The sequence below is a fragment of the Kitasatospora sp. NPDC048286 genome, assembly GCF_043201735.1.
In the GTDB taxonomy this organism is placed as follows: domain Bacteria; phylum Actinomycetota; class Actinomycetes; order Streptomycetales; family Streptomycetaceae; genus Kitasatospora.
Map to the genome: position 1 here is coordinate 640,537 of NZ_JBICZE010000002.1, position 55,397 is coordinate 695,933.

At 73.1% G+C, this 55,397-nt stretch carries 56 protein-coding genes and 1 pseudogene (1 of these 57 running past the window's edge); 23 read left to right on the forward strand and 34 right to left on the reverse strand.

The window, feature by feature from the left end; translation table 11 throughout:
- Positions 1-228 precede the first annotated feature (228 nt).
- From ppdK to ACGF13_RS07240, 5 genes are all read right to left on the reverse strand, one after another.
- Complete coding sequence (gene ppdK / locus ACGF13_RS07220; protein WP_392869783.1) at positions 229-2,937, reverse strand: pyruvate, phosphate dikinase; 2,709 nt, start codon at positions 2,935-2,937, stop codon at positions 229-231.
- A 564-nt stretch (positions 2,938-3,501) separates the two neighbouring features.
- Positions 3,502-4,671: a tRNA dihydrouridine synthase DusB gene (dusB, locus tag ACGF13_RS07225; RefSeq protein WP_392869785.1), complete on the reverse strand. Its 1,170-nt coding sequence runs from the start codon at positions 4,669-4,671 to the stop codon at positions 3,502-3,504.
- Positions 4,672-4,757: 86 nt separating this feature from the next.
- Positions 4,758-5,654 (reverse strand): DUF4097 family beta strand repeat-containing protein, encoded by an 897-nt coding sequence (locus ACGF13_RS07230; protein WP_392869787.1) that lies wholly within the window; start codon positions 5,652-5,654, stop codon positions 4,758-4,760.
- A 2-nt stretch (positions 5,655-5,656) separates the two neighbouring features.
- Positions 5,657-6,301, reverse strand: coding sequence for a response regulator (locus ACGF13_RS07235; RefSeq protein WP_392869789.1), 645 nt, complete (start codon positions 6,299-6,301; stop codon positions 5,657-5,659).
- Positions 6,289-7,503 carry a histidine kinase gene (locus ACGF13_RS07240; protein WP_392869791.1) on the reverse strand — a complete coding sequence of 405 codons (1,215 nt, stop codon included), beginning with the start codon at positions 7,501-7,503 and terminating at the stop codon, positions 6,289-6,291. Before ACGF13_RS07240 ends, ACGF13_RS07235 begins: the two co-directional genes overlap by 13 nt.
- 135 nt (positions 7,504-7,638) lie before the next feature.
- On the opposite strand from ACGF13_RS07240, the gene ACGF13_RS07245 reads away from it, so the two are divergent.
- Both ACGF13_RS07245 and ACGF13_RS07250 read left to right on the forward strand, forming a co-directional pair.
- Entirely contained in the window at positions 7,639-8,214 is a 576-nt protein-coding gene (locus ACGF13_RS07245; RefSeq protein ID WP_392869793.1) for a hypothetical protein, read from the forward strand.
- A complete protein-coding gene (locus tag ACGF13_RS07250) occupies positions 8,211-8,597 on the forward strand; it encodes a hypothetical protein (RefSeq protein ID WP_392869795.1) in 387 nt (128 codons plus the stop codon). The genes ACGF13_RS07245 and ACGF13_RS07250 overlap by 4 nt, the downstream gene beginning before the upstream one ends.
- A 53-nt stretch (positions 8,598-8,650) precedes the next feature.
- Here the strand turns inward: ACGF13_RS07250 and ACGF13_RS07255 are convergent, their stop codons facing one another.
- Positions 8,651-9,595 (reverse strand): helix-turn-helix transcriptional regulator, encoded by a 945-nt coding sequence (locus ACGF13_RS07255; RefSeq protein WP_392869797.1) that lies wholly within the window; start codon positions 9,593-9,595, stop codon positions 8,651-8,653.
- 102 nt (positions 9,596-9,697) lie between these two features.
- Between ACGF13_RS07255 and ACGF13_RS07260 the strand changes: the two genes are divergently transcribed.
- Entirely contained in the window at positions 9,698-11,188 is a 1,491-nt protein-coding gene (locus tag ACGF13_RS07260; RefSeq protein ID WP_392869799.1) for an MFS transporter, read from the forward strand.
- A gap of 199 nt (positions 11,189-11,387) precedes the next feature.
- On the opposite strand, the gene ACGF13_RS07265 is transcribed toward ACGF13_RS07260, so the two are convergent.
- Together ACGF13_RS07265 and ACGF13_RS07270 are read right to left on the reverse strand one after the other, a co-directional pair.
- Positions 11,388-12,290, reverse strand: coding sequence for an alpha/beta fold hydrolase (locus ACGF13_RS07265; RefSeq protein WP_392869801.1), 903 nt, complete (start codon positions 12,288-12,290; stop codon positions 11,388-11,390).
- A gap of 70 nt (positions 12,291-12,360) precedes the next feature.
- Complete coding sequence (locus ACGF13_RS07270; protein WP_392869803.1) at positions 12,361-12,723, reverse strand: MerR family transcriptional regulator; 363 nt, start codon at positions 12,721-12,723, stop codon at positions 12,361-12,363.
- Between the two features lie 78 nt (positions 12,724-12,801).
- Between ACGF13_RS07270 and ACGF13_RS07275 the strand changes: the two genes are divergently transcribed.
- The 3 genes from ACGF13_RS07275 to ACGF13_RS07285 are packed head-to-tail and all read left to right on the forward strand — an operon-like array spanning position 12,802 to position 14,791.
- The gene (locus ACGF13_RS07275) at positions 12,802-14,031 is read left to right on the forward strand and encodes an MFS transporter (RefSeq protein ID WP_392869805.1); all 1,230 of its coding nucleotides are present in this window, start codon (positions 12,802-12,804) and stop codon (positions 14,029-14,031) included.
- Between the two features lie 53 nt (positions 14,032-14,084).
- Positions 14,085-14,378, forward strand: coding sequence for a type II toxin-antitoxin system Phd/YefM family antitoxin (locus tag ACGF13_RS07280; protein ID WP_392869807.1), 294 nt, complete (start codon positions 14,085-14,087; stop codon positions 14,376-14,378).
- The gene (locus tag ACGF13_RS07285; RefSeq protein ID WP_392869809.1) at positions 14,375-14,791 is read left to right on the forward strand and encodes a type II toxin-antitoxin system VapC family toxin; all 417 of its coding nucleotides are present in this window, start codon (positions 14,375-14,377) and stop codon (positions 14,789-14,791) included. Before ACGF13_RS07280 ends, ACGF13_RS07285 begins: the two co-directional genes overlap by 4 nt.
- Before the next feature lie 665 nt (positions 14,792-15,456).
- On the opposite strand, the gene ACGF13_RS07290 is transcribed toward ACGF13_RS07285, so the two are convergent.
- Positions 15,457-15,636 carry a hypothetical protein gene (locus tag ACGF13_RS07290; RefSeq protein ID WP_392870136.1) on the reverse strand — a complete coding sequence of 60 codons (180 nt, stop codon included), beginning with the start codon at positions 15,634-15,636 and terminating at the stop codon, positions 15,457-15,459.
- Positions 15,637-15,670: 34 nt separating this feature from the next.
- On the opposite strand from ACGF13_RS07290, the pseudogene ACGF13_RS07295 reads away from it, so the two are divergent.
- Positions 15,671-15,898: pseudogene (locus ACGF13_RS07295) on the forward strand (phosphatase PAP2 family protein); the annotation flags it as partial.
- Positions 15,899-16,081: 183 nt separating this feature from the next.
- Here the strand turns inward: ACGF13_RS07295 and ACGF13_RS07300 are convergent.
- Complete coding sequence (locus ACGF13_RS07300) at positions 16,082-16,786, reverse strand: response regulator (RefSeq protein WP_392869811.1); 705 nt, start codon at positions 16,784-16,786, stop codon at positions 16,082-16,084.
- A gap of 61 nt (positions 16,787-16,847) precedes the next feature.
- Positions 16,848-18,383: a sensor histidine kinase gene (locus tag ACGF13_RS07305; RefSeq protein WP_392869813.1), complete on the reverse strand. Its 1,536-nt coding sequence runs from the start codon at positions 18,381-18,383 to the stop codon at positions 16,848-16,850.
- A gap of 235 nt (positions 18,384-18,618) precedes the next feature.
- Here ACGF13_RS07305 and ACGF13_RS07310 point away from each other — a divergent pair, with 235 nt between their 5' ends.
- Complete coding sequence (locus ACGF13_RS07310; protein WP_392869815.1) at positions 18,619-18,852, forward strand: hypothetical protein; 234 nt, start codon at positions 18,619-18,621, stop codon at positions 18,850-18,852.
- A 22-nt stretch (positions 18,853-18,874) separates the two neighbouring features.
- On the opposite strand, the gene ACGF13_RS07315 is transcribed toward ACGF13_RS07310, so the two are convergent.
- Positions 18,875-19,933 carry a serine hydrolase domain-containing protein gene (locus tag ACGF13_RS07315; RefSeq protein WP_392869817.1) on the reverse strand — a complete coding sequence of 353 codons (1,059 nt, stop codon included), beginning with the start codon at positions 19,931-19,933 and terminating at the stop codon, positions 18,875-18,877.
- Between ACGF13_RS07315 and ACGF13_RS07320 the strand changes: the two genes are divergently transcribed.
- Positions 19,902-20,099, forward strand: a complete 198-nt coding sequence (locus ACGF13_RS07320) for a hypothetical protein (RefSeq protein WP_392870139.1) — start codon at positions 19,902-19,904, stop codon at positions 20,097-20,099. The two genes, ACGF13_RS07315 and ACGF13_RS07320, sit on opposite strands and share 32 nt — an antisense overlap.
- Here the strand turns inward: ACGF13_RS07320 and ACGF13_RS07325 are convergent.
- A complete protein-coding gene (locus ACGF13_RS07325) occupies positions 20,096-20,536 on the reverse strand; it encodes a hypothetical protein (protein ID WP_392869819.1) in 441 nt (146 codons plus the stop codon). The genes ACGF13_RS07320 and ACGF13_RS07325 overlap by 4 nt on opposite strands.
- Positions 20,537-20,743: 207 nt before the next feature.
- Between ACGF13_RS07325 and ACGF13_RS07330 the strand changes: the two genes are divergently transcribed.
- The 5 genes from ACGF13_RS07330 (at position 20,744) to ACGF13_RS07350 (ending at position 26,386) form a co-directional block, all read left to right on the forward strand.
- Positions 20,744-21,346: a DUF6939 family protein gene (locus ACGF13_RS07330; protein WP_392869821.1), complete on the forward strand. Its 603-nt coding sequence runs from the start codon at positions 20,744-20,746 to the stop codon at positions 21,344-21,346.
- Between the two features lie 95 nt (positions 21,347-21,441).
- Positions 21,442-22,989, forward strand: a complete 1,548-nt coding sequence (locus ACGF13_RS07335) for a ricin-type beta-trefoil lectin domain protein (RefSeq protein ID WP_392869822.1) — start codon at positions 21,442-21,444, stop codon at positions 22,987-22,989.
- 131 nt (positions 22,990-23,120) lie between these two features.
- A complete protein-coding gene (locus tag ACGF13_RS07340) occupies positions 23,121-24,227 on the forward strand; it encodes a threonine aldolase family protein (protein ID WP_392869824.1) in 1,107 nt (368 codons plus the stop codon).
- Between the two features lie 178 nt (positions 24,228-24,405).
- Entirely contained in the window at positions 24,406-24,984 is a 579-nt protein-coding gene (locus tag ACGF13_RS07345) for an NADAR family protein (RefSeq protein ID WP_392869826.1), read from the forward strand.
- Positions 24,985-25,237: 253 nt separating this feature from the next.
- The gene (locus ACGF13_RS07350) at positions 25,238-26,386 is read left to right on the forward strand and encodes a hypothetical protein (RefSeq protein WP_392869828.1); all 1,149 of its coding nucleotides are present in this window, start codon (positions 25,238-25,240) and stop codon (positions 26,384-26,386) included.
- Positions 26,387-26,497: 111 nt separating this feature from the next.
- Here ACGF13_RS07350 and ACGF13_RS07355 read toward each other — a convergent pair whose 3' ends face one another.
- Positions 26,498-27,880 (reverse strand): glycine--tRNA ligase, encoded by a 1,383-nt coding sequence (locus tag ACGF13_RS07355; RefSeq protein ID WP_392869830.1) that lies wholly within the window; start codon positions 27,878-27,880, stop codon positions 26,498-26,500.
- A 194-nt stretch (positions 27,881-28,074) separates the two neighbouring features.
- On the opposite strand from ACGF13_RS07355, the gene ACGF13_RS07360 reads away from it, so the two are divergent.
- From ACGF13_RS07360 to ACGF13_RS07375, 4 genes are read left to right on the forward strand one after another with little or no spacing between them, the layout of a single operon-like run.
- Positions 28,075-29,124, forward strand: coding sequence for a metal ABC transporter substrate-binding protein (locus ACGF13_RS07360; RefSeq protein WP_392870112.1), 1,050 nt, complete (start codon positions 28,075-28,077; stop codon positions 29,122-29,124).
- A gap of 13 nt (positions 29,125-29,137) precedes the next feature.
- Positions 29,138-29,902, forward strand: coding sequence for a metal ABC transporter ATP-binding protein (locus ACGF13_RS07365; RefSeq protein WP_392869831.1), 765 nt, complete (start codon positions 29,138-29,140; stop codon positions 29,900-29,902).
- Entirely contained in the window at positions 29,902-30,828 is a 927-nt protein-coding gene (locus ACGF13_RS07370; RefSeq protein ID WP_392870115.1) for a metal ABC transporter permease, read from the forward strand. The genes ACGF13_RS07365 and ACGF13_RS07370 overlap by 1 nt, the downstream gene beginning before the upstream one ends.
- Before the next feature lie 35 nt (positions 30,829-30,863).
- Positions 30,864-31,274, forward strand: a complete 411-nt coding sequence (locus ACGF13_RS07375; RefSeq protein WP_188298282.1) for a Fur family transcriptional regulator — start codon at positions 30,864-30,866, stop codon at positions 31,272-31,274.
- Positions 31,275-31,433: 159 nt separating this feature from the next.
- Here the strand turns inward: ACGF13_RS07375 and ACGF13_RS07380 are convergent, their stop codons facing one another.
- The 4 genes from ACGF13_RS07380 to leuA all read right to left on the reverse strand — a co-directional run bounded on the left by ACGF13_RS07380 (position 31,434) and on the right by leuA (position 35,999).
- A complete protein-coding gene (locus ACGF13_RS07380) occupies positions 31,434-32,267 on the reverse strand; it encodes an isoprenyl transferase (protein ID WP_392869833.1) in 834 nt (277 codons plus the stop codon).
- A gap of 4 nt (positions 32,268-32,271) precedes the next feature.
- Positions 32,272-33,018: a DNA repair protein RecO gene (recO, locus tag ACGF13_RS07385; RefSeq protein WP_392869835.1), complete on the reverse strand. Its 747-nt coding sequence runs from the start codon at positions 33,016-33,018 to the stop codon at positions 32,272-32,274.
- 279 nt (positions 33,019-33,297) lie between these two features.
- Positions 33,298-33,963: a TerB family tellurite resistance protein gene (locus tag ACGF13_RS07390; RefSeq protein WP_392869837.1), complete on the reverse strand. Its 666-nt coding sequence runs from the start codon at positions 33,961-33,963 to the stop codon at positions 33,298-33,300.
- Positions 33,964-34,202: 239 nt separating this feature from the next.
- Entirely contained in the window at positions 34,203-35,999 is a 1,797-nt protein-coding gene (leuA, locus tag ACGF13_RS07395; protein WP_392869839.1) for a 2-isopropylmalate synthase, read from the reverse strand.
- A 337-nt stretch (positions 36,000-36,336) separates the two neighbouring features.
- On the opposite strand from leuA, the gene ACGF13_RS07400 reads away from it, so the two are divergent.
- Together ACGF13_RS07400 and ACGF13_RS07405 are read left to right on the forward strand one after the other, a co-directional pair.
- A complete protein-coding gene (locus tag ACGF13_RS07400; RefSeq protein WP_392869841.1) occupies positions 36,337-37,362 on the forward strand; it encodes a M4 family metallopeptidase in 1,026 nt (341 codons plus the stop codon).
- Positions 37,363-37,482: 120 nt separating this feature from the next.
- The gene (locus tag ACGF13_RS07405; RefSeq protein WP_049651101.1) at positions 37,483-37,749 is read left to right on the forward strand and encodes a protealysin inhibitor emfourin; all 267 of its coding nucleotides are present in this window, start codon (positions 37,483-37,485) and stop codon (positions 37,747-37,749) included.
- 110 nt (positions 37,750-37,859) lie between these two features.
- On the opposite strand, the gene era is transcribed toward ACGF13_RS07405, so the two are convergent.
- The 15 genes from era to hrcA all read right to left on the reverse strand — a co-directional run bounded on the left by era (position 37,860) and on the right by hrcA (position 52,318).
- Positions 37,860-38,789, reverse strand: coding sequence for a GTPase Era (gene era, locus ACGF13_RS07410; RefSeq protein ID WP_392869843.1), 930 nt, complete (start codon positions 38,787-38,789; stop codon positions 37,860-37,862).
- A 70-nt stretch (positions 38,790-38,859) separates the two neighbouring features.
- Positions 38,860-39,048: a hypothetical protein gene (locus ACGF13_RS07415; protein WP_392869845.1), complete on the reverse strand. Its 189-nt coding sequence runs from the start codon at positions 39,046-39,048 to the stop codon at positions 38,860-38,862.
- A 173-nt stretch (positions 39,049-39,221) separates the two neighbouring features.
- Positions 39,222-39,575, reverse strand: coding sequence for a cytidine deaminase (locus ACGF13_RS07420; protein WP_392869847.1), 354 nt, complete (start codon positions 39,573-39,575; stop codon positions 39,222-39,224).
- 28 nt (positions 39,576-39,603) lie between these two features.
- Positions 39,604-40,155 carry a DUF4383 domain-containing protein gene (locus tag ACGF13_RS07425; protein WP_392869849.1) on the reverse strand — a complete coding sequence of 184 codons (552 nt, stop codon included), beginning with the start codon at positions 40,153-40,155 and terminating at the stop codon, positions 39,604-39,606.
- Positions 40,156-40,181: 26 nt separating this feature from the next.
- A complete protein-coding gene (locus ACGF13_RS07430; protein WP_392869851.1) occupies positions 40,182-40,418 on the reverse strand; it encodes a hypothetical protein in 237 nt (78 codons plus the stop codon).
- Positions 40,419-40,451: 33 nt separating this feature from the next.
- Positions 40,452-41,777, reverse strand: a complete 1,326-nt coding sequence (locus ACGF13_RS07435) for a hemolysin family protein (RefSeq protein WP_392869853.1) — start codon at positions 41,775-41,777, stop codon at positions 40,452-40,454.
- A gap of 19 nt (positions 41,778-41,796) precedes the next feature.
- Entirely contained in the window at positions 41,797-42,291 is a 495-nt protein-coding gene (gene ybeY / locus ACGF13_RS07440) for an rRNA maturation RNase YbeY (RefSeq protein WP_207816018.1), read from the reverse strand.
- A 14-nt stretch (positions 42,292-42,305) separates the two neighbouring features.
- Positions 42,306-43,346: a PhoH family protein gene (locus ACGF13_RS07445; protein ID WP_392870118.1), complete on the reverse strand. Its 1,041-nt coding sequence runs from the start codon at positions 43,344-43,346 to the stop codon at positions 42,306-42,308.
- 286 nt (positions 43,347-43,632) lie between these two features.
- The gene (locus ACGF13_RS07450) at positions 43,633-44,556 is read right to left on the reverse strand and encodes a ribonuclease Z (RefSeq protein ID WP_392869855.1); all 924 of its coding nucleotides are present in this window, start codon (positions 44,554-44,556) and stop codon (positions 43,633-43,635) included.
- A gap of 6 nt (positions 44,557-44,562) precedes the next feature.
- Complete coding sequence (locus tag ACGF13_RS07455) at positions 44,563-44,916, reverse strand: histidine triad nucleotide-binding protein (protein WP_392869857.1); 354 nt, start codon at positions 44,914-44,916, stop codon at positions 44,563-44,565.
- A gap of 54 nt (positions 44,917-44,970) precedes the next feature.
- Complete coding sequence (locus ACGF13_RS07460; protein WP_392869859.1) at positions 44,971-45,600, reverse strand: RDD family protein; 630 nt, start codon at positions 45,598-45,600, stop codon at positions 44,971-44,973.
- Positions 45,601-45,866: 266 nt separating this feature from the next.
- The gene (locus tag ACGF13_RS07465) at positions 45,867-49,130 is read right to left on the reverse strand and encodes a PDZ domain-containing protein (protein ID WP_392869860.1); all 3,264 of its coding nucleotides are present in this window, start codon (positions 49,128-49,130) and stop codon (positions 45,867-45,869) included.
- 107 nt (positions 49,131-49,237) lie between these two features.
- The gene (locus ACGF13_RS07470) at positions 49,238-49,987 is read right to left on the reverse strand and encodes a 16S rRNA (uracil(1498)-N(3))-methyltransferase (RefSeq protein WP_392869862.1); all 750 of its coding nucleotides are present in this window, start codon (positions 49,985-49,987) and stop codon (positions 49,238-49,240) included.
- A gap of 81 nt (positions 49,988-50,068) precedes the next feature.
- Positions 50,069-51,208: a molecular chaperone DnaJ gene (gene dnaJ / locus ACGF13_RS07475; RefSeq protein ID WP_387748296.1), complete on the reverse strand. Its 1,140-nt coding sequence runs from the start codon at positions 51,206-51,208 to the stop codon at positions 50,069-50,071.
- Positions 51,209-51,283: 75 nt separating this feature from the next.
- The gene (gene hrcA, locus ACGF13_RS07480; protein ID WP_392869864.1) at positions 51,284-52,318 is read right to left on the reverse strand and encodes a heat-inducible transcriptional repressor HrcA; all 1,035 of its coding nucleotides are present in this window, start codon (positions 52,316-52,318) and stop codon (positions 51,284-51,286) included.
- 285 nt (positions 52,319-52,603) lie between these two features.
- Here hrcA and htpX point away from each other — a divergent pair, with 285 nt between their 5' ends.
- From htpX to ACGF13_RS07495, 3 genes are all read left to right on the forward strand, one after another.
- Positions 52,604-53,524, forward strand: a complete 921-nt coding sequence (htpX, locus tag ACGF13_RS07485; RefSeq protein WP_392869866.1) for a zinc metalloprotease HtpX — start codon at positions 52,604-52,606, stop codon at positions 53,522-53,524.
- Between the two features lie 81 nt (positions 53,525-53,605).
- Positions 53,606-54,190, forward strand: a complete 585-nt coding sequence (locus ACGF13_RS07490) for a hypothetical protein (RefSeq protein WP_392869868.1) — start codon at positions 53,606-53,608, stop codon at positions 54,188-54,190.
- 24 nt (positions 54,191-54,214) lie between these two features.
- Positions 54,215-55,048, forward strand: a complete 834-nt coding sequence (locus ACGF13_RS07495; protein ID WP_392869870.1) for a DUF3097 domain-containing protein — start codon at positions 54,215-54,217, stop codon at positions 55,046-55,048.
- A 24-nt stretch (positions 55,049-55,072) separates the two neighbouring features.
- Here the strand turns inward: ACGF13_RS07495 and hemW are convergent, their stop codons facing one another.
- Positions 55,073-55,397 carry the end of a radical SAM family heme chaperone HemW gene (gene hemW, locus ACGF13_RS07500; protein ID WP_392869872.1) on the reverse strand. It continues 905 nt past the right edge of the window, so only the last 325 of its 1,230 coding nucleotides appear in the window; its start codon lies off the right edge, out of view; it ends in the stop codon at positions 55,073-55,075.

Here is a 55,397-nt window from a genome sequence, read left to right on the forward strand (position 1 = left end):
GGGGGCCGGCGCCGCCGGGGGGGCGGGGCGCCGCCGCCGGGCGGGGGGGGGGGGGGGGCGGGGGGGGGGGGGGGGGGGGGGGGGGGGGGCGCGGGCCCCCGGCCCCCCCCCCCCCCCGGCCGTGTCACGTACGCCGGTTCTCCTGCGCCGAGCTCCGGTGTACACCCTCCCGACGGGAGGGGGAGCGGTCAGTCGTACCCGCGCGTGCGGAGGGGATGCCTACCCTCCTCAGCGCGAGTCGCTGCCCGCCGACTCGATGGCGGCGCGGCCGGCCTCCAGGCGCGCCACCGGGATCCGGAAGGGGGAGCAGGAGACGTAGTCCAGCCCCACCTCGTGGAAGAAGTGGACCGAGTCCGGGTCGCCGCCGTGCTCGCCGCAGACGCCGAGCTTGAGGTCGGGGCGGGTGGCCCGGCCGGCCTCGACGGCGTGCTTGACCAGCGAGCCGACGCCGTCGCGGTCGATGGTCTCGAACGGGGAGACCCCGAAGATGCCCTTCTCCAGGTAGGCGGTGAAGAACGAGGCCTCCACGTCGTCCCGGGAGAAGCCCCAGACCGTCTGGGTCAGGTCGTTGGTGCCGAAGGAGAAGAACTCGGCGGCCTCGGCGATCTGCCCGGCGGTCACCGCGGCGCGCGGCAGCTCGATCATGGTGCCGAGCTTGATGTCCAGGTGGACGCCGGTGGTCCGGGCGACCTCGGCGAGCACCCGCTCGCACTCGTCGCGGACCAGCTCCAGCTCCTGGACGGTGCCGACCAGCGGGATCATCACCTCGGGACGCGGGTCCCCGCCGGCCAGCTTGCGCTCGGCGGCGGCCTCGGCGATGGCCCGGACCTGCATGCCGAACAGGCCGGGGATGACCAGGCCGAGGCGGACGCCGCGCAGGCCGAGCATCGGGTTCTGCTCGTGCAGCTTGTGCACCGCCTGGAGCAGGCGCAGGTCGTTCTCGTTCGGGTCCTTGCGGGCCTCGGCGAGGGCGACGCGCACCGACAGCTCGGTGATGTCCGGCAGGAACTCGTGCAGCGGCGGGTCGAGCAGGCGGACGGTGACCGGCAGGCCGTCCATCGCCTGGAAGAGCTCCAGGAAGTCACCCTTCTGCAGCGGCAGCAGGGTGGAGAGGGCGAGCTCGCGGTCCTTGTCGTTGTCCGCCAGGATCAGGTGCTCGACCTCCTTGCGGCGCTCCTCGCCGAGGAACATGTGCTCGGTGCGGCACAGGCCGATGCCCTGGGCGCCGTAGCGGCGGGCGCGCGAGCCGTCCTCGGCGTTGTCGGCGTTGGCGCGCACGGCCAGCCGGCGGCGGCCGTCGGCGTGCGACATCAGCCGGTGCACGGCCTGGACCAGTCCGCCCTGGACGTCGGCGCCGGCGTGCAGGGTGCCCTCGAAGTACTCGACCACGGGGGACGGCAGGACGGGCACCTCACCGAGGTAGACCTTGCCGGTGGCGCCGTCGATCGAGACGACGTCGCCCTCGTGGATCACCTGGCCGTCGGCGGTGGTGAAGCGGCGGGCCTTGGTGTCGACCTCCAGCTCCTCGGCGCCGCAGACACAGGTCTTGCCCATGCCGCGGGCGACCACGGCCGCGTGCGAGGTCTTGCCGCCGCGCGAGGTCAGGATGCCCTCGGCGGCGATCATGCCGTCCAGGTCGTCCGGGTTGGTCTCGCGGCGGACCAGGATGACCTTCTCGCCGGAGCGGGACCACTTGACGGCGGTGTACGAGTCGAAGACGACCCTGCCGATCGCGGCGCCCGGCGAGGCGGCCAGGCCCCAGGCGATCTGCTGCGACTCGGTGTTGGGGGCGAAGCGGGGGAACATCAGCTGCGAGAGCTGGCCACCGGTGACCCGCATCAGGGCCTCGTCCAGGTCGATCAGGCCCTGGTCGACCAGCTGGACGGCGATCCGGAAGGCGGCCGCGGCGGTGCGCTTGCCGACGCGGGTCTGGAGCATCCAGAGCTTGCCGCGCTCGATGGTGAACTCGATGTCGCAGAGGTCGCGGTAGTGGTTCTCGAGCTTCTGCATGATCGCCATCAGCTCGTCGTACGACTTCTTGTCGAGCTTCTCCAGCTCGGCCAGCGGCAGGGTGTTGCGGATGCCGGCGACGACGTCCTCGCCCTGGGCGTTGGACAGGTAGTCGCCGTAGACGCCCTGGGTGCCGGTGGAGGGGTCGCGGGTGAAGGCGACGCCGGTGCCGGAGTCCTCGCCGAGGTTGCCGAAGACCATGGTGCAGACGTTGACCGCGGTGCCCAGGTCGTTCGGGATGCGCTCCTGGCGGCGGTACAGCCGGGCGCGGTCGCCGTTCCAGGAGTGGAAGACGGCGTGGATCGCGAGGTCCATCTGCTCGCGCGGGTCCTGCGGGAAGGCCCGGCCGGTCTCGCGCTCGACGATGCCCTTGAACACCTCGACGAGCGCCTTGAGGTCGGCGGCGTCCAGGTCGAGGTCGTTGACGGTGCCCTTGGCGTGCTTGGCCTCGTCCAGGGCCTCCTCGAAGAGCTCGCCGTCGACGCCCAGCACGGTCTTGCCGAACATCTGGACCAGGCGGCGGTAGGAGTCCCAGGCGAAGCGCTCGTTGCCGGACTGGGCGACGAGGCCGGCCACCGAGACGTCGGAGAGGCCGATGTTGAGGACGGTGTCCATCATGCCGGGCATGGAGAACTTCGCACCGGAGCGCACCGAGACGAGGAGGGGGTTGTCGGCCTGGCCGAGCTTCTTGCCCATCTCCTGCTCGAGGGCGTCCAGGTGGGCGCTGATCTCCTCGTGCAGCGAGGACGGCTCACTGCCGGTCTCCAGGAAGACCTTGCAGGCCTCGGTGGTGATGGTGAACCCCGGAGGGACGGGGAGGCCCAGGTTGGTCATCTCGGCCAGGTTCGCGCCCTTGCCGCCAAGAAGATCCTTGAGGTCCTTGTTTCCTTCGGTGAAGGAGTAAACAAACTTCTGCTGGGACGGCACGGGTCGGTCTCCTCGTACGCGGTTGCCCTGACGCCGGAGAACATACCCATTTCGAAGGCACTTCTCTGCCCTGAATAGGCCACACGAGGCTGGTACCGAGCGGTAACCCGCTAGATCGAATGCACATAAAGGCGTTCACCTCTGTTGGTGAAATCGTCCGCCTGACGCGAGCCAGTGTTCAATTCTTGAAGACAAGCAGGCTCTGAGATCGCACGATCCGGACGCACCGTAGCGACCGCGGAGCCATCGCGTTGCCCCGGCTTGATTTCCTGCACCCGGATCGGCGGATCACCGGCCGACCGACTTCGGGAAGCGATTCACAGCCGACCTGTCCACTTCGTCCACTGACCGGCCGTCAGTCCCCACCGTATGTGGCAAGCGTCACCAGCGCATCTCACGGGTCGAACGTAGAACCCCTGCGCCGATCGTCGCACTGCGTCCAGAAACGTGCTCTCTCCGTGATGTCCGGACGCCGAAAAGGAGCCCTCTTGTCCAGGATGGACAAGAGGGCTGGGACCTGATGGCCATCGGCCCCGAGGGGCTGATTTCGCCGGTCCGTACAGATCACCCGCCGGATGTGTCCGATTCGGCGTCGACGCCCGGTCGGGCGCAGTCGTACGGATCGTCCAACCAGCCCTCGGGCAGAACCACCCGGTTGTTGCCGCTGGTCCGCCCGCGCGGGCCGTCCGCACCCTCCGGCCAGCCCTGGGACTGCTCCACCTGGGAGAGGGTTTCGGCCAGTTCGGCCAGCGAGGAGGAGCCGGCGAGCCGCACCCGCAGCTCGGAGCCGACCGAGAAGCCCTTGGTGTACCAGGCGACGTGCTTGCGGAAGTCGATCACGCCGCGCGCCTCGTCGCCCAGCCACTCGCCGAGCAGCTGCGCGTGCCGCACCATCGCCGCGGCCACGTAGCCGAAGTCGGGGCGGGCGTAGTCCACGTCGCCCTCGAAGATCGCGACCAGGTCCTTGAACAGCCACGGCCGACCCAGGCAGCCGCGGCCCACCACCACGCCGTCGCAACCCGTCTCGCGCATCATCCGCAGGGCGTCGTCGGCCGACCAGATGTCCCCGTTGCCCAGCACCGGGATGTGCGCCGGGACGGACTCGCGCAGCCGGGCGATCGCCGACCAGTCGGCCGTCCCGCCGTAGTGCTGGGCGGCGGTGCGCCCGTGCAGGGCGATCGCGGCCACGCCCTCCTCGGCGCCGATCCGGCCGGCGTCCAGGTAGGTGAGGTGGTCGTCGTCGATGCCCTTGCGCATCTTCATGGTCACCGGCAGGTCGCCCGCGTTGGCGACGGCCTCGCGCAGGATCTCGCGCAGCAGGTTGCGCTTGTACGGCAGCGCCGAGCCGCCGCCCTTGCGGGTGACCTTGGGGACGGGGCAGCCGAAGTTGAGGTCGATGTGGTCGGCCAGGCCCTCCTCGGAGATCATCCGGGCGGCCTTGCCGACGGTCACCGGGTCCACCCCGTACAGCTGGATCGAGCGGGGCTTCTCGCTCGGGTCGAACTTGATCAGCTGCATGGTCTTGGCGTTGCGCTCGACCAGCGCCCGGGTGGTGATCATCTCCGAGACGTACAGGCCCCGGCCGCCGCTCTGCTCCCGGCACAGGGTGCGGAACGGCGCGTTGGTGATGCCGGCCATCGGCGCCAGCACGACGGGCGGCCACACCCGGATCGGGCCGATGTCGAGCGGCGCGAACTCGGTGTCGGGCGCGGTGGGTGCGGGCGTGACTGTCATGCGCGGCTGACCTCGGGTGATGGGGACGGGACTCTCCATTGTCCCCCACCCGGGTGAGCGGCCCCCGCCCGCTCCGGGGCGCCCCGCTACGGGGCCGCCGGCGCCGTGGCGGCCGCCGGCGCCGAGGTGGGCTCGGGCGCGGTGGTGGGCCGCGCCGGGGAGGCCCCGGCCGGTTCCGTCGGCTCCGGCCGCCCCGGGTCTTCCGACCGCGACGGCGCCGGGACGATGGTGATCGACCCGGAGGTGACCGCGGCGTGCACCCGGTTCGGGCCGGCGGGGTCCGCCAGCGCCGGGTCGATCCGGCCGTTGCCGCTGCCGATCTCGCTGGAGACGGAGTACCGGCTGTCCTTCGGCAGGGCCAGCTCCACCGAGCCGGAGGTGGCCGTGGTGTCCACCTCCTGGGGGGCCTTCGCGAAGCCCAGCTGCACCGAGCCCGTGGTGACCCGCGCCGTCACCCGCCGGACGCTCAGGTTGGCGCCCTGCACCAGACCGGAGGTGGCGTGCACGGACACGTTCCCGGAGGTGTCGGAGAGCAGCAGCTGGCCGGAGGTCAGCTCCATCCGCACGTCCCCGCTCAGGCCCTCCACCTGGACGGTGCCGGAGCCCACCGAGCCGATCACCTCGGTCGCGACCGGCACCTCCAGCTCGATCTCGGCGCCGCAGCCGAAGTCCGCGAACGGCAGGACCTGCCGGCAGCGCAGCCCGACCGTGAGCACGCCGTCGTCGAAGACGGTGGACACCACCGGCTTGCGCACCAGCCAGTCCAGGCTCTGCCGGACCACCACGTGGCCCTCCCGCCCGGCCCGCACCCGGACCGCCGCGTTGCCGGTCTCCAGCTGGAGCCGGTGGATCGCCATGTCGTACGGCCGGCTGGTGCTGGTGCGCTGCTGCACCGCCATCGACCAGGTCTGCAGTCCGGCGCCGATCATGACCAGGACGACCACGACCGTCCCGGCGGCCCGCCAGGCCCTCGTCCCCTTCACCGCTACCCGACCTCCAGGAAGCGCAGCACCGCCATCACCCGGCGGTGGCTGTCGTCGGCCGGGGGGAGTTCGAGCTTGGTGAAGATCGAGTTGATGTGCTTGGCCACCGCGCTGTCACTGACCACCAGCGAGGCCGCGATGGCCGCGTTGGAACGGCCCTCCGCCATCAGGGCGAGCACGTCGCGCTCGCGCGGGGTCAGCTTCTCCAACGGGTCCCGGTGGCGGCGCACCAACAGCTGGGCGACCACCTCCGGGTCCAGCGCGGTGCCGCCCTCGGCGACGCGCTGGAGCGCGTCCACGAAGTCGTCCACATTGGCCACCCGCTGCTTGAGCAGGTAGCCGACGCCGCTGGTGTTGGTCGCCAGCAGGTCCGCGGCATAGCGCTCCTCCACGAACTGGGAGAGCAGCAGGACGGCGGTGTCCGGCCACTGCCGGCGGATCACCATCGCCGCCTTCACCCCCTCGTCGTGGAACCCCGGAGGCATCCGGACGTCGGCCACCACCACCTTCGGGCGGTGCTCCTCGACGGCGGCCAGCAGTTCCACGGCGTCCCCGACGGCGGCCACGACCTCGAAGCCCACCGCCTCCAGGACCTTGACCAGGCCGACCCTCAGCAGGACCGAGTCCTCGGCGATCACAGCGCGCACGGCAACTCCACGGTGATGGTGGTGGGGCCCCCGAGGGGGCTGAGAACGGACAGCGTGCCGTCGACCGAGGCGGCGCGCTTGCGCAGACCGGTGAGCCCGGTGCCGCGCGAGGCGTCCGCGCCGCCCACGCCGTCGTCGCTGATGACCAGGCGCAGCCGGCCGTCGGCCGTCCGCACCGAGAGGTCGACGCGGTTCGCCCTGGCGTGCTTGGCCACGTTGGTGAGCGCCTCGGAGACGGTGAAGTAGGCGACCGCCTCGACGGTGGGGGCGACCTGCTCGGAGAGGTCGACGTCCAGGCGCACCGGCAGCGGGGCGCGGGCGGCGACGCCGGACAGCGCCGCGTCCAGGCCGCGGTCCTCCAGGACGGCGGGGTGCAGGCCGCGGACCAGGTCGCGCAGCTCGTCGATGGCCGCCTGGGCCTCCTCGTGCGCGTCGACGATCACCTGCATCAGCTCGGGCGGCACGTCCTTGAGGGTGCGCCGGGCCAGGCCCAGGTTCATCGCGAGGGAGGTGAGCCGCTGCTGGGCGCCGTCGTGCAGGTCGCGCTCGATCCGGCGGCGCTCGGCGTCCACCGCGTCGACCAGCCCGGCCCGGCTCTCGGCGATCTCCTCGACCCGCCGCTCCAGCGCCTCCGCCCGGTCCGGGCCGAGCAGCCGCCGGGCCACCCACACCTCCAGCCAGGCCAGTCGCGTCCCCACCGGGGGTAGCACCGCCAGCAGCACCACCCCGCCGAGGGTGAGCAGGACGTCCTCCCCGGCCAGGCCGGCGCGCAGCGCGGTGCCGGCCGGCAGCAGCCAGATCCAGCCGTACACAGTGGCCAGCACCACGGCGGCCGCCCAGGCGTACAGCACCGCCAGCGCACCCGCCGCGAGCAGCGGCCCGGCCACCAGGTGGTGCAGGGCCTGGCGCCAGGTCATCCCCAGCAGCCAGACCTGACGCCCCGTCGGCGGTCGCAGCGGCGGCACCTCCACCCCCCGCAGGGCGCGCAGCCGGCCGCGCTGGAGGGCGGTCAGCGGGCGGGAGCAGAGCAGGACGGCGGCGAGCAGCAGGAAGAGCAGGCTCGACTCGGTGACGGCCAGCCAGACCGGCAACGCCATGGGTATTCCGGCGGCGATGAAGCGGACGTCCCGCCAGGCCTCGGGCGACCACGGTGGGCGCCGGAGGCTCCTGACGAGCGCTCGGCGCAACGTGGTGGAGGGCATGCCGGACAGCGTAGGGCTCCGTGATCACGGGCCACCATGAAGGGGGGTTCCGGGTGAGGGTGTAGCTAGGTACACCCCCGATTCGGTGTGGGGCACTACCGACAGGACGGGGGTCCCGGCGGAAGGCTTGAGGGCATGACGAGCACTGCATCGCACTCCGCCACTCCGCCGCACGGGCGGCCCGGCCCCGGGGGTGCTTCCGGAGCACCGGCGGCGGACGGGGCGCTGCCGGAGGCGGCGCTGCCCGAGGGGGTGCTGCCGGACGGGGAGTCGGTGTCGGCGGCGGATGGCACGCTGCCGGCCGGGGCCGGGCCGTGGTCGGTCCGCAGCGTGCGGTCAGGACGCGGCCGGGCCGCGCTGGAGCTGTACCAGCACGGGGAGTTGACCGACGTCCTGGTCGCCGCCCGGCTCACCCCGCAGCTGCTGCGCGGTGCCCGGCACTGCCCGTCCGCCGGGCGGAGCCGGCACGTGCTGGCCTGGGGCCGGCTGGCCGCCGACGGTGCGGCGCCCGCGGTGGAGTTCACCGGGCGGCGACCGTTCCGCCGGGTGCGGTCGACGGCCGAGGTGGTCACGGTGGCCGGGCGGTTCTGGATCGCCTGGGCCGAGGGGCCGTTCGACGCGGTACGGGTCGAACACCCGGCGGGCGGGACGACCGAGCGGCTGCCGCTGGAGCGGGTGCGGGGCCTGGGCCGGGGCCGGGGTGCCGCGTGACCACCGCCGTCCTCGCCGCCCGCCCCATCCCCTCGTACGTCCTGCCCGCGCGCTTCGCCCGGCTTCCGGTCCTGGCGGCCGTCGCACTGCTGCCCTGGCTGGCGGTCCTCGCCGTCTGCCACGAGACCCCGTGGGTCGTGCTCGACCTCACCGAGTTCGCCGCCCTGCTCTCGCTGGACGCGCTGCTGCGCCGGCGCAGCCCCGCCGCGCTCTGGGCGGGCGCGGCGGTGGCCCTGCTGCTCACCGGGGACGCGCTGGCCGACATCGCCTGCGCCGGGCCGGGCCACGCGGTGCTCGCCGCGCTGGCCATGGCCACGTGCATCGAACTGCCGCTGGCCGCGGTGTGCCTGTGGCTCGGGCGGGACGCGGCGCTGCGGGCCTAGGCGCGGGTGGGCCGGCCAGGCACGGGTGGGCCGGCCAGGCACGGGTGGGCCAGTCAGGCGCGGGTGGGCAGCAGGTCCATCAGCGCGCGGGTCTCGTCGTCCAGCGGGGTGTACGTGATCATCCGCGTCCCCAGCTGCGGACTGAGCCAGAAGTTGGTGTACTCACAGCGCAACAGGCCGACGCCCGGCACCTGAAAGCGCTTGATCCCGTTGCCCGGCCGCATCACGTCGTGCCGCTGCCAGAGCTCCGCGAACTCCGGCGAGGCCTTGAGCATCCGGGCCAGCAGCGCCTTCCAGGCCGGCTCCGAGCCGTGGTCGGCCATCGCCGAGCGGAACCGGGCCACGATGCCGAGACGCTCGGTGCGGTAGTCCACCAGCACCTCGCGGAACTGCGAGGGCGTGAACGCCATCCACATCAGGTTCCGGTCCGCGGGGGCCAGTTCGTCGAGATCGCCGACGATCGCGGTGTACTGGGCGTTGTACGCCAGCACGTCGTAGCGGGAGTTGACCACCATGGCGGGGAACGGCGCCAGCTGCTCCAGCAGCAGCCGTACGCCCGGGGTCACCGAGGGGCAGTCCCGCACCGGCGCCGGGTCCTCCGCGCCGGCCAGGGTGAACAGGTGGGCGCGCTCGCTCGGATCCAGCAGCAGCGCCCGGGCCACCGAGTCCAGCACCTGGGTGGACACCTGGATGTCCCGTCCCTGTTCCAGCCACGTGTACCAGGTCACCCCGACCGCGGCGAGCTGCGCGACCTCCTCCCGGCGCAGCCCCGGCGTCCGGCGGCGGCCGGTCATCGGCAGGCCCACCTGCTCGGGCGCCAGGCGCTCGCGGCGGCTGCGCAGGAACCCGGCCAGCTCGTGGCGGCGGGCGTCGTCGGGGGTGGCCGGGCCCGGACCGGCCGGACCGGCTGAACCAGTCGAACCGGTCGAACCGGTGCGGGCTCGCGCGGGGCCGGCCGGACCGGTGCGGGCTTGCGCGGGAGGCGTGGCGAGACTCATGCTCCCCAGCATGCGCCAGCCGTCAGCCTGTTGCCAGGTACTTCTTATACCTGGATAACCACACTCTGGTACCAGGGTACGGAGCGACGGATCGTATGACCCGTGACCCAACAACTCGCCGTCGCCCCCGCATCGGCCCGCACCGCCACCACCCCGGGCACCGCGGCCGCCCGTACCACCTCGCCCGGTTCCACCGGACCCGCCGGACCCGCCCCCACCCTCGGCACCGCGGGGCTGGTCACCGTGCTGCTCGGCGCCTTCCTGCCGATGCTCGACTTCTTCATCGTCAACGTCGCCCTGCCCACCATCGACCACGACCTGGCCGCCGGGCCCGCCGTCCTCGAACTGGTCGCCGCCGGCTACGGCATCGCCTTCGCCGTGCTGCTCGTCCTCGGCGGGCGCCTCGGCGACAACTACGGCCGCCGCCGGCTCTTCGTCGTCGGCGCCGTCGCCTTCGCCCTCACCTCGCTGGCCTGCGGCCTCGCTCCCGGCGCGTGGTCCCTGGTCGCCGCCCGGGCCGCCCAGGGCGCCTCGGCCGCGCTGCTGATCCCGCAGGTGCTCGGCACCATCACCGCCGCCACCGAGGGCGCCCGGCGCGGCCGCGCGCTCAGCGTCTACGGCGCCGTCGGCGGGATCTCGGTGGTGATCGGGCAGGTGCTCGGCGGGATGCTGGTCGCCGCCGACCTGTTCGGCACCGGCTGGCGCTCGGTGTTCCTGTTGAACGTGCCGTTCGCGCTGCTCGCCGTGGTGCTCGCGGTCCGCTACGTCCCGGAGAACAGGGCCGCCACGGCCGCCCGGGTCGACGTCCCCGGCACCGTCCTGCTCACCGCCACCCTGCTCTCCCTGCTCATCCCGCTGATGGAGGGCCGGGCCGCCGGCTGGCCGCTCTGGTCCTGGGTGCTGCTGGCGCTGTTCCCCGTCCTCGCCGTCGCCTTCGGCGTCGTCGAGCGCCGCGCCGAGCGGCGCGGGGACACCCCGCTGGTGCCGCCGTCCCTGCTGCGCATCCCGGAGATGCGGCGCGGCCTCGGCATCGCGCTGCCCTACTTCGCGGGCTTCGGCGGCTTCATGTTCGTCATCGCGGTCGCCCTCCAGCAGGGCCTCCGGCTCGGACCGGTCGCGGCCGGCTGGGCGCTCGTCCCGATGGCGGTCGGCTACTTCTCCGCCTCACTCGCCGGCCCGCGGCTGATCGGCCGCTGGGGCAGCCGGGTGCTCAGCGCGGGCGCCGTCGTCCAGGCCACCGGCCTCGGCACCCTCGCCCTGACCGTCCTGACCGACTGGGCGCACTTCTCCCCGCTCCGGATGGCCCCGGGCGTCGCCCTCGCCGGCATCGGGCAGGGCCTGATCGGCACCCCGCTGTTCCGGGTCGTCCTCGCCAAGGTGCCGGCCGCCCGGGCCGGCGTCGGCAGCGGTGTCCTCGCCACCGGCCAGCAGTCCAGCCTCGCCCTGGGCGTCGCCACCCTCGGCACCCTCTACCTCTCGCTCTCCCCCGTCCTGGGCATGGACCGGGCCCTCGCACTGTGCCTGGGTATCCAGCTCCTCGGCTCCTTCACCGTCCTGTACCTGACCACCCGGCTTCCCCGCTCCATCGGGTGACCCCGGGCGTCCGGGGTCCGGGCTGTGGACTGCGGGCTGTGGACTGCGGGCTCCGGGCTGCGGCGGGGGCGGCATCGGCGACGGCTCGGCGAACGGCCTCGTGACCGGGACGACCGGTCGCGGGGCCGTCGGCGTTCCCTCGGCTTCCCGGTGGCCGTTCCCGGTGGCTTTCCCGGCTGCTTTCCCGGCGGCGCGGGTCTCAGCGGCGCGGGCTTCGGTGGGGGCCGAGCCGGTCGAGCCAGTGGCCGAACAGGGTGCGGACGGCTCCGGCGGCCTCGACCTGGGGGTTGTGGCCGACGCCGTCGAGGACGGCGGCGGCCATCCGGGGGTAGTGGTCGAGCAGGGCGAGCTGGTCGCGCCAGCCGACCAGGGCGTCCTGCCGGGTGGTGACCAGCAGGTGGTGGCCGCGGTGCTGCGGGGCCCGGTGCTCGGGCCAGTGCGGCAGCAGAAAGTCGGCTTCGAGTTCGGCGGCGGCCGCCCGGTCGTGCGCCTCCCAGCCGGGCCGGACGGATCGCTCGAAGAGCTCCCAACTCGCCTCGGTGTGGCGGGCCATGACGTACCGGAACAGCTCGCGGCCGGCGGCCGGGAGGCGGGCGAGGAGGTCCTCGTCGCGTTCGACCACGGACTCCTCGGGCAGCGACCGGTCGGCGCCCCAGCGCACCACCGGCACCAACAGCGCCGAGCCCAGCACCTGCTCGCCGAACCGCGCGGTCACCGCCCGGGCCAGCTGACCGCCGAAGGACTGGCCGACCACGGCGAAGGGGCGACGGCCGACCTGCTCCTCGATCCACCCGGAGACGGCCTCGGCCAGGGCGCTCGCCGAGGCCGGGCCCGGCAGCCGGGGGCTGCTGCCGTGGCCGGGGAGGTCGAGGTAGAGGCGACGCCAGCCGGGCCGGTCGGCGAAGGCGGGTTCGAGCGGGAGCAGGACGCGGTGGTCGACGGTGTAGCCGTGGATCAGGACGATCGGGGTGCCGTCACCGAAGGCGGTGTGGCGGATCGCGGAGCCGGTCGTGCCGGTCGTGCCGGTCGTGCCGGTCGCGTCAGTCGCGTGGTTCGTGTCGTTGGTGTCGTTGGTGTCGTTCATGTCGTTCGTGTCGATCATGAGGACAGCGTCCAACACTGACACCGGTGGCAAGGTCAAACGGCGGTTCCGACGGCCGGTTCAGGAGGGTTCAGGAGAGGCTCTTGACCACGTCCAGGTACTCCCGGATGGCGTCCCGGTTGCGCGTCAGGCACAGGATCCGGCGGGTCATCCGGTCCGTCTCGGTCTCCAGGGTGGTGAGCATCTCCGCCGTGGCGTCGGCGAAGTGGATCGTCCGCGGGGTGTCCAGGCAGGGCAGGATCTGCTTGATGATCCGGGTCGGCAGCCCCGCGTCCAACAGCCCGCGGATCTGCAGCACCCGGTCCACGAGGTACTCGTCGTAAGCGCGGTAGCTGTTCGCCTCGCGGCGCGGCGTGATCAGCCCCTGCTGCTCGTAGTAGCGCAGCAGGCGCGGAGTGGTCTCCGCCCGCCGGGCGAGTTCACCGATGCGCATATGTGACCATCCTCACCCCGGGCCGGCACCCTCCCGGCTGGACCTTGACACGGATGTCAACGATAAACGATCGGGCCCATGCCCACTCCTGAACTCCACGCCCCCGCGCGGCCGGTGGCCGCGGCACCGAGGCTGCCCTGGCCCGCGCTGCTGGCCATGAGCGCCGGCGGATTCGTCACGATCATGACCGAGGCCCTGCCCGCCGGGGTGCTGCCCGCGATGAGTGCCGACCTCGGCGTCCGCCAGTCCGCCGCAGGGCAGTCCGTCACGCTCTACGCGGTCGGCTCCATCGCGGCCGCCGTCCCGCTGACCGCCGTCACCGGCCGCCTGCCGCGCAAGCCCCTGCTGCTGGTCGCCGTCGGAGGCTTCGCCGCGGCCAACGCCGTCACCGCCGTCTCGCCGAGCTATCCGCTCACCATGGCCGCCCGGTTCGCGGCCGGCCTGGTCGCCGGGCTGCTCTGGGCGCTGCTGGCCGGGTACGCCCGGGGCATCGTCGCCCCGGAGCAGCGCGGGCGGGCGATGGCCGTCGCCATGACCGGCTCGACGGTCGCCCTGTCGGTGGGCGTGCCCGCCGGCACCGTGCTGGCCGGCCTGGTGGGCTGGCGGGCCACCTTCGGGCTGATGAGCGCGATCGCCCTGGCGCTGACCGGCTGGATGCTGTTCGTACTGCCGGAACCGCCCGGCCGGGCCGACCGGACCGACCGGGCCCGGACTCCGGTCCGGCGGGTGCTGCGGACGCCGGGCGTCGCCGCCGTGCTGGCCGTCACGGCGACCTTCGTGCTCGCCCACAACATCCTCTACACGTACGTCGCCGCGCTGCTCGCACCGCTGGGGCTCGACGGCCGGACGGACACCGTCCTGCTCGTCATCGGGCTGTCCTCGCTGGCGAGCATCCTCGGCACCGGCGCCCTGATCGACCGCTACCTGCGCCCGCTGACCATCGCCGCCTCCGTCCTCCTCGCCGTCGCCGCGCTGCTCCTCGCCGCCGCCCTGCTCGGCTCGGCCGGCTGGCCCGTCTACGCGGCCGCCGCGCTCTGGGGCCTCGGCTTCGGCGGCGCCGCCACCCTCCTCCAGACCGCCGTCGCCGACGCGGCCGGGCCGGCCGGGGACATCGCCCAGTCGCTGCTCGTCACCTGCTGGAACCTCGGCATCGCGGTCGGCGGCCTGGCCGGCGGCCTCCTCCTCGACCACGCCGGCCCGACGGCCCTGCCCTGGTCCGCCCTCGTCCTGCTGGCCGCCGCACTGGCCGTCACCCTCGGCGGACGGCGCCACGCCTTCCCGGCGCGGCATGAGCACTCTTCCGTGTGAAATCGACGCACGTTCCTCGTGACCGACGCACGGCCCGCCGTACCGTGAGTCGCATGACAGCCAGAGTCCCCATCCGCCAGCTCCAGCAGCACGCCAGCGAGTTGATCGACCGGGTCGCGGCCGGCGAGCGCGTCGAGATCACCCGCAACGGGCGGCTGATCGCCGTCCTCGCACCGCCCGATCCCGAGCAGCGGGTGCTGGAGGACCTCGTTCGCGACGGCACCATCGACCCGGAGAACGCCGCCACCGCGCGCGGCCTGGCCGACTGGCCTCTCCCCGAGCCAGACACCGGGCTCGGGTCGGCCTCCGAGGCCCTGCTCGCCATGCGTGAGGAGGAGGACCGTTGATCTACCTCGACTCCTGCGCGATCCTCAAGCTCCTGGTCCCCGAGAAGGAATCCACCGCTCTACGCACGTTTCTCTCCTCGCACGGCGCCGAGGGACATGCGACCAGCGCACTGACCCAGGTTGAGGTGCCACGCGCCCTGATCCGGATCGGCGCACCACCGGAGTTACTGGACAAGTCGACCGACCTGCTCGACCGGCTGCTCCGCGTCCGGCTCTCCGATCCCGTCCTCAGGGCAGCGTGCCGGTTCCCCACCCAGCACCTCCGCACACTCGACGCGATTCATCTCGTCAGCGCCGAGCACTTGGAGCACGCGCTCACCGCCTTCGTCACGTACGACAAGCGCCTGGCCGACGCGGCGGAGGAACGGGACCTGCCCGTGGTCGTGCCCGGTAGGGCAGCCGGCTCCCGGTAGGCGGACACTCGGGCCCCGACCGGCCGGGTGACGAGCCGGCCTGGTCGGAGCCGGGCGAGCCCCGGCTGCCGACGGCGAGCCTGTCGCTATCGCTCGGGCACGGTGCCGGGCAGCTGCCGGGCCCGATCCTCGTGGTCGACGGTCAGGACCGCGGGTCAACCGACCCGCCCGACCGTCTGCTCCGCGTCCGGCTCCGGTCATCCATCGCCAACTCGAAGCAGCTGCCTGGGTGTCACTACCACGGCCACCCTGCCGCCGGGTCCCCCTCCCTCCGCGATCCGCCACCCTTCCCCGCCCGCTTCCTCGCCCGCTTCGACGGCCCCGGCAGGGTCGCACTGCTCGTCCCGGCAGCTGCTGTTCGCCCGCCCGGCCCCTCCGCCCGGCTCGATCAGCGGTGTCAACCCTGACCATCGTCATGGTCGTTGCCTGACTTTCGGGTCGGGTGGAAAGGGCTCCTCGGCTTCTACCGTCCGGACCATGACGTACACGGACAGGAAATCCAGGAAGCCCACGACCGGCCGAAGGATCCGGACCGCGGGGGCGGGCAGGCCCGTCCCGGCCGCGGTCCTGCTCTGCGCGGGGGCCGGGGTGGTGGCGTGGCTGGCGCCGGAGCGGGGTGGCGGGGCGGGGCCGGTGCGGGTGTCGGCCGGGTGGTCGGCGGCCGGCTACCGGCGGGTGGCGGAGGCCGTCGCCGATGCCCCGCGTGCGGTGGCCGCGCTGCTGGAGCCGGCCACCGAGGTGGGGTTGCTGGTGCTGGGGCTGCTGCTGGCGTTCTGCTGGTGGACGGCCCGGGCCCGGCGGGCCGCCGGGGCGGTCGCGGGGGTGGCACTGGTCGGGCTGGGCACGGTGCTGGCCTACGGGGCGAGCGAGGTGCTGAAGGTGGTCCTCGACGAGGAGCGGCCCTGCCGGGCTCCGGCCGGGCTGCCGGGCCCGGCGGCGGCCGAGTGTCCGCCGCCGGGTGACTGGTCGTTCCCCAGCAACCACGCCACCCTGGCGGTCGCGCTGGCGACGGGGCTGGTGCTGCTGCGCCCGCGCTGGGCGCTGTCGGCCATACCCGTCGGCGGTGCCACGGCCGCGCTGCGGGTGGCGGCCGGGGTGCACTATCCGCACGACGTGCTCGTCGGTGCCGCGCTCGGCGGCACGGTCACGGCGGCGGTCGTCCTCGCCCTGCGGCCTGCGGCCACCACCGTGGTGACGGCGCTGACCGGGGTGCCCGTCCTCGGGCGGCTGCTGTCGGCGCCGGCGATACCGTCGGCCCTGGGCGCGAACTCGGGCTCGGGCGTGACGGTCTCAGTCCCGCGGGCCGCCCGCGCAGGTGGCGCCGAGGGTCAGCCCGGCCTCGTGCGCGAGGACGGCGGCGGCCGCCCGGTTGGCCACGCCCAGCCGCGCCAGGATGGAGCTCACATGGGCCTTCACGGTGCCCTCCACCACTCCCAGTCGGCGGGCGATCTGACCGTTGGACAGCCCGGCGGCGATCAGCGTCAGTACGTCCCGTTCCCGGGTGGTCAGGGCGGCCACCTGTTTCCGGGCGCCGGCGCGCCGGTCGGCGGGGCCGCCGGCTCCGGTGGCGGCCAGGTGGGCGACCACCCGGGCGGCCACCTTGGGTGAGAGGTAGGCCGCACCGCCCGCCACCGCGTGCACCCCGGCGAGCAGTTCCTCGGGCTCTCCGGACTTGATCAGGAAGCCGTTCGCGCCGCCGCCGAGCGCGCGCAGGATGTAGTCGTCCTCACCGAAGGTGGTCAGCATGAGCACTCCGGTCGCCAGACCGTTGCGGCGGATCTCGGCGGCGGCCGTGATGCCGTCCGTCCCGGGCATCCGGATGTCCAGCACGGCGACGTCCGGCCGGTGGCGCCGGACGAGTTCGACGGCCTCCCGGCCGTCCCCGGTCTCGGCGACGATCTCGATGCCCGGGTCGGTGGCGAGCACGGCGCGCAGTCCGGCACGGATCATGGGCTCGTCGTCGGCGAGCAGCACCCGGATCGGTGCGGTGGTCATCGGCGGCTCCTGTCGGTCGCTCGGGACGGAGGTGGTGCGGGAAGAGAGGTACGACGGGAGGTCAGGAGACGAGCACGTCGCGGGAGACGAGCCGGGAGTCCCGGAAGCAGAGCCGGTAGGCGTCGCCGGCCCGGTCCACGAACAGTTGGGCGGTGATGGCGTAGTAGGTGCACGAGACCCCCTCCCCCGACGGCGGCGCCGGTGTCGACGACCCGACCGGCGGGCGGTACGGCAGCCGGTGGCCCGGCAGCAGGCGCTCGACCGAGGCCTGCTCCTGCCCCACCTGGAGGGAGGCGTAGACCTCCGGGTCCAGCACCGACAGGCTGACCACGTAGAGCGTCCATACTCGCAGGGCCACGGTCAGCAGCACGGCCGTCACCAGCGGGACAAGCACCACGGCGGCCAGCGTTCGCCCCACCCTGCGCCGAGCCTGCCGCAGCTCGCGCACCGGCGACGGCGGGGCCGCGGGCACCGGCGGGACGGGCCCCGCGGCACGGCGCGGCAGGTCGGCCACGACCTCGAACCCGCCGTCCGGGCGGGCCCGGTGGGCGAAGGTGCCGCCCGCGAGCCGGACGCGCTCGGTCAGGCCGACCAGGCCGCGGCCGCCGGTGGACGGCACGGCGGGCACCGCGGTCTGCGCTGCGGTGGAGGTGGAGGTACTGGCGAACGTCTCGACGAACGTCGCGGTGGGCGTTGCGCTGCGAGGGGTTGACCCGGGGGCCGACGACGCCGCGCCAGCACGGGCGCCGGCGGACACGGGCACAGGCCCGTTGGCCACCCGGAGGCGGGCGCCGTCCGCCGCGTAGGCCACCTCCACAGTGACGGCCGCCCGCGGTGCGTGCTTGGCGGCGTTGGTCAGCGCCTCCTGCACCACCCGGAAAGCGGCGTGCTCGGTGGCGCGCGGGAGCCCGTCCGGCTCCCCGGTGATCTCCGAGCGGACGTCCAGGCCGGCGGCGGCCGCCTCGGCAACGAGCTGCGGGATGTCCGAGTCGGCGGGCCCGTGGGCCACAGAGGTGCCCTCGCCGTTCTCGTCCCCGGCGCGCAGGATGCCGATCACCTCGCCGAGCCGGTCGACGGCGGCGGCCGCGCCCGCCCGGATCTCCTGGACGGCCTCCCGGTGGGGCTGGGCCAGGCCGGGAGCGAGCTTGAGGGCCCCGGCGCGCAGAGCGATCAGGCTGAGGTCGTGCCCGAGGGCGTCGTGCATGTCCTGGGCGATGCGGGCACGTTCACGCAGGCGGGCCTGCTCGGCGACGAGTTGCTGCTCGCGCTCCAGCCGCTCGGCCCGCTCCCAGCCGGCGCGCACCAGCTCCTGCGACTGCCGCCAGAACCGGCCCAGCAGCCACGGCCCCATCCCGGTGCTCACGGCGAGCGCGACGAACCGCAGGCCCAGAACGATCCAGGAGGGCACCGACCCGACCATCAGTACCCCGGCCGCCACCAGGACGGCGAACACCACCGCCGCCGGCCGTACCCGCTCCATCCGCAGCCCGGCCAGGAAGGAGAACCCGATCGCGGGCAGCGCCCACCAGAGGCTGGTGACACCGAGCCCGATACACACCGACGCCACCACGGGCAGCGCCGCCCCACTCATCCGCATGCCCACGACCCTATGAGCGCCGCCGTCGCGGCGGATCTGTCGAAAGTCATGCCCGGGGCGCCAACCCGTGCCCACGACGCGGCGCGCGGGCGGCTCCCTCGCCCGGGACGCACTCGTCCGCGACGTCGTCGGCCCGCTGAAGGACTGTCCGACTCGTTCCGATGATTCGGGTGCGTCCGCCCGATTCCCGTGAGATAAGAGTCGGACGCACTCGAACCGGGGGAAGGGTGACGTCATGGGTCTCGTCACGGTGTTCCTGCTCGCACTCGTCGGCACCGTCATCGGTGTCACGGCCTTCCTGGTGCTCCGGGAACGTTCGCGGCGGCACCGGTTCGACGACGCGGAGGGCCTGCTGATCGAACAGCAGCGGACCGCCCACGCCGCGCGCATGCGGGCGACGTACTCCAGCATGTCCGTCCACCACGGCAACGGTGTGATCGGCGACGAGGGGAACCGCCACCGCTCCTGACCTCCCGCGGCCCGGCCCCGCGTCAGCGGCACAAGGCGGCGTCGACGACGTCCTCCAGGTTCCGGGTGACGGCGCGGTCGGTCGGGACGGTGGTCACCGCGACGTTCACGGCGCGCCCCTCGTCGGTGACGCCACCACGGGTCTCGTAGCCCGGAATGTCGCCGCCGTGCCCCCAGTAGACCCCGCCACAGGAGAGCGGCCTACTGAAGACGCCCAGTCCGGCGCCGACCCCACCTCCGATCGGCACCGTGGTGCGCACCTGGGCGAGCTGGGCCGCGGGCAGCAGGCGGTCCGGGACGAGCAGTTCGGTGAAGAACCGGTTGAGGTCCGAGTTGGTGGAGACCATCTGCCCGGCCGCCCAGGCCGCCGACAGGTCCAGCTCCGTGAAGTCGGTCAGCGGCCCGTCGGCGGATTCCCTGCGGTAGCCCTCGGGGTGGGACTCCCGGATGGTGCGGTCGCCCACGGCCGGGAAGTAGGTGTGCCGCAGCCCGATGCGCCGGACGATCCGCCGGTCGATCTCCTCGGCCGGCGGCCGTCCGGTCACCCGCCGGGTGATCAGGCCCGCCGGCACGTAGTTGGTGCTGCTGTAACCGAACTTCTCCCCCGGTGCGGAGGCGGGCTTCTGCCGGAGCGCGAGGTCCAGCAGCTCCCGGGGCTCGAAGTGCCGGGAGCGGAGGGAGGCTTCGTCCAGCAGCCCCTCGCAGTCGGGCAGGCCGCTGGTGTGCCGGAGGAACTGCCGGACGGTGACGCCGCGCCCGTCGACGCCCTCGCCCCGGGCCACCCCGGGCAGGTAGGTGTCGACGGGGGCGTCGAGGTCAATCCTCCCCTCCCCCACCAGCTGGAGCACCACGACGGCGGTGAAGGTCTTGGTGGTGCTGCCGATCCGCACCTGCCCGTCGACGGGGACCTTGGCACCGGTGGCCAGGTCCCCCACCCCCGCGGTGTGGTCACGGCTTCGAACTGAAGCTCGCCCGCTGGGCCGCACGCGAACTCGACCCGGACACCGCCGCGCGCACCACGATGTACACCAGCTGCCAGCCCTGCGGCATGTGCGAAGGGGGGGCTTCCTCCGCTCCGGCATCGGCCGGGTCGTCCACGTGCTCTCCACGGAGCAACTCGTCGCCCTCAACCCCGAATCGGGCACCTGGCCGCCGGTGACGACGGACGGCCCGGCCCTGCCCGCCGAGGCCGGGGCCCCGGTCTCCGCCTGCTACCGGCCCGGTCGGGCCGCAGAGGCCGCTCCCTAGACGAAGACCATCAGGAGCCAGCCGACGGCCGAGAGGATGGCCGCCGACCCGCCGAGTACGGCCGGTCGGCGACCGTACCCGGCGCCCCGGGCCCGTTGGAAGGCGGCGACCAGCGGGGCGATCCCCGCGATCGGCAGCACGATCCCGAGCAGCAGGCAGTCCGGGCGGCCGAACCCGACTCCGCCCAGGAGCAGGAAGACTCCCGCAACCACCGTCGCGAGCCCGACCGCGCACCCGGCGACGACGGTGGCGGCCCGGAAGCCGTCCGGACGGGCGCAGCCGAGCGGTACGGCGCAGAGGAGGACGCAGGCCGTCACGACCACGGCCGCGATCGAGAGGCGGAGGCCGTACCTCGCCGTGACGAGCAGCATCGGAAAGGCGACCACCGCGATCGCCACCCCGACGAACCCCCGGGCACTCGCCGGAACCGACGCCATGCTTCTCCTCTCCCGCCCCGGGAACCCGTGTCACGATCCACCGGTGTGGACATCGACCGGCCCGGCCACGGTTCCCGGCCCTGCCGTCGGCGCCGGTGTCGGTTCCGGTTCCGGTTCCGGCTTCGGCTTCGGCTTCGGCTTCGGCGCCCATGTCGGTGGCACCGGGCACACTCGGTGGTCCGCGCCACCGAGAAGGGCAACCCACGGATGCCGATCCACATCGCCGGCCGCCGCCGTACGGCGGCCGCACTGAACGCCGCGTTCCCCGGTGCGGAGATCGTCGACGTCACCTCCAAGGCACCGGACCCGTGGGTCCGGCTGAGCCCGTTCTTCCCGCACGGCGGCATCCCCGTCCCGTACGGCGACGGCCTGACCAGCGAGTCGGTGGAGGGCATCTGGCAGGCCCTCAAGGTCTTCCGGGACGCCGACGTCGACCCCGCGAAGCTGCGCATCACCTCGATGAAGGGTCTCAAGCGGACGGTGCGCCGGTTCGGCCCCGTCGAGGGCCACCGAACCGGCCCGCACGGCGACCGGCTCCTGTCGTACGAGACGGCCCGCCGCCGCATCTACCTGCCCGCCTACCGGTGGGTTCTCGAACACCGCGCCGCCGACCTGGTCGAGCGGCTCCGGGGGATGGACGAGGTCGTGCTCCTCGACTACACCACCAACGGCGACGTCGCCGACCCCTCCAGCCCCCTCTCCCACGCCGCGCTCATCCGGCTGTACGTCGAGGGCCGCTGGCCCGCCGAGGAGCACCCGGACGCTCCGGCTCCGCGACCGGTCGAACACCCTGAGCCCCGAATGCGCTGAGCCCCGAGGCTGAACCCTCCGGGCCCGTCGGCCGTGTTCCGGGTGCGGCACCGCGTCGGCGGGCAGCCGCGGTCCCTCGGAACGGAGTCGATTTGATGAGCAAGCGCGCCGGCCACGCGAGGCACGGTGGCCCCGGGGTGTTGGCGGCGGTCGCCCGCCGCAGGGTCCCGGTCGCGGCGACCGCGGTCGCCCTGGTGGCCGGGTCCGTCCTCGCCGTTTCCGCCAGCGCCGCCGGACCGGCCGACGCCGCCGTGCCGGCCGCCGCCCAGGCGCCGCTGGTCAAGGCCCAGCAGTGGATCTACCCCGGTCCGGCCGGTTCGCCGACCTGCAGCGCGCCCGCCGAGTACGCCGACGGCCGGCTCGCGAACGGCGTGCTGAAGCCCGAGTACTACACCATCGACGGCAACGGCGGCGCGGTGCTGCTGTCGGCCTCCGACCCGGACTACGCCTGCAACGGCTACAGCCCGGCGAACGTGGCGGACGTCAAGGCCCACTCGGCGCAGCAGTACATGACGGTCTCGCTGGCCGACCTCGCCGCCGAACGCAAGCTGACGGGCGACCCGGCGAAGACGGCCGCGGCCGTGCAGACCCTCACCGACTTCACCCAGAAGATCGGCTTCGCCGGCGTCGACATCGACTTCGAGAACTACTGGGACTGGAGCGCGCAGGACGCCGAGAACTTCTTCGGCTTCATCACCGCCCTGTCCGACGGGTTGCACGGCCGCGGCCTCAAGCTGCAGGTCGAGGGCCCGCCGGACACCACCACCCGGTTCGACTACGGGCGGGCCCTGACGGCCGGCGCCGACCAGGTGGTCATGATGGCGTACGACTACCAGTACCAGTCCCCGGCCGGCGCCACCTGCCTGCCGTTCGCGCCGTACGACTGGGCGCGGGACCTCTTCTCCGGCGCCCTGGCCCAGATCCCGGCCGACCAGCGCTCCCGCTTCGTCGCCGGGCTGCCCTCCGAGGCCTACACCGCGAGCGACCAGTGCCGCACCGTCAAGGGCAACCAGACCGTCGCCGACATGAAGAAGGCCCCGGGCTACTCCGAGGACCCGGCGGTCATCGCCCAGCGCCGTGACCCGGCCTCGGGCGAGATCCGGTGGAGCTCGGGCGGCCGCTTCTACGACTACGTCGACCAGACCGCCCTGGACTCCAAGCTGAAGGTCGCGACCGACCTCGGCATCAACGAGGTCTCGGTCTGGGCGCTGGGCGGCGGCAACGCCTGGTTCTCCCCCGGCGCCCTGGGCGGCGGCCCGGCCGGCCACGGCCTGGTCTCGAAGGCCAGCGGCCGCTGCATGAACGCCCCCTCCTCGGCCAACCTCGCCCGCTTGGAGGTCCGGGACTGCGACGACTCCGCGGGCGAAGCGGTCACCGCCCAGGCCGACGGCACCCTCCGGGTGTACGGCAAGTGCGTGGACGCCTCCGGCCGCAAGACCACCCCCGGCACGCCCGTCATCCTGTACACCTGCAACGGCGGGACCAACCAGCAGTGGCAGCCCCGGCCCGACGGCTCCTTCGTCGGCGGCCAGTCGGGCCTGTGCCTGGACGTCACCGGCGGAGCGGTGCCCGCCCCCGACGGCACGCAGCTGGAGCTGTGGCAGTGCACCGGCCAGAGCAACCAGATCTGGACCGCCGTCTGACACCGCCGCGCCGGTTCCCCACCGACGGCACCGCCCGCCCGGGCGGTGCCGTCGCCCGCTCCGGAACGCCTCTCCGCCCTTGCCGGGAAAAGCAGTTGGTCCGAACACGCGAGGAGTCCGACAATCGCCGGATGACCGATGACCAGAGCGAGTTCCAGCGGTGGCGCGCAGCCCGCATGACCTGCAAGCGCTTCCTCTCCGCCGACCGCGTCCTCAGCATCCGCGAGCGCCTCGCCCAACTCTCCGCCATGGACGGCCTGGACGCCGGCCCCGACTTCTACGGCATCGGCGGCCCGGTGCGACAGCTGGAGGAACGGACCGCCGCCCTGCTCGGCAAGGAGGACGCGGTCTTCTTCCCCACCGGGACGATGGCCCAGCAGGTCGCCCTCCGCCACCACGCCGAGCGCACCGGCAACACGGCCGTCGCCCTGCACCCGCTCAGCCACATCGAGCGGCACGAGCGCCACGCCCACACCCAGCTCACCGGCCTGCGCGGCCTCTGGCCCACGACCGCGCAACGCCAGCCGACGCCCGAGGAACTCACCGCGTTGGGCGAGCCGTTCGGCACCCTGACGGTCGAACTCCCGCTGCGCGACCCCGGTTACCTCCTCCCCAGCTGGGACGAGTTGACCGCCATGGTCGCCGCCGCCCGCGAGGCCGGCGCCCGGGTGCACTTCGACGGCGCACGCCTCTGGAACACCACGGTCCACTTCGACAGGCGGCTCGACGAGATCGCCGCCCTCGCCGACAGCGTCTACGTCTCGTACTACAAGGACCTCGGCGGAATCAGCGGAGCCGCCCTGGCCGGTGACTCCGCCCTCACCGCCCACGCCCGCACCTGGCGCCACCGCTACGGCGGCCAGCTCTCCCAGCAGTGGCCCGCCGCTCTCGCCGCCCTCCACGGCCTGGACACGGTGCTGCCCCGCCTGGCCGACTACACCCGCCACGCGGCCACCCTCGTACCGGCCCTGGCCGCACTGCCGGGCGCCCGGCTCCACCCGGAGGTCCCGCCCACCCACGAGTTCCAGCTCTGGCTGCCGGGCCCGGCCGAGGCCCTGAACGCCGCCCACCTGGCGCTCGCGGAGGAGGAGGGCCTCTGGTTCACCTCGCATTGGGAGGACGCCGCGCCCGGCCTCGCCATGGCCGAGATCAGCCTCGGCGAGCCGGCGCTGGCATGGACGGCGGCGCAGGTGCGGGAGGTCGGACTGCGCTTCCTGGAGCTGGCCGCCAAGGCCTGACGGAAGGGACCTTCCGGGGTGCCGGGCCGGGACTGACTCCCAGTCAGCCGAAGCCCGGCCCTTCCGGCCTCGCCGGCCGACACCCCTGCGGAGTTCCCGGAATCCGGACCTCCACTCCGAGGAGTGATTCACCGCGAAACGGTTCGCGGCGAATCACCCTTCATGTCAGACTGACGATATGAGCGAGATGCACGTGGGGGACCTGGCCGCCGTCCGCAGCCGCGAGGAGTTGGTCGCGCTGATGGCCGACGGGGTGCGGCCGAAGTGGGTGATGTTCTGGGGGCACACCGAGCGCAAGGGCGGCGGGACGCGCCAGGAGTGCCTGAGCCAGTGGTGGCCCGGCGAGTTCACCGTCGACGGGGTCGGCTACGCCTCCGCCGAGCACTGGATGATGGCCGGCAAGGCCCGGATGTTCGGCGACGAGGAGATCGCTCAGCGGGTGCTGGAGGCCCGGACACCCGGCGAGGCGAAGAAGCTGGGGCGGCTGGTCAGGGACTTCGACAACGAGACCTGGACGGCCGGCCGCTTCGAGCTGGTGGTGGCGGGCAACGTCGCGAAGTTCGGGCAGGACGAGGCGCTGCGCGACTACCTGCTGGGCACGGGCGACCGGGTGCTGGTCGAGGCCAGCCCGCTGGACCGGATCTGGGGAATCGGGCTGGCCTCCGACGACATCCGGGCCCAGCAGCCCGCCGAGTGGCGCGGGTTGAACCTGCTCGGCTTCGCGCTGATGGAGGCACGGACGCGGCTGGGCGCGTGAGCACGATCACTCCACTGCTGCCCGCCCTCGCAGGCGGGGCGGTCGGATATGCCGTCGCGGCGCTCGCTCCCGGCTCGTACTACGAGGCGACCCTGCTACGGAGCGCGACCGGCGCACTTCTCACAACGACCGCCGTCTGCGCGCTCCTTGACACCACTCGGACACGACTGGTCGTGCGCTCTTAACTCCTACGCCACATACTGACGCGAGGATGTCACACAGTCAGGGTCCGAATGGACAGGTTGGGGCGATCATGCGCATGCGGCCGACGGCACAACCCGCAGGCCAGCAGCCGGAAGGCGAGCAGCAAGCCGCCGAACTCCGCGCAGAACTGGACGAGTTACTCCGTGCGAGCCGCTACGCGAGCCAGCGGGAACGGCGCCTCAACGAGGCGATCCGCGCAACCCCCGGTCGACAGCGGCCGGACGGGGAGCTGCTGCGCCAGCTCGCCCAGGCCCGCACCCTCCGTGAGGGGCTGGGCGCCCGCTGCCTCCAACTCAGCGACCAGCTGGAGGCGTTGGAGAGCCGGATCAGACACCGGCAGCAGCCTCCGCCACCACAGCAGCCCCAGCACCCCCACTTCCCGCAACAGCAACAGCAACGACAGCAGCCCTCACAGCAACCCTCACAACAGCAGGCCCCGCCACCCCCCGCCCGCCCCGACCTCGGCGCCCTCACCGAGCGCATCATCACCCTCCACCGGGCCGGCTCCCTCACCGAGGTCGCCGAGGTGATCGACACGGCCGCCGCCCACCTCGCCCCCGCCGACGCCTCGCTGCTGGTCGGCATGCTGACCCGGTACGGCCCGAACGGCAGCTCGCTCCACCTCGCCCGCAGCATCTCCCGGTCGGCTCCGGACCACTCCGTCGCCGTGCTCGCCGAGCTGCGCGAACTGGGCCTGGCCGAGGAGGCGGCGGAGGTGTTCCACGCCTTCTGGAGCTACCCGGCCGCCTCCGTCCCCGGTCTGCTCTCCGCGCTGGACCGGGCCGGACTGGCCGCCGACAGCGCGACGCTGCTCTGGGAGTGGGGGTCGGCGCCGATGACCGAGCTGACCTCCCTGGCCGCCTGCCTCCAGCAGCACGGTCGGGCCGCCGACGTCCGGACCCTGCTGCGCCAGGCCGCCGGTCGCTCCACCGCCGACCTCGCCGACCTCGCGGCCGGGCTGCCGCCCGCGCTCGCCACCCTGCTGCTGAACGAACTGGCCGTGCTGCGCCCGCCCGTCGAGGTGGTCCGGCTGGCCACCGCCCTGAACGGCGCCGGCACCTCCGAGCTGTACGCGCAGCTGCTGGCCGCACTGCTCGCCGACGAGGCCCGCCACCGCACCACCCTCGCCGCCCTGCGCACCGCCGGCCTGCCGACCCGCCCGCCCACGGCTCCACGCTCCCGCTGGGGACGGCGCTAGCGGCCCCCGCCGCCGGCCCGACCCCGACCGCCCCGCCCCGCCCCGGACAGCAAGGAGCCCCCGACCGCCCCATCAGGGCGGACGAGGGCTCCCGAGCCGATCAGGCCCCCGCTAGCAGCCGATCAGCCGCGCGCCGAGGTACGCCTTGACCTGGTCCAGCGAGACGCGCTCCTGCGACATGGTGTCGCGGTCGCGGACGGTCACCGCGTTGTCCTCGAGGGTGTCGAAGTCGACCGTGACGCAGAACGGCGTGCCGATCTCGTCCTGGCGGCGGTAGCGCTTGCCGATGGCGCCGGCGTCGTCGAACTCGACGTTCCACGCGGTGCGCAGGTCGGCGGCCAGGCCGCGGGCCTTCGGGGAGAGATCGGCGTTGCGCGACAGCGGCAGGACGGCGACCTTGACCGGGGCCAGGCGCGGGTCCAGCCGCATGCCGACGCGCTTCTCCATGACGCCCTTGGCGTTCGGCGCCTCGTCCTCGAAGTAGGCGTCGATCAGGAAGGCCAGCATGGCGCGGTTGAGGCCGGCCGCCGGCTCGATGACGTACGGGAAGTAGCGCTCACCGGACTCCTGGTCGAAGTACCGGAGGTCCTTGCCGGAGGCCTCGCTGTGCACCCGCAGGTCGTAGTCGGTGCGGTTGGCAACGCCCTCCAGCTCGGAGAACTCGCTGCCGCCGAAGTTGAAGCGGTACTCGATGTCCACCGTGCGCTTGGCGTAGTGGGAGAGCTTCTCCTTCGGGTGCTCGAAGAAGCGCATGTTCTCGGTGCGCATGCCGAGGTCGACGTACCAGTCCCAGCGCTGCTGGAGCCAGTACTCGTGCCACTGCTCGTCCTCGCCCGGCTTGACGAAGAACTCCATCTCCATCTGCTCGAACTCGCGGGTCCGGAAGATGAAGTTGCCGGGGGTGATCTCGTTGCGGAAGCTCTTGCCGGTCTGGGCGATGCCGAACGGCGGCTTCTTGCGCGAAGTGGTCTGGACGGCGCTGAAGTTGGTGAAGATGCCCTGGGCGGTCTCCGGGCGCAGGAACGCCAGGCCGCTCGCCTCCTCGGTGACACCGAGGTGGGTCTTCAGCATGCCCGAGAAGTCCTTGGGCTCGGTGAACTGGCCCTTGGTGCCGCAGTCGGGACAGTTGACGTCCTTGAGGCCGTTCGGCGGCGGGAAGCCGTGCTTGGCCTCGTACTTCTCCTCCAGGTGGTCGGCCCGGTGGCGCTTGTGGCAGGAGAGGCACTCGGTCAGCGGGTCGTTGAAGGTGGCGACGTGGCCGGAGGCCTCCCACACCTCGCGCGCGAGGATCACCGACGAGTCGAGTCCGACGACGTCCTCACGGGCCTGGACCATCGTGCGCCACCACTGGCGCTTGATGTTCTCCTTGAGCTCGACACCCAGCGGCCCGTAGTCCCAGGCGGCACGCGTGCCACCGTAGATCTCGCTGCAGGGGTAGACGAAGCCACGGCGCTTGCTCAGGCTGACGATCGTGTCGATCTTGTCGGCGGCCACAGTGCTCTCTTCAGTACGTACGGCACGGTCAGGGCACGGCTGGTTGCGCGTACCCGAATACCTCAGGTTACCGGCCATACGGGTACGTGATTCAAATCGGTATCGTCCGGCCGCCGACGCCCTCGGCCACCCTCCGTTCACCCGCCCGAGTGATTTGACAATCATTTCCATGTGAGATGAGAATGATTGTCATGATGATCAGACTGCCTCGACTCGGACTGACTCGCCGGACCCGTCGCTCCATGGCCTTCGGCGCCACCGCCCTGGCCGCCTCCCTCGCCCTCACGGCCTGCGGAGGCAGCAGCAGCGCCGACAGCGGCGCCGGTCGGCTGAAGGTCGTCGCGTCCTTCTACCCGATGGAGTTCCTGGCCCAGCAGATCGGCAAGGAGCACGTCGCGGTCACCGATCTGACCGCCGCCGGCGTCGAGCCGCACGACCTGGAGCTCACCGCCAAGCAGGTCGGCACGGTCCAGAAGGCCGACGCGATCATCTACCTCAAGGGCCTGCAGCCCACCGTCGACCAGGCCGTCGCGCAGTCGTCCAGCAAGCACAAGATCGACGCCACCGCCGCCAGCCCGCTGGTCGACCACCACCTCGACGAGGGCACCGAGGACGAGGCCCACGGGAGCGAGGCCCACGGGGGCGACGGCCACGGGCACGAGGGCCCGGCCGGCGACCCGCACATCTGGCTCGACCCGACCCGCTACGCGGCGATCGCCAAGAGCGTCGGCGACGAGTTCGCCAAGGCCGACCCGGCGCACGCCGAGGACTACCGGAAGAACACCGACGAGCTGGTCACCAAGCTCACCGCGCTCGACCAGGAGTTCCGGGCCGGGCTGAAGGACGCCACGACCAGGACCTTCGTCACCAGCCACGCCGCCTTCGGCTACCTCGCCGACCACTACGGCCTCACCCAGGTCGCCATCAACGGCGTCGACCCGGAGTCCGAGCCCACCCCGGCCCGCCTCGCCGCGGTGCAGAAGGCCGCCAAGGACAACGGCGTCACCACCGTCTTCTTCGAGACCCTCGTCAGCCCCAAGCTCGCCGACACCGTCGCCAAGGACCTCGGCCTCAAGACCGCCGTCCTGGACCCGCTGGAGGGCGTCAAGGACCCCGCCAAGGACGACTACCTGACGGTGATGAAGCAGAACCTGGCCAACCTCCAGGCCGCCCTCGGCGCCCCGGCCACCCCCGCCGGAACCGCCCCCGCGACGGACGCCGCCACCCCTGCCGCCACCAGCTGACGGGACCAGCACCATGACCGACCCGATACCCCCGGCCGTCCGCCTCCGTGACGCCGTCGCCTCGCGCGGCGGCCGGCCGGTGCTGCGCGGCGTCGACCTCACCGTCCGCCCCGGCGAGGTCGTCGCCCTGCTGGGCGCCAACGGCTCCGGCAAGTCCACCACCGTCAAGGCCGTGATCGGCTCCGTCCCGCTGGAGCAGGGCACCCTGGAGCTGTTCGGCACGCCGTTCGGCTCCTTCCGCGCCTGGCACCGGATCGGGTACGTCCCGCAGCGCACCACCGCCGCCTCCGGCGTCCCCGCCACCGTCCGCGAGGTGGTCTCCACCGGACGGCTGCCGCAGCACCGGCTGCTGCCCTTCCGCCGCAGGGACCGCGAGGCGGTCGACCGCGCGCTGGCCGCCGTCGGCATGCTGGAGCGGGCCTCGGACGGCGTGGCCGACCTCTCCGGCGGCCAGCAGCAGCGGGTGCTGATCGCCCGCGCCCTGGTCGGCTCCCCCGACCTGCTGATCATGGACGAGCCGATGGCCGGCGTGGACGCCGCCAGCCAGCAGGTGCTCGCCGACACCCTGCGCGCCGAGGTCGGCCGCGGCGCCTCCGTCCTCCTCGTCCTGCACGAACTCGGGCCGCTGGAGCCGCTGATCGACCGTGCCGTGGTGCTGCGGGACGGCTGCGTCGCCCACGACGGCCCGCCGGTGCCCAACACCGGCCTGCACGCGCTGCCCGGCCACGACCACGTCCACCCGCACGCCGACCTGACCCCGCCGAGGCTGCTCGCATGATCGAGATGTTCTCCTACGACTTCATGCAGCGCGCCCTGCTCGCCGCCGTCCTGGTCGGGATCACCGCCCCGGCCGTCGGCATCTACCTGGTGCAGCGCCGCCAGGCGCTGATGGGCGACGGCATGGGCCACGTCGCGATGACCGGCGTCGGCCTCGGTTTCGTCTTCCAGACCAGCCCGGTCTGGATGGCCGTGCTGGTCTGCGTGCTCGGCGCCGTCACCATGGAGCTGGTCCGCTCGCGCGGCAACCAGCGCGGCGACATCGCCCTCGCGATGCTCTTCTACGGCGGCATGGCCTGCGGCAAACTGCTGGTCTCGATGTCCGCCCAGGCCGGGGCCGGCTCGCTGGAGAGCTACCTGTGGGGCTCGATCCTCACCGTCGCCCCCGCCGACCTGGCCACCATCGCGGTGCTCGGCGCGGTGGTCATCGCGGTCACCGTCGGCCTGCGCCGCCAGCTCTTCGCGATCTGCCAGGACGAGGACTTCGCCCGGGTCACCGGGGTGCCGGTGCGCACCCTCAACCTGCTGCTCGCGGTGATGGCCGCGGTCACCGTCACGGTCGCCATGCGGGTGGTCGGGCTGCTGCTGGTCAGCGCGCTGATGGTGGTCCCCGTGGTGGCCGCCCAGCAGCTCACCCGCTCCTTCGCCGCCACCCAGGCCGCCTCGATCGCGCTCGGCGTGGTCGTCTCGCTGGCCGGCGTCACCGGCTCCTACCACCTCGACGTGCCCTCCGGCCCGGCCATCGTGCTGCTCGCCATCGCGGTCTTCGCGGTGTTCAGCCTGCTCGCCGCCCCACTGGCCCGGCGGCGCCACCGCAGCGCGGGCGAGCAGGGACCGAAGGTCTGCGACGTCGAACTGCCGGGACAGGCCACCTCCGGGCCCTCCGGCACGAGCACCACTGAGGGACGGGCGGGGCTGGCACAATGATGTGCGAGACGCCCACGACCCCAGGAGGACCCACGGTGACCACCGCAGGCCCGTCGCCGCGCGCCCGATCGACCCGGCAGCGTGCCGCCGTCTCGGCGGCCCTGGACGAGATCGCGGACTTCCGCAGTGCCCAGGAGCTCCACGACCTGCTCAAGCACCGCGGCGACTCCGTCGGTCTGACCACGGTCTACCGCACGCTCCAGTCACTCGCGGACGCCGGTGAGGTGGACGTGCTGCGCACCGCCGACGGCGAGGCGGTCTACCGCCGGTGCAGCAGCGGGCACCACCACCACCTGGTCTGCCGGCACTGCGGCGCGACCGTCGAGGTGGAGGGCCCCGCGGTGGAGCGCTGGGCCAACTCGGTCGCCGCCGAGCACGGCTTCAGCGACATCGCGCACACCCTGGAGATCTTCGGGACCTGCGCGGAGTGCGCCAAGCGGATCTGAGCCCCGTACACGACGCCCCGTACGCGACGGCCCGTACACGACGGCCCGTACACGACGGCCCGTACACGACGGAGAGGACCCACCGGGATGATCCCGGTGGGTCCTCTCCGTCGTCCGGGTGGCGCGGGAGCGAGGGACCGCTCAGCGCCGAGGGGCTCCTCAGCGCTGGGACGGCAGCGGCGCGCCGACCTCGTTGGGGATCGCCCCGCCGAAACGCCGGTCACGCATCGCGTACTGCTCGCAGGCGCGCCACAGGTCACGGCGGTCGAAGTCCGGCCAGAGCACGTCCTGGAACACGAACTCGGCGTAAGCCGACTGCCAGAGCAGGAAGTTGGAGGTGCGCTGCTCGCCGCTGGGGCGCAGGAACAGGTCCACGTCCGGCATGTCCGGGTGGTACATGTACTTGGCCAGGGTCTTCTCGTTGACCTTCTTCGGGTCGAGCTTCCCGGCCGCGACGTCCATGGCGATCGCCTGCGCCGCGTCGGCGAGTTCGGCCCGGCCGCCGTAGTTGACGCACATGTAGAGCGTGACGGCGTCGTTGCCCTTGGTCTGCTCCTCGGCGACCTGCAGCTCCTGGACGACGCTCTTCCACAGCTTGGGCATCCGGCCCGCCCAGCGGATCCGCACGCCCATGGCGTCCATCTCGTCGCGGCGGCGGGCGATGACGTCCCGGTTGAAGTTCATCAGGAACTTCACCTCGTCGGGCGAGCGCTTCCAGTTCTCGGTGGAGAACGCGTACAGCGAGATGTTCTTGACCCCGAGCTCGATGGCGCCCTTGAGGACGTCCAGCACCACGGACTCGCCGACCTTGTGGCCCTCGGTGCGCGGCAGTCCGCGCTCCTTGGCCCAGCGGCCGTTGCCGTCCATGACGATCGCGACGTGCTGGGGGATCAGCTCGCCGGGGAGCTTCGGGGGCTGTGCGCCGCTGGGGTGCGGGGTCGGGGGAACGTACGCCCGCTGCTTGCCGCCGCCGAAGAGCCGTCGCGCTGCCATGTGCTCACTTCTCCACGTATCTCATCGAGCGGATGCCCCGCTCCAGGTGCCACTGCAGATAGGCCGCGACCAGGCCGCTGCCCTCCCGCCAGTACCGCGGCTCGCAGGCGTCGGCCGTCTGCCAGTCCCCTGACAGCAGCGCCCCGAGCAGTACCAGTGTCTCAGGGGAGGGTACGGCACATCCGGGCACTCGGCAGTCGCCGCAGAGCACCCCGCCCGCGGGAAGGGAGAAGAAACGGTTCGGCCCCTCCAGGCCGCACTTGGCGCAGTCGGTGAAGCTCGCGCCGTACCCGTTCACCGCGAGCGAGCGCAGCAGGAAGGCGTCCAGCACCAGGTGCGACTCGTGCAGCCCGGCCGCCAGCGTGCGCAGTCCGCCGACCAGCAGCAGGTACTGCTGGACGGCCGGCTCGCCCTCGTTCTCGGCGAACCGCTCGGCGGTCTCCAGCATCGCGGTGCCGGCCGTGTAGCGGCCGTAGTCGGTGACGATCGAGCCCCCGTACGGGGCGATGGTCTCCACCTGGGTGCAGAGCGGCAATCCGCGGCCGACCAGCTCACTCCCCCGGCTGAAGAACTGCACGTCCACGTGCGAGAACGGCTCCAGGCGGGCGCCGAACTTGGACTTCGTCTTCCGCGCCCCGCGAGCGACCGCCCGCACCTTGCCGTGCTGGCGGGTCAGCAGGGTGATGATCCGATCGGCCTCGCCGAGCTTCTGCGCCCGCAGCACGACGCCGTCGTCCCGGAAAAGACTCATGGGGACCATTGTCCCCCACCCCCGCCCCGCGCCGGACAGCCGTGTTGCCCGCACCGACGGCCGTGGGGGAGGCCTGCGGTGCGGGTCACGGCGGGCCCGGGGTGGGGAGTCCGGGGCCCGTTGTGGGGGATTCGGAGGTGGTCTACGGATTCCGGAGTCGCGGACCGCGGTGCGCGGTGATCGACGGCCGGCGTACTCGACGGACGGCGTGTTCGACGGACGGGTCTACTCGACGGACAGTGCCACGAGCGGTGTGCTCGTCGGACGGTGCTAACGGTGCTACTTGTACGGCGCCCTGGCCGCCGCCTCCAGCAGCGCCCCGACCCGGGCCTTCGGCAGGTCCAGGCAGCCCCCGACCGCGGCCAGCGCGTCGCGCTCCTGCGGCAGGTAGCGCCCGTCCGCCAGCGCGATCGCCGCGCCCTGCAGCAGCAGCCGCTCGCGGCCGTGGTGGGCCAGGTGCGGGGTGAGCGGTTCGAGCACCGCGTGCAGTTCGACGGCCAGGCCGCCGGACATCCCGCGGGCGTCGTGGAGTTCGCCGCCGAGCCCGGAGAGCGCGGCGAGCGCGGCCAGCACCTGGGCCTCGCCGCAGTCCTCGAACCCGGCCTCGCGCACCGCCGTGCAGGCCGCCTCGCGGGCCGCCCGGTGGGCGGTGCCGCCGGCCGCGAGCAGGGCCAGCGCGATGGTGTACTGGGCGTCCCGCAGCATCGCGCCGAGGCGCACGCTGGTGGGCTGCTCCAGGCTCTCGACGCCGTACCGGCCGTGGCAGCCGGTGCACTGCACACTGCCGATGACCGGGCCGAGCGGGACCACCGGGGTCCCCAGCAACCGCAGCCACCGCCGGCCGTGCTGCCGGCGGTAGTTGCGGTCCCCACCGCAGCCCGGGCAGAAGAAGTCACCGAGAACGTCAGTCCGCCACCGCGGGCGAACACCCCACAACCTGGTCACGGCGCCACTCCCCAGACATGGCAGGCGGCCTGCTCGACAATGGGCAGGTCACGCGACCGGACACCGAGGCCGTCCCACCGACCCGGCTTTCCGGTGGATCGATGTTGCCACGGTTACCGGCACGTGTCAGTACCTCGAACGGCTTCCGATTCGAAAAAATGTGGCGCAGGCCACAGTGCCAGGTGGGGGCGACGAAGGGCCGCCCCGCAGGACGGCCCTTCGCATACCACCCGTTCGAATTAGCCGCGCTGCGAGCGGTTGACGGCGCTGATCATGGCCTTCAGCGAGGCCAGCACGGTGTTGCCGTCGATGCCCACGCCCCACATCACCCTGCCGTCCACCGCGCACTCCACGTACGCGGCGGCCTGGGCGTCGCCGCCCTCGCTCAGCGCGTGCTCGGCGTAGTCCAGGACGCGCACGTCCACGCCGATCCGGGCCAGCGCGTCGGCGAAGGCCGAGACCGGGCCGTTGCCGGTCCCGGTCAGGGTCACCGGGGCGCCGTCCACCAGGGCCTCGGCGGTCAGCGCGTCCCGGCCGTCCTCGGTGGTCAGGGTGCGCGAGCCGGACAGCGAGATCCGGCCCCACGGGTTGTCGGTGGTCGGCAGGTACTCGTCCTCGAAGACCCGCCAGATCTCGGCCGGGCTGACCTCGCCGCCCTCGGCGTCGGTCTTGGCCTGGATGATCCGGGAGAACTCGATCTGCATCCGGCGCGGCAGGTCCAGCTTGTGGTCGTTCTTCAGCACGTACGCCACGCCACCCTTGCCGGACTGGCTGTTGACCCGGATGACCGCCTCGTAGGTGCGGCCGACGTCCTTCGGGTCGATCGGCAGGTACGGCACGCCCCAGGTGTGCTCCTCCACCGGCACGCCCGCGGCCGCGGCGTCCGCCTCCAGGACGTCGAAGCCCTTCTTGATGGCGTCCTGGTGCGAGCCGGAGAAGGAGGTGTACACCAGGTCGCCGGCGTACGGGTGGCGCGGGTGCACCTCCATCTGGTTGCAGTACTCGGCGGTGCGGCGCACCTCGTCGATGTCGGAGAAGTCGATCTGCGGGTCGATGCCCTGCGAGAACAGGTTCATCCCCAGCGTCACCAGGTCGACGTTGCCGGTCCGCTCGCCCTGCCCGAACAGGCAGCCCTCGATGCGGTCGGCGCCCGCCATGTAGGACAGCTCGGCGGAGGCGACGGCGGTGCCGCGGTCGTTGTGCGGGTGCACCGACAGGCAGACGTGCTCGCGGCGCGACAGGTGGCGCGACATCCACTCGAACTGGTCGGCCTGGACGTTCGGGGTGGCCCGCTCGACGGTGGCGGGCAGGTTCAGGATGATCTCGCGGCCCTCGCCCGGCTGCCAGACGTCCATGACCGCCTCGCAGACCTCCAGCGCGAAGTCCAGCTCGGTGTCGACGAAGATCTCCGGCGAGTACTGGTAGCCGAAGACGGTGTCGTCGCCCAGCAGCTTCTCCGCGTACTCCATCACCAGCCGGGTGCCGTCGGTGGCGATCGCCTTGGTGGCCGCCCTGTCGTTGCGGAACACCACCCGGCGGAACAGCGGCGCGGTCGCGTTGTACAGGTGGACGGTCGCGCGCGGGGCGCCGACCAGCGACTCCACGGTCTTCTCGATCAGTTCCTCGCGGGCCTGCGTCAGCACCGAGATGGTGACGTCCTCGGGGATCGCCCCCTCCTCGATCAGCGACCGTACGAAGGCGTGGTCGGTGGCACCGGAGGAGGGGAAGCCGACCTCGATCTCCTTGTAGCCCATCTTCACCAGCAGGTCGAACATCATCCGCTTGCGGGCCGGCGACATCGGGTCGATCAGCGCCTGGTTGCCGTCCCGCAGGTCGGTGGACAGCCAGCGCGGCGCCTTGGTGATCACCGTGTTCGGCCATGTGCGGTCCGGCAGGTCGACGGTGCCGAACGGCAGGTAGCGCCCGTGCCGCATGCCCGAGGGCCGCTGGCGCACCGAGGCGGCGGTGATCGGGGTGGGGCGGTCGACGAAGGGACGGCCGGCGGGAACGGACGCGGCGGAGTTCTGCTCGGTCATGGAGGTGACTCGGCTTCCTGTGATGCGTGATGCGGGCGGGTCGGGGTGGTCGACACGTGGTCGGTACCGACTGGCCGGCCTCGGCTGTCGCTCGCGATACACCGTCGGATCGCCGATTGCGCGCAGCTCGTTCCCCGCGGCGAGGGTGCCGGCCCGGTGGACTACAGGCCCTCGACGCGGCAGCTAAGAAGAAGCAGCCCGTTGCGCATGATGGCCCCAGCGTAACCCAGCGTCGCGCGCCCCCGAAGTGATCCGGGCTTCCGTTCCACTCCTTGAGACACGGCTGATCACGCCCGAGGTGGTGACAACCGGTCATGAAGGCCCCACCCTGGGTCACATGACTGCAGCAGTACCGATCTGCACGATCGTCCCGCCGTACGTCCTGGACCACCTCGCCGAGGCCGGTCACGAGCCCGCCGTCCACTCCCTGGCCCTCGACGCGGCGCACCGCGCGGCCCGCCTCGACCCGCCCCCGTCCGTCGCCGTCTCCGTCCCCGGCCTGGACCGGGTGGTGTACGACGCCGGCCACGGCCAGCGGCTGCCCGGGCGCAGCGTGCGCACCGAGGGCCGGGCCGCGTCCTCCGACAGCTCCGTCAACCACGCCTACGACGGCCTCGGCGCCACCTTCGCGCTCTACGCCGACGTCTTCGGCCGGCACTCGATCGACGACCGGAACCTGCGGCTGGACGCCACCGTCCACTACGGCCGCAACTACGACAACGCCTTCTGGAACGGCCACCAGATGGTGTTCGGCGACGGCGACAACGTGGTGTTCGGCGACTTCACCGCCTGCATCGACGTCATCGGCCACGAACTCACCCACGGCGTCACCCAGTTCACCGCCGGGCTGGAGTACCAGGACCAGCCCGGCGCGCTCAACGAGTCGGTCTCCGACGTCTTCGGCTCGCTGGTCAAGCAGTACGCGCTGCACCAGGACGCCGCCGACGCGGACTGGCTGATCGGCGCCGGGCTGCTCGCCCCGGGCGTCCAGGGCGTGGCGCTGCGCTCGATGAAGGCGCCCGGCACCGCCTACGACGACCCGCGGCTCGGCAAGGACCCGCAGCCCGCGCACATGCGGGACTACGTGCACACCTCCCAGGACTACGGCGGGGTGCACGTCAACTCCGGCATCCCCAACCACGCGTTCTACCTGCTGGCCACCGCGCTCGGCGGCTCGGCCTGGGAGCGCGCGGGGCGGATCTGGTACGACGCCCTGACCGGGCGCACGCTGCCCGCCGACGCCGACTTCACCGCCTTCGCCCGGGCCACCGTGGCCGTCGCCAAGGCCCGCTACCCGGACGACCGGTCGGTCGTGGACACCGTCACGGCCTCCTGGGCGCAGGTCGGGATCAGCCCGGGGTGAGCGCCGGCCGGGGCCACCGGAGCGCGTCCGGAGGACGTTGAGACCGGGTTGAGGCGGACTTAAGGTCACGGTCCGGGAAAAGCCCGGCAAACCCCCTCCCCGGGTAGCACCATGGACACCATGCGCATCCAGGTGACCCGGACCGGCGGTTTCGCCGGGATCGTCCGCCAGGCGGAGATCGACACCGCCGACCGCACGGACGCCCCGCACGTGCACGCACTCGCCCGCGAGGCCGTCGCAGGCGGGCTGCGCGCGCCCTCGTACGGGGTGCCGGACGGTTTCCACTACGAGATCACCGTCGACGGCCGGTCGGTGTACTGCGCCGACCCGAAGCTCACCGACTCCCAGCGCGAGCTGGTCTCCCTGGTGCTGCGCGAGGGCGCGTAGCACCAGGGGCCGGGCCCCCCGGAGTCGGCGAGGGCCCGCCCGGACGCATTCGCGTCCGAACGGGCCCCGGGCCTTCCGGCGGCTCGAACTCCCCTGTCAGGAGCGCCGGTTCAGAATCCCAGCTTGCGCAGCTGCTTGGGGTCGCGCTGCCAGTCCTTGGCGACCTTGACGTGCAGGTCCAGGTAGACCGGCGTGCCGAGCAGCGCCTCGATGTGCTTGCGGGCGGTGGTGCCGACGTGCTTGAGCCGCGAGCCCTTGGCGCCGATCACGATGGCCTTCTGGCTCTGCCGCTCGATGTAGACGTTGGCGTGGATGTCCAGCAGCGGGCGGTCCGCCGGGCGGCCCTCGCGCGGGAGCATCTCCTCGACCACCACGGCCAGCGAGTGCGGCAGCTCGTCGCGCACGCCCTCCAGCGCGGCCTCGCGGATCAGCTCGGCGACCATGATCTGCTCGGGCTCGTCGGTGAGGTCGCCGTCCGGGTAGAGCTGGTCGCCCTCCGGCAGCAGCTTGGTGAGCAGGTCGGCGACCAGCTCCACCTGCTTGTCGCCCACCGCCGAGACCGGGATGATCTCGGCCCACTCGAAGCCCAGCTCGACGCCGAGCTGCTGGATGGCGATCAGCTGCTCGGCCAGGCGCTTGGAGTCGACCAGGTCGGTCTTGGTGACGATGGCGACCTTCGGGGTCTTCTTGATCCCGGCGATCTCCTTGGCGATGAACTTGTCGCCGGGGCCGATCTTCTGGTCGGCGGGCAGGCAGAAGCCGATCACGTCGACCTCGGCCCAGGTGGTGCGGACCAGGTCGTTGAGGCGTTCGCCGAGCAGGGTGCGCGGCTTGTGCAGACCGGGGGTGTCGACCAGCACGAGCTGGGCGTCGGGGCGGTGCACGATGCCGCGAACGGTGTGCCGGGTGGTCTGCGGGCGGTCGGAGGTGATCGCGACCTTCGTCCCCACCAGGGCGTTGGTCAGGGTCGACTTGCCCGCGTTGGGCCGGCCGACGAAGCACGCGAACCCGGAGCGGTACAAGGAGGAAGGGGCATTCATGGGCTCCATTCTCCCTGATCACCGGAGCCCCGCGGTCCGGGCCCGCCCCCGGGGGCGTCCGGGGGCGCTTTCAGCCCTTCTTGGCGCTCTTGTTGCCGCCCTTGCCGCCCTTGCCGTCGGTGGGGACCAGCGAGACCACCACCAGCACCAGCAGGAAACCGAGCGAGCCGAACAGCCAGAGGTCCGAGCCGGTCTCCTGCCACTTGCCGAGCCCCATCACGAACAGCAGCAGCCCGGCGAAGAACGCCACCGCCCCCATGCCCCAGTCCCCCTCACCGAGTCCACTCCCCCGGTGAGATTATCTGCCAGGCCTGGGCCGAGACCATGCCCTTCGGCGGGCCGCCGAAGGCCCGCACCACGGACCCCCGACGGCCCGGAAGAGACCCGGCACGGGCCCGCACGCAGGCCCCGCACACAGGCCCGTACGGCCCCTCAGCGGGCCTCGGCGGCCACCCGCAGCGCCCCGTCCGGCCCGGCCAGCAGCACCGGCGTCCCGGCCCCGCCCAGGTCCCGCACGGCCGCCAGGTCCGCCTCGGCCGGCTGCTGCGCCTCGCTCACCACGGCCGCCGCCTCCAGCGACCTGGCGCCACTGGCCACCGCCATCGCCACCGCCGTCTGGAGGGCGCTCAGCCGCAGCGACTCCAGCGCGACCGTCCCGGCCACGTAGGTGCGCCCGGTCTCGTCACGCACCGCGGCCCCCTCGGCGACGCCGTTGCGGGCGCGGGCCGAGCGGGCCAGGGTGATGATCTTCTTGTCTTCGGAGTCGAGTTCGACGATGTCACTCATGCCGCCGAGCATAGGCACCCGGCGCCGGTCAGTGGCCGACCGGGTGGGTCCGCCCCGGGTTCGGATGGAGGACCTTGACGAAGGTCTTCGCCGCACCGGACGGCAGGTCCTCCTCGTGCTCGGTGCGCTTGCGCCAGTACGGGTTGTCGTGCGGCAGGTGGCTGCTCACCCGGCCGTACATCCCGAAGGTCGTCAGGACGATCCCGAAGATGAACGCGAACAGCACGTTCGACAACCGGAAGTTGAGGATGTTCGCTTCCGGCCGCTCCAGCACCGTCAGGCCGTAGAAGCCGGACAGGACGAACAGCACGCCCACCGCCATGTTGAGGTTGGACGCGAAGTTCCCGCCGATCACCGCCCCCACCAGCAGGACCGCGCCCGCCACGATGGACAGGATGCTCAGCGCCCCGTTGGTCGACAGCCCGGCGATCCGGTCGCCGTGGGTGGCCAGGAAGCCGGGATGGTCGGCCAGCCCCAGGCTCCCGAACACGATCAGGAAGATCCCCCCGCCCCCCGCCCCGATCCGCCACACCATGGCGAGCCGGCGGTCGACGGGCTTCAGCGTGTCTTGCAGCTTCATGGCGACCTCCAGAGCTCGGCCATGGTCTAGCTGTAGGGATGGAGCTTCTCCATGTGCGGCGTCTCGTGCATGTAGAGCGAGCCGCACTGCTGGCAGCAGCGCAGCCCGGTGCCCCACTCCTCCTCGGGCCGCGTCTCGGCGTCGTCCGGCATGGTCCGGCCGCAGAGCGCCACCGACAGGTCCTCGTCCCGCACCACGTGCCAGGACTTGACTCCGCCGGCCGCCCCCTGCGGGCCGTACTCCGCGCGAAGTTTGTGCGTCATGCCCTCCATGGTCGCTCGGCGCCCGCCCGGCCGCTACTCGCCCGAGGGCTCCTCGGGGTCCTCGGTGTGGCGGACGGGGGCGGCGACCATGGAGCCGATCCGGTTGCGGCGGCCCGCCGAGGACTCGGCGGTCAGCAGGATGCCGGTCAGGCCGCCGTCGACCGGCTCGGGCAGCGGGATCTCGCAGGAGGAGCCGGGGATCGGCACCCGGCCCAGGTGCTTGGCCAGCAGCCCGCCGACGGTCTCGACGTCCTCGTCCTCCAGCTCGATGCCGAACAGCTCGCCCAGGTCCTCAACCAGCAGCCGGGCGGTGATCCGGTACGAGCCGTCGCCGAGGTCCTCCACCGGGGCGATCTCCCGGTCGTACTCGTCGGTGATCTCGCCGACGATCTCCTCCAGGATGTCCTCGATGGTGACCAGCCCGGCCGTGCCGCCGTACTCGTCGATCACGATCGCCACGTGCGAGCGGCGCTGCTGCATCTCGCGCAGCAGGTCGCCGGCCGCCTTGGAGTCCGGGACGAAGACGGCCGGGCGCATCACCGCGCCGACCTCCTCGGACTCCGCCTCCCGGTTGATGTGGGTGCGCCGCACCAGGTCCTTGAGGTAGACGATGCCGACCACGTCGTCCTCGTTGTCGCCGACCACCGGGATGCGCGAGAAGCCCGAGCGCAGCGCCAGGGTGAGCGCCTGCCGGACGGTCTTGTGCCGCTCGATCATCACCAGGTCGGTGCGCGGCACCATCACCTCGCGCACGATGGTGTCGCCCAGCTCGAAGACCGAGTGCACCATCCGGCGCTCCTCGTCCTCGATCAGGTCGTCCTTCTCGGCGAGGTCCACCAGGGCCCGCAGCTCCGCCTCGGAGGCGAACGGACCCTCCCGGTAGCCCTTGCCCGGGGTCAGCGCGTTGCCGAGCAGGATCAGCAGCCGCGGGATCGGCCCCAGCACCGCGGCCAGCGGCAGCAGCACGAAGGAGGCCGCGGTCGCGGTGGTGACCGGGTGCTGGCGCCCGATCGTGCGCGGCGAGACCCCCACCGCGACGAACGACACCAGCACCATCACGCCGAACGCCAGCAGCACGGCCTGCCAGGTGGGCGTCACGTTGCGCACGCACACCACGGTGACCAGCACCGCCGCCGCCATCTCGCTGGCCACCCGGATCAGGGTGGCCAGGTTGAGGTAGCGGATCGGGTCGGAGGCGACGGTCAGCAGCCGCGCGGAACCGCGCCGGCCGCTGCGCACCGCCTCCTCCGCCCGGAACCGGGAGACCCGGGAGATGCCCGCCTCGGCGCACGCGGCCAGCCAGCCGAGCACGACGAGCAGCACGGCACCGAGGATGAAGCTCGTACTCTCACCACTCACAGGGGTTCGGGCTCCGCGCTCAGTGGGTGGTGGGAGCCGGGGAGATGCCGCCGAGGCCGCGGCCCGCCCGCCAGTCGTCCAGGATGCGCTTCTGGAGGGCGAACATCTCCTCCTCTTCCTCCGGCTCCTCGTGGTCGTAACCGAGGACGTGCAGCACGCCGTGCACGGTGAGCAGCTGCAGCTCCTCGTCCATCGAGTGCTTGGAGGGAGCCGCCTTGCCCTGCTGCTCGGCGACCTCGGGGCAGAGCACGATGTCACCGAGCAGGCCCTGCGGCAGCTCCTCGCCCTCCTTGCCGGGACGCAGCTCGTCCATCGGGAAGGACATCACGTCGGTGGGCCCTGGCAGGTCCATCCACTGGATGTGCAGCTCCTCCATCGCCGCTCCGTCCACCAGGATCACGGACAGTTCGGACTGCGGGTGGATCCGCATCTTGTCCAGTGCGAAGCGGGCGACGTCGAGGATGGCTTCCTCGTCGGCCTCCCAACCGGACTCGTTGGCGATGTCGATCGACATGACGGGCTCTGTGCTCAGCTTTCGGTGCGATGGGACTGTCGGGGTGCGCGGGGTGCGCGGGGTGCGGTGGCCTTGCCGGGTCGCCGCTGGGCGGGCTTGCGGGCCGCCGGGGCGGCGTCCTCGGCCTCCTGGCGGGCGTCCCAGCGCTCGTAGGCGTCCACGATCCGGCCGACCAGCTTGTGGCGGACCACGTCGGTGCTGGTGAGGACGGAGAAGTGGATGTCGGGCACGTCGGCCAGGATCTCCTGGACGACCTTCAGCCCGCTGCGGGTGCCGCCCGGGAGGTCGATCTGGCTGGTGTCGCCGGTGACCACCACCCGGGAGTTGAACCCGAGGCGGGTGAGGAACATCTTCATCTGCTCGGGCGAGGTGTTCTGGGCCTCGTCGAGGATGATGAAGGCGTCGTTGAGGGTGCGGCCGCGCATGTACGCGAGCGGCGCGACCTCGATGGTGCCGGCCGCCATCAGGCGCGGGATGGAGTCCGGGTCCATCATGTCGTGCAGCGCGTCGTACAGCGGGCGCAGGTACGGGTCGATCTTCTCGTAGAGGGTGCCGGGCAGGAAGCCCAGCCGCTCCCCCGCCTCGACCGCCGGGCGGGTCAGGATGATCCGGTTGACCTCCTTGGCCTGGAGGGCCTGGACGGCCTTGGCCATCGCCAGGTAGGTCTTGCCGGTACCGGCCGGGCCGAGGCCGAAGACGATCGTGTGCCTGTCGATCGCCTCGACGTAGCGCTGCTGGTTGAGGGTCTTCGGGCGGATCGTGCGGCCCCGGTTGGACAGGATGTTCGCGGTGAACACCTGGGAGGGCGCTGGGCTGTCCGGGTCCTGCTCCTGGCTGCGGAGCATGGCGATGGAGCGCTCCACGGAGTCCTCCGTCAGGGGCTGGCCGGTGCGCAGCACCAGCATCATCTCGTTGAAGAGCCGCTGTACGAGGGCGACCTCGGCCCGCACCCCGGTGGCCGTCACCTCGTTGCCGCGGACGTGGATGTCGGCGGCGGGGAAGCCCCGCTCGATCACGCGCAGCAGCGAGTCCGCGGTGCCGAGCAGGGTGACCATCGGGTGCTTCTCGGGGATGACGATCCGGGCGCTGACGCGGCCGTCGTCGGCCGGTTCGGGGCGCGACTGTCCGTTCGTACGGGTCTGCGATGTGTCACTCATAGGTCGGCGCTGGGGCCTGCCTCATCCCATCCGTGGTGTCGGGTGCCGCTCGGTGTCTCCGGGGCACCAGGGTACGCCGCGAGCGTGATCGTCGTGGCGGGCGGCGGGGCCGCACCCGATGATGCTGCGGCAGATCGCAGGCCGATGCGAGCCCTTTTCCGGGGTTCGCGCGGTTCCGTCCCGTTCACGACGGGCGGCGGGCCGGAACGGGCACCCGGTCGAGGTCGGCGGCCAGTACCAGTTCCCCGTCGAAGTGCTTGCGGGCGTCGGCGAGGTGCTGGCCGAGGTCCGGGTAGCGCTGGGAGAAGTGGGTCAGCACCAGGGTGCGCACGCCGGCCTCGGCGGCAACCTTGGCGGCCTGCCCGGCGGTGAGGTGGCCGTGCTCATCGGCGAGGCGGGCGTCGGCGTCGGTGAAGGTCGCCTCGACGACCAGCAGGTCGGCGCCCTCGGCGAGGGTGTGCACGCCCTCGCACAGCCGGGTGTCCATCACGAAGGCGAACCGCTGGCCCGGCCGCGGCTCGCTGACCTCGGCCAGGGTGACGATGCGGCCGTCCACCTCGATCGCGCCCTCGTGCTGGAGCCGGCCCACCGCCGGGCCGCGCACGCCGAGCGCGGCGAGCCGCTCCGGCACCAGCCGGCGGCCGTCCGGCTCGGACAGCCGGTAGCCGTAGGACTCCACCGGGTGGTCCAGCCGGACGGCGTCCAGCGCGAAGCGGGCGCCGGGCGCGGGCAGCGGTCCGGGCTCGTCGATCGGCCGGGGCCGCAGCACGGCCGTCTCGTGGTAGGCGGTGGAGTGCCGCAGCCGCTCGAAGTAGACCTCGCCGGAGGCCGGGAAGTAGACGTCGACCGGGTGCGGGACCCGGTCGAGGTTGATCCGCTGGATCACCCCGGCGAGGCCCAGGCAGTGGTCCCCGTGGAAGTGGGTGACCGCGATCCTGGTGATCTGGGTGGCCGTGACCCCGGCGTGCAGCATCTGGCGCTGGGTGCCCTCGCCGGGGTCGAACAGCAGGCCCTCGCCGTCCCAACGCAGCAGGTAGCCGTTGTGGTTGCGGTGCCGGGTGGGCACCTGGCTGGCGGTGCCGAGGACGACGAGTTCGCGCTGGGACACGGTGGGTCAGACCATGCGCTCGGTCATCGACATCCCGCCGAGGACGTGGACGTGCGCGTGGAAGACGGTCTGTCCGGCGCCCGCACCGGTGTTGAAGATCAGCCGGTAGTCCTCGATGCCCTCGTCCCGGGCCACCGCGCCCGCCTCGGCGAGCAGTTCGCCGGCGATCTCCGGCTCGGCGGCGGCCAGCGCGGCCGCGTTCGGGTAGTGCACGTGCGGGATCACCAGCACGTGCACGGGCGCCTTGGGGGCGATGTCGCGGAAGGCGAGGGTGCGCTCGGTCTTGCGCACCACGGTCGCCGGGATCTCGCCCGCCGCGATCTTGCAGAACAGGCAGTCGGGCTGCGGCTCGCCGGCCATGGCGCTCTCCTCGGGATCGGTACGTCGGGTGTGGTGGGGCCGTACGGGCGCAGCCTAGCCGAGCCGGGCGACGGCCTGCTGGTACTCCTGGAGGTGCTTCCGGCGCACCGAGCGCACGCCGACCAGGTCGCCCTCGTCGCTGTCGTAGTCCTCGGTGAGGAGGTTGACGGCGAGGATGACGAAGCCGAGCAGCCAGCGCCTGGTGAGCCGCCAGGTATTCGGCCGCATCACGCCCTTGCGGCGCACCACCCGCATCGCCGTGATCCCCTTGCCCGCGCTGAAGCCGGTCAGCCGGGCGAGCACCACCTGGTTGAGGAAGGACGCGCCGAGGCCGACCGCCAGCAGCGCCACGAAGTACGGCACCACCGGTCCGCCGCTCTGCACGGCGTGGCCGGCCACGTACTCGGTCCTCGGGCGGCTCGCGGCGTTGGCGGCGACGAAGCCGAGGCCGATCGCGAACAGCCAGTCCAGCACGATCGCCAGGAACCGCCGGCCGCCGCCCGCCTCCTTGGGGCAGGGCGGCAGGGCCCGGCCCTGCGGCTGCGCGTAGGCCTGCGGCGGGTACGGCTGCTGGTAGGGCTGCGGCTGCGGCTGCTGGTACGACGGCGCCGGCGGGTACGGCTGCGGCGGCTGCTGTGCGTATGGATTCCGGTCGTACTGCGGCGGCGGGTAGCCCTGCGCCATGTGTTCCCCCGTGAACTGTGGATCAAGAAGCAGCCCCGCATCCTACCCACGCCCCCGCACACCGGAGTGGGGGGGGGGGGGGGGGCGCGGGCCCCCCCCCCCCCCCCCCCCCCACCCCCCCCCCCCCCCCCCCCCCCCCCCCCCCCCCCCCAACCCCCCCCCCCCCCCCCCCCCCCCCCCCCCCCCCCCCCCCCCGGGGGGGGGGCGGGGCCCCCCCCCCCCCCCCACTCCGGTTTCCCGCTACAGAGCCCCGCGACGACGCCCCGCTACGCCCAGGGCAGCGGCGGCGCCGTACGGGCCGGGGTCTCGGCGAGCCCCGCCAGCGCGAGCCGGACGCCCTCGGCCAGCTGGGGGTCCTCCCCGGCCGCCCAGTGGTGCGGGGCGAACGGTACCTCGACGTCCGGGTCGACGCCGTGGTTCTCCAGGCCCCAGCCGTAGTTCTCCATCCAGAGCGCGTACTTGGGCTGGGTGACCAGGGTGCCGTCGACCAGCCGGTAGCGGCTGTCGATGCCGATCACCCCGCCCCAGGTGCGGGTGCCGACCACCGGGCCGATCCCGAGCGCCTGGACGGCGGCGTTGACCACGTCGCCGTCCGAGCCGGTGAACTCGTCGGCGAGCGCGACCACCGGGCCGCGCGGGGCGTCCGCCGGGTAGGGCACCGGGTGGTCGGTGTCCCGGATGACGTCCCAGCCGATGATCCGGCGGGCCAGTTTCTCGATCACCAGCTGCGAGGTGTGGCCGCCCCGGTTCCCCCGGACGTCGACGACCAGGCCCTCCCTGGCCATCTCGCTGCGCAGGTCGCGGTGCAGCTGGGCCCAGCCGGCCGTCTGCATGTCGGGGATGTGCAGGTAGCCCAGCCGCCCGCCGGACAGCTCGCGCACCGCGGCCCGCCGCCCGGCCACCCAGTCGTGGTAGCGCAGCGCCTCCTCGTCGGCGAGCGGGACGACCACCGGGTGGCGCCGGTCGGTGCCGTCCTTCCCGGCCACGGTCAACTCGACCGGCTGCCCGGCGGTGCCGGCCAGCAGCGGCGCCGGCCCGGTGACCGGGTCCACCGGGCGGCCGTTGACGGCGAGCACCGCGTCGCCCGGGCGGATCGCGGCGCCGGGCGCGGCCAGCGGCGAGCGGGCCCTGGGGTCGGAGGACTCCCCGGGCAGGATCCGGGCGATCCGCCACTGCTCGCCGTCCCGGACCAGGTCGGCGCCGAGCAGGCCCTGGCGCCGGGCGGGCTCGGTGTACCGGCCGTACGGCATCACGTAGGCGTGCGAGGTGCCGAGTTCGCCGTGCACCTCCCAGAGCAGGTCGACCAGTTCGTCGTGCGAGCCGATCCGCTCGACCAGCGGCCGGTAGCGCTCCAGCACCCCGGCCCAGTCGACGCCGGAGAGGTCGGGGCGCCAGAAGTTGTCCCGCATCAGCCGGCCGTTCTCGGCGTACATCTGCCGCCACTCGGCGGCCGGGTCGACGGTCACCCGCAGCCGGGCGAGGTCGACGGCGGTCTCCTCGTCGTCGCCGCCCTTGTGGTCGGCCGGGACGACCCGCAGTTCGCCCTCGTCCAGCACGGCCACCCGGGTGCCGTCCGCGCTGACCGCGAAGTCGTCCACGCCGTGCACCAGCTGCTCGACCCGGCGCTTCCTCAGGTCGAAGCGCTCCAGCACCGGGCGCGGCCGGTCGGCGTCCAACGAGGCCGCCTCGTCGCCGAGTTCGCCCATCAGCGGGGCCCTGGTCCAGAGCACGCCGTCCTTGGCGGCGGCCAGCTCCTCGAAGCGGCCGCCCTCGACCGGGAAGGGGACGATCCGGTCGGCGATGCCGTCCAGGTCCACCCTGGTCACCGGCGCGGCACCGGCCGCCGCCGCCTCGCCGTCCGCCTTCCCGGCCTTCGGCTCGTCCTCCTCCCCGCCGAGCGGGCGCCCGGCCCGCCGCGGACCGAACGGGGAGGGGGTGTCGGCGGCCAGCGTGACGAGGTAGGGACGGCAGCCGTTCGGGAACGACAGGTCGAAGACGTGGGCGTCGTAGACCGGGTCGAAGTTGCGCACCGACAGGAAGGCCAGGTAGCGGCCGTCCGCGGTGAAGGAGGGCGAGGTGTCCACGAAGCGCGGCTGGGTGACCTCGCCGACGGTCCGGGTGGCCAGGTCGGCCAGCACGATCTGGCGCAGCGAGTGCGGTCCCATCCCGCGCACCGGGCGCGACCAGGCCAGCCAGGCCGAGTCCGGGCTGAAGGCGGGCCCGCCGGGCTCGCCGTCGGCGCTGCGGTCCAGCTCGTGCACGGCGCCGTCGGCCAGCGAGACCAGCAGCACCCGGCCGTCGTGCACGCCGAGCGCGGCCCGCTTGCCGTCCGGGGAGACCGTCAGCGAGTTGACCCGGCCGAGCCGCCCCGCGGCCAGCCGGCGGCGCTCGGCGCCGTGCAGGTCGGGGGCGAACTCCAGGGCGTCCCCGCCCTCGGCGTCGGTCACCCACAGCACGCCCTGGGCGCCGTCCTCGCCGGGCACCACCCGGGCCAGGCGCCCGCGCACGCCGGGGGTCTCGTCCAGCACCCGGGCCGGGCCCTCGCGGTGGGTCAGCCAGTGCACGCTGCCGCGCACCACCACGGCGCTGCCCCGGCCGGTGCGGTCGGGGGCGACGGAGTCCAGCCAGTGCGCGGCGGGCACCGGGCGGGGGCGGCGCCCGGCCCGCGGACCGGCGAGGCGGACGTCCAGCCGGCGCGGCTCGGCGCCCGCCAGGTCGTCCAGCAGCCAGAGGTCGCCGGCCCGGTGGAAGACCACCCGGGTGCCGTCGGTGGTGGCGCCCCGGGCGTAGAAGCCGTCCGGGTCGGTGGTGTGGCGGCGCAGGTCGGTGCCGTCCGGGCGGCTGGACCACAGCTCGCCGACGCCCTCGTGGTCGGACAGGAAGGCGATCCTGCCGTCCCGCCCGTCCTGCCCGGCCACCCACAGCGGCGAGTCCAGCTGCCCGTCCAGCTCCGCGTGGACGCGGGCGAACTCGTCCCGGCCGAGCCACAGCTTGCCGGCCCGCCCGCCCCGGTACCGCTTCCACCAGGCCGGGTCGCGGCCGTTGACGCTGTTCAGCAGCACCCGGTCACCGCCCGGCTCGAAGGCGAGGGCGCCGACCGGCCCGTACGGCAGCCGCTGCGGCTCGCCGCCGTCCAGCGGCACGGCGTGCGCCCAGGTGCGGCGGAAGCTCGACTCGCCGGCGGCGGTGACGGCGATCGGGCGGCCGTCGGCCGTCCAGCCCAGCACCCGGGTCTGGTGACTGCCCCAGTGGGTGAGCCGGCGCGACGGGCCGCCGTCCACGGGCACCACGTGCACCTCGGGGGCGCCGTCCCGGGTGGTGGTGAAGGCGAGGTGACGCCCGTCCGGGGAGAACCGCGGGTGGTGGACCGGCAGGTGGTCCGCCGTCAGCCGCCAGGCCCGGCCGCCGTCCAGCGGGGCGAGCCAGAGGTCGTCCTCGGCGACGAAGGCGACCAGGTCGCCGTGCAGGTGGGGATGGCGCAGGTAGGCGCCCGCCGAGCTGTTCGGGGAGGTGCTCAGGGAGTCCGTCACCCGGCCAGCCTAGGCAGCCGCGCGTACGGTCGGCGCCGTTTTCCGCAGACTCCCGGCGCCGCCCGCGGACGGCCGTCACACGGCCGCGACCAGGGCGCCGGGGCGCGCTACGACCAGCGGCCGGTACGCCCCAGCAGCAGTGCGCCGGCGGCGACCCCGGCGGTGGAGGTGCGCAGCACCGAGGGGCCCAGCCGGTACGGCTTGGCGCCGGCCTCGGCGAAGGCGGCCAGCTCCTCCGGGGAGACCCCGCCCTCCGGGCCGACCACCAGCACGATGTCCCCGGCCTCCGGCAGGCCGGCGTGCGCCAGCGGCTCGGCGCCCTCCTCGTGCAGCACGGCGGCGAACGCGGCCCCCAGCAGCACCGGCGCCAGCTGCCGGGTGGTCATCACGTCCCGGACCACGGGGAAGCGCAGCCGGCGGGACTGCTTGCCGGCCTCCCGGGCGGTGGCCCGCCACTTGGCGAGCGCCTTGGCGCCGCGCTCGCCCTTCCACTGGGTGATGCAGCGCGAGGCGGACCACGGGATCACCACGTCCACGCCGACCTCGGTCATCGTCTCCACGGCCAGCTCGCCGCGGTCGCCCTTGGGCAGCGCCTGGACGACCACGATCCGCGGCGCGGGCTCCGGCTCCCGTCGTACGGCGGCGACCGTCACGTCGATCCCGTCCTTGCCGAGCACCGCGGCGACCGTGCCGTCCACGCCGAGCCCCAGCCCGTCGGCCAGGGTCACCGCCTCGCCCGGCTCCAGCCGCTTGACCGCGGCCGCGTGCCGCCCCTCCGGGCCGTCCAGGCGCACCACGGCCCCGGGCGCGGCGGCGGCGATCCGCTCGGTCTCGACGAAGAAGACGGGCGCGGTCATGACGGAAAACCTCCAGAAGTGGGGACGGACACACGGAAGGGGTGCCGGGGGCCCTGGCCCCCGGCACCCCTCCACGGACGACTACCGGCCGTTGAAGGCGTCCTTCAGCCGGGAGAAGAGGCCCTGCTGGCCCGGTGCGAACTGGCCGGACGGGCGCTCCTCGCCGCGCAGCACCGCGAGGCGGCGCAGCAGCTCCTCCTGCTCGGCGTCGAGCTTGCTGGGCGTCTTCACCTCGACGTGCACTATCAGGTCGCCCCGGCCGCCGCCGCGCAGGTGGGTGATGCCCCGGCCGTGCAGCGGGATCGACTGGCCGGACTGGGTGCCGGGCCGGATGTCGACCTCCTCCAGGCCGTCCAGGGTCTGCAGCGGCACCTGGGTGCCGAGCGCGGCCGCCGTCATCGGGATGGTGACGGTGCAGTGCAGGTCGTCCCCGCGCCGCTGGAAGATGTTGTGGGTGGTCTCGGCGATCTCGACGTACAGGTCGCCGGCCGGGCCGCCGCCGGGGCCGACCTCGCCCTCGCCGGCCAGCTGGATCCGGGTGCCGTTGTCGACACCGGCCGGGATCTTGACGGTCAGGGTGCGGCGGGCCCGCACGCGGCCGTCGCCGGCGCACTCCGGGCACGGGGTCGGCACGACGGTGCCGAAGCCCTGGCACTGCGGGCAGGGGCGGGAGGTCATGACCTGGCCCAGGAAGGACCGGGTGACCTGGGAGACCTCGCCCTTGCCGCGGCACATGTCACAGGTCTGCGCCGAGGTGCCGGGGGCCGCGCCCTCGCCACTGCAGGTGGTGCAGGTGACGGCGGTGTCGACCTGGAGCTCCTTGGTGGTGCCGAAGGCGGCCTCCTCCAGGGTGATCTCCAGCCGGATCATGGCGTCCTGGCCGCGGCGGGTGCGCGAGCGCGGGCCGCGCTGGCCGGCCGCGGCGCCGAAGAAGGCGTCCATGATGTCGGAGAAACCGAATCCCGCCGCGCCGGCCCCGAAGCCGCCCGCACCGCCGCCACCCGGGGACAGCGGGTCCCCGCCGAGGTCGTAGACCTGACGCTTCTGCGGGTCGGAGAGCACCTCGTAGGCGGCGTTGATCTCCTTGAACCGCTCCTGCGTCTTCGGGTCCGGGTTGACGTCCGGGTGCAGTTCGCGTGCCAGGCGCCGGAACGCCTTCTTGATCTCGTCCTGCCCCGCATCCCGTCGGACGCCGAGTACCGCGTAGTAGTCCGTGGCCACCAAATGCTCCGCTTGTTCCGCCTGTAGTAGTGCTGCGACTGGACGCCGCCGTCGGAGGCCCGACGGCGGCCCTTGCTAGGACTCGGCCAGGATCTGGCCCACGTACCGCGCCACCGCTCGCACCGCCCCCATTGTGCCCGGGTAGTCCATCCGGGTCGGACCGATCACACCCAGTTTCGCCACGCTCTCGTCGCCCGAACCGTAGCCGACCGAAACGACCGAGGTGGAATTCAGCCCCTCGTAGGCGATCTCCCGCCCGATCCGGACCGTCATCCCGGCGTCCGCGGTCTCACCCAGGAGACGGAGCAGGACGACCTGCTCCTCCAGGGCCTCCAGCACCGGCTGGATGGTGAGCGGGAAGTCGTGCCCGAAGCGGGTCAGGTTGGCCGTGCCGGCCAGCATGATCCGCTCCTCGTTCTGCTCGGCGAGCGTCTCGAACAGCGTCGCCAGGACCGTGCTGACGGTCGGCCGGTCGGCCTGCTCGAACTGCGCCGGCAGCTCCTCCAGCAGCTCCGGGACCTCCGGGAGGCGCCGGGCGACGGCTCTCGCGTTGATCCGGGCCCGAAGGTCCGCCAGCACCGTCTCGCCGACCGGGCCCGGGCAGTCGACCATCCGCTGCTCGACCCGGCCGGTGTTGGTGATCAGCACCAGCATCACCTTGGCCGGGGCCAGCGCCACCAGCTCGATGTGCCGGACGGTGGAACGCGTCAGCGACGGGTACTGCACCACCGCGACCTGCCGGGTGAGCTGGGCGAGCAGCCGCACGGTGCGGGCGACCACGTCGTCCAGGTCCACCGCGCCGTCCAGGAAGTGCCGGATGGCCCGGCGCTCGGGGGCGGTCATCGGCTTGATCTCGGCGAGCTTGTCGACGAAGAGGCGGTACCCCTTGTCGGTGGGGATGCGGCCGGCGCTGGTGTGCGGCTGGTGGATGTAGCCGTCCTCCTCCAGCGCCGCCATGTCGTTGCGGACGGTCGCCGGGGAGACCCCGAGGTTGTGCCGCTCCACCAGGGCCTTGGAGCCGACCGGCTCCTCGGTGCCCACGTAGTCCTGCACGATCGCGCGGAGCACCGCGAGCTTGCGTTCGTCCAGCTGGCGGACCTCACCGGCCATGGGGCACGCACCTCCGTCCTCGCACGTCGTCCGACCGTGTCCCTCGCTGCGGGCCGTTCCAGGGGCCCTCGGCCTTGGCACTCTGAACGTACGAGTGCCAGAACCGTACCTGCCAGTGTACGGCCCGGGTCCTGTGGCAGGAACGGCCCGACCGGGGTGATCCTCCCCGCAGTTCCGGACACGGCCCGCGGGGCCCCGCCGGTTCGATCCTCCCGGCGCCGGAGTGGTGCCGGGAAGCCGTCCGGGTGGCAGCATCGAAAGCGACGGCGAACGGAGGAGCAAGCGATGTCGAGCTCGGGCCAGCACACCCGTTTCGCGCCCGACCGCGGCCTGACCGGCCGCATGGTCGCGACGATGTTCGTGATCGGGCTGCTGTACGTCGGTTTCACCGGCCTGCTGATCGCGCTGCTGCGCGGCGCCTGGCCACTGATCGTCCTGATCTCCGGCGGGCTGTTCGTGGCCCAGTTCTGGTTCAGCGACAAGATCACCGAGCGGGCGATGGGCGCCCGCCAGGTGTCCCCGGAGCAGTTCCCCCAGCTGCACGGCACCGTCGACCGGCTCTGCGCCCTCGCCGACATGCCCAAACCCCGGGTGGCGGTCGCCGACAACGACATGCCGAACGCCTTCGCCACCGGCCGCAACCCGCAGAACGCGGTGGTCTGCGTGACCACCGGGCTGCTGCGCCGGCTGGAGCCGGAGGAACTGGAGGGCGTCCTCGCCCACGAGCTGTCGCACGTCGCCCACCGGGACGTCGCGGTGATGACGATCGCCGGCTTCCTCGGCGTCCTCGCCGGGGCGATGACCCGGATCGCCGTCTACGGCGGGTTCATGGGCGGCGGGCGCAACAACAACGACCAGAACGCGGCCATCCTGGCGCTGATCATCCCGCTGGTGTCGATCGTCGTCTACGCGATCAGCTTCCTGCTCACCCGGCTGCTGTCCCGCTACCGCGAACTGGCCGCGGACCGGGCCGCCGCCCAGCTCACCGGCCGGCCCAGCGCCCTGGCCTCGGCGCTCACCAAGGTGACCGGGCAGATCGCGGCCATCCCCACCAAGGACCTGCGCCAGGCGCAGCCGTACAACGCCTTCTACTTCGCCCCCGCGCTGAGCGCCCGGGAGACCGCCTCGCAGCTGTTCTCCACCCACCCGACGCTGGAGAAGCGGCTGGAGCAGCTGGCGAGGATCTCCGGGCAGCTCGGGCACTGAGCCCGACCCGCCCCGCCCCGACCCGCCCCAGCCGATTCCGTCCCGACCCGTCCCAGTCCGTTCCGTCCCGAAAGGACCGCCGTGGGATTCCTGGACACCCTGTTCGGCCGCACCAAGCCCGTCAAGCCCGACCTCGACCAGCTGTTCGGCGTGCCGTCCGCCGCGCTCACCCTGGAGGCCGGGGCCGGGTTCACCCCCACCGGGCTCGGCTCGGTCTGCTTCGCCGCCGTCGAGGGCGCGGCCTTCGTCCAGGTCGAGCAGCAGGTCAGGGCGCTGCTGGACGCCGACACCGAGCACGGCGGCGTCCCGGTGGAGGCCTCCAAGGACGGCTACGGCTACTCCTGGCTGCTCGCCCGGCACCGGCCCGAGGAGCTGCCGGAGCTGGTGAACGACCTGCACGCGGTCAACAGCGAGCTGGAGGCGAACGGCTTCGGGCCGCAGCTGCTCTGCTCGCTGGTGGCCTTCCGCAACCCCGAGGGGCAGTCGCTGGCCCTGGTCTACCTGTACAAGCGGGGGACGTTCTACCCCTTCGCCCCGATGCCCGGCGGCGGGGAGCGGCGCAACAGCCCGCTGGAGCTGCAGGTCAACGCGATGCTGGGGAACGACCTGCGGCTGGAGAAGGATCTCAGCCGCTGGTTCCCGGTCTGGGGCGCGCCGGGCCTGTGACGGTCCGTCCGTAGACTCGCGACCATGCGCAGCCGCCAGTACGGACCCGACCTGACCCCGCCGTGGAAGAAGCAACAACCCGCCCCGGAGGTGCCCGCCGAGCGGGACCTGGTGGTCGAGGAGGCGGCGAGCGGCTTCTGCGGGGCGGTGGTGCGCTGCGAGAAGACCGCCGAGGGGTTCACCGTCACCCTGGAGGACCGGTTCGGCAAGCACCGGGTGTTCCCGCTGGTGCCGCGCGGCTTCCTGCTGGAGGGCCGGGTCGTCACCCTGGTCCGCCCGGCCGGCCCGGCGGCGCCCCGCACCCCGGCCCGTACCGCCTCCGGCTCGATCGCCGTCCCGAACGCCCGCGCCCGGGTCGCCCGCGAGTCCCGGATCTACGTCGAGGGCCGGCACGACGCCGAGCTGGTCGAGCGGGTCTGGGGCGACGACCTGCGGATCGAGGGCGTGGTCGTCGAGTACCTGCGCGGCATCGACGACCTGCCCGCGATCGTCGCCGACTTCGCCCCCGGCCCGGAACGGCGCCTCGGCGTCCTGGTCGACCACCTGCTCCCCGGCACCAAGGAGCACCGCATCGCCGCCCAGATCACCGGCGCCTCGGTGCTGGTCGTCGGCCACCCCTACATCGACATCTGGCAGGCCGTGAAGCCCGCCAGCGTCGGCATCCCCGCCTGGCCCGCCGTCCCGAGGGGCGAGGACTGGAAGGAGGGCACCTGCCGCCGTCTCGGCTGGCCGGTGGACACCCCGGCGGCCTGGAAGCACATCCTGTCGAAGGTGAACAGCTACAAGGACCTGGAGCCCGAACTCCTGGGCCGGGTCGAGGAGTTGATCGACTTCACGGCCCTTCCGGGCCAGGAGTAGTCACGCGAACACGATAGACCTCGGTCAGTCCACCAGGTCACGTACCACCGCGTCGGCCAGGAGGCGGCCCCGGAGGGTGAGGGCGGCGCGGCCCCGCTCGTAGGGGCCGGGGGCGAGGAGGCCGTCGGCGAGGTGGCGGGCGGCCCACTCGCGGCCGGTGGCGGTGAGCAGGTCGAGGGGGACGCCCTCGACGAGGCGCAGTTCGAGCAGGACGCGCTCGACGCGGCGGTCCTCGTCGGCCAGCAGCTCGCGGGCCTGGGCGGGGGTGCGCTGCTCGGCGAGGGCCCGGGCGTAGGCGGCGGGGTGCTTGGCGTTCCACCAGCGGACGCCGCCGACGTGGCTGTGGGCG

Bases quoted from the DNA above. Each gene is read 5' to 3' on its own strand.
- dusB (WP_392869785.1), bottom strand. From the start codon at position 4,671: ATGACAGTCACGCCCGCACCCACCGCGCCCGACACCGAGTTCGCGCCG.
- ACGF13_RS07240 (WP_392869791.1), bottom strand. From the start codon at position 7,503: ATGCCCTCCACCACGTTGCGCCGAGCGCTCGTCAGGAGCCTCCGGCGC.
- ACGF13_RS07245 (WP_392869793.1), top strand. From the start codon at position 7,639: ATGACGAGCACTGCATCGCACTCCGCCACTCCGCCGCACGGGCGGCCC.
- ACGF13_RS07255 (WP_392869797.1), bottom strand. From the start codon at position 9,595: ATGAGTCTCGCCACGCCTCCCGCGCAAGCCCGCACCGGTCCGGCCGGC.
- ACGF13_RS07265 (WP_392869801.1), bottom strand. From the start codon at position 12,290: ATGATCGACACGAACGACATGAACGACACCAACGACACCAACGACACG.
- ACGF13_RS07270 (WP_392869803.1), bottom strand. From the start codon at position 12,723: ATGCGCATCGGTGAACTCGCCCGGCGGGCGGAGACCACTCCGCGCCTG.
- ACGF13_RS07275 (WP_392869805.1), top strand. From the start codon at position 12,802: ATGCCCACTCCTGAACTCCACGCCCCCGCGCGGCCGGTGGCCGCGGCA.
- ACGF13_RS07280 (WP_392869807.1), top strand. From the start codon at position 14,085: ATGACAGCCAGAGTCCCCATCCGCCAGCTCCAGCAGCACGCCAGCGAG.
- ACGF13_RS07300 (WP_392869811.1), bottom strand. From the start codon at position 16,786: ATGACCACCGCACCGATCCGGGTGCTGCTCGCCGACGACGAGCCCATG.
- ACGF13_RS07305 (WP_392869813.1), bottom strand. From the start codon at position 18,383: ATGCGGATGAGTGGGGCGGCGCTGCCCGTGGTGGCGTCGGTGTGTATC.
- ACGF13_RS07310 (WP_392869815.1), top strand. From the start codon at position 18,619: ATGGGTCTCGTCACGGTGTTCCTGCTCGCACTCGTCGGCACCGTCATC.
- ACGF13_RS07315 (WP_392869817.1), bottom strand. From the start codon at position 19,933: ATGCCGGAGCGGAGGAAGCCCCCCCTTCGCACATGCCGCAGGGCTGGC.
- ACGF13_RS07325 (WP_392869819.1), bottom strand. From the start codon at position 20,536: ATGGCGTCGGTTCCGGCGAGTGCCCGGGGGTTCGTCGGGGTGGCGATC.
- ACGF13_RS07330 (WP_392869821.1), top strand. From the start codon at position 20,744: ATGCCGATCCACATCGCCGGCCGCCGCCGTACGGCGGCCGCACTGAAC.
- ACGF13_RS07335 (WP_392869822.1), top strand. From the start codon at position 21,442: ATGAGCAAGCGCGCCGGCCACGCGAGGCACGGTGGCCCCGGGGTGTTG.
- ACGF13_RS07340 (WP_392869824.1), top strand. From the start codon at position 23,121: ATGACCGATGACCAGAGCGAGTTCCAGCGGTGGCGCGCAGCCCGCATG.
- ACGF13_RS07345 (WP_392869826.1), top strand. From the start codon at position 24,406: ATGAGCGAGATGCACGTGGGGGACCTGGCCGCCGTCCGCAGCCGCGAG.
- ACGF13_RS07350 (WP_392869828.1), top strand. From the start codon at position 25,238: ATGCGCATGCGGCCGACGGCACAACCCGCAGGCCAGCAGCCGGAAGGC.
- ACGF13_RS07360 (WP_392870112.1), top strand. From the start codon at position 28,075: ATGATCAGACTGCCTCGACTCGGACTGACTCGCCGGACCCGTCGCTCC.
- ACGF13_RS07365 (WP_392869831.1), top strand. From the start codon at position 29,138: ATGACCGACCCGATACCCCCGGCCGTCCGCCTCCGTGACGCCGTCGCC.
- ACGF13_RS07380 (WP_392869833.1), bottom strand. From the start codon at position 32,267: ATGGCAGCGCGACGGCTCTTCGGCGGCGGCAAGCAGCGGGCGTACGTT.
- recO (WP_392869835.1), bottom strand. From the start codon at position 33,018: ATGAGTCTTTTCCGGGACGACGGCGTCGTGCTGCGGGCGCAGAAGCTC.
- leuA (WP_392869839.1), bottom strand. From the start codon at position 35,999: ATGACCGAGCAGAACTCCGCCGCGTCCGTTCCCGCCGGCCGTCCCTTC.
- ACGF13_RS07400 (WP_392869841.1), top strand. From the start codon at position 36,337: ATGACTGCAGCAGTACCGATCTGCACGATCGTCCCGCCGTACGTCCTG.
- ACGF13_RS07405 (WP_049651101.1), top strand. From the start codon at position 37,483: ATGCGCATCCAGGTGACCCGGACCGGCGGTTTCGCCGGGATCGTCCGC.
- era (WP_392869843.1), bottom strand. From the start codon at position 38,789: ATGAATGCCCCTTCCTCCTTGTACCGCTCCGGGTTCGCGTGCTTCGTC.
- ACGF13_RS07415 (WP_392869845.1), bottom strand. From the start codon at position 39,048: ATGGGGGCGGTGGCGTTCTTCGCCGGGCTGCTGCTGTTCGTGATGGGG.
- ACGF13_RS07420 (WP_392869847.1), bottom strand. From the start codon at position 39,575: ATGAGTGACATCGTCGAACTCGACTCCGAAGACAAGAAGATCATCACC.
- ACGF13_RS07425 (WP_392869849.1), bottom strand. From the start codon at position 40,155: ATGAAGCTGCAAGACACGCTGAAGCCCGTCGACCGCCGGCTCGCCATG.
- ACGF13_RS07430 (WP_392869851.1), bottom strand. From the start codon at position 40,418: ATGACGCACAAACTTCGCGCGGAGTACGGCCCGCAGGGGGCGGCCGGC.
- ybeY (WP_207816018.1), bottom strand. From the start codon at position 42,291: ATGTCGATCGACATCGCCAACGAGTCCGGTTGGGAGGCCGACGAGGAA.
- ACGF13_RS07445 (WP_392870118.1), bottom strand. From the start codon at position 43,346: ATGGTCACCCTGCTCGGCACCGCGGACTCGCTGCTGCGCGTGATCGAG.
- ACGF13_RS07455 (WP_392869857.1), bottom strand. From the start codon at position 44,916: ATGGCCGGCGAGCCGCAGCCCGACTGCCTGTTCTGCAAGATCGCGGCG.
- ACGF13_RS07460 (WP_392869859.1), bottom strand. From the start codon at position 45,600: ATGGCGCAGGGCTACCCGCCGCCGCAGTACGACCGGAATCCATACGCA.
- ACGF13_RS07470 (WP_392869862.1), bottom strand. From the start codon at position 49,987: ATGACCGCGCCCGTCTTCTTCGTCGAGACCGAGCGGATCGCCGCCGCC.
- hrcA (WP_392869864.1), bottom strand. From the start codon at position 52,318: ATGGCCGGTGAGGTCCGCCAGCTGGACGAACGCAAGCTCGCGGTGCTC.
- htpX (WP_392869866.1), top strand. From the start codon at position 52,604: ATGTCGAGCTCGGGCCAGCACACCCGTTTCGCGCCCGACCGCGGCCTG.
- ACGF13_RS07495 (WP_392869870.1), top strand. From the start codon at position 54,215: ATGCGCAGCCGCCAGTACGGACCCGACCTGACCCCGCCGTGGAAGAAG.